Origin of the sequence: uncultured Roseibium sp., from assembly GCF_963675095.2 — a bacterium.
Classification (GTDB): domain Bacteria; phylum Pseudomonadota; class Alphaproteobacteria; order Rhizobiales; family Stappiaceae; genus Roseibium.
Genome location: NZ_CAXXSJ010000047.1, coordinates 1 through 57671, shown reverse-complemented (window position 1 = coordinate 57671; position 57671 = coordinate 1). Strand labels below are relative to the sequence as shown.

49 protein-coding genes, 1 tRNA gene and 2 pseudogenes (1 of these 52 running past the window's edge) are annotated in these 57671 nt (G+C 61.2%); 19 read left to right on the top strand and 33 right to left on the bottom strand.

The features are described 5' to 3' along the window. Both ABIN98_RS17380 and ABIN98_RS17375 read right to left on the bottom strand, forming a co-directional pair. On the bottom strand, positions 1–265 hold the 5' portion of the coding sequence (locus ABIN98_RS17380; protein ID WP_346911837.1) for a DUF1244 domain-containing protein. 32 nt of this gene lie to the left of the window's left edge; 265 of the gene's 297 nt are visible here — the first part of the coding sequence; the start codon lies at positions 263–265; its stop codon lies off the left edge, out of view. 24 nt (positions 266–289) lie between these two features. Beyond that, on the bottom strand, positions 290–1108 hold the full coding sequence (locus ABIN98_RS17375) for an N-formylglutamate amidohydrolase (protein WP_346911836.1): 819 nt from the start codon (positions 1106–1108) through the stop codon (positions 290–292). Positions 1109–1676: 568 nt separating this feature from the next. On the opposite strand from ABIN98_RS17375, the gene ABIN98_RS17370 reads away from it, so the two are divergent. Both ABIN98_RS17370 and pyk read left to right on the top strand, forming a co-directional pair. Then, positions 1677–2078, top strand: coding sequence for a DUF1036 domain-containing protein (locus ABIN98_RS17370; RefSeq protein ID WP_346911875.1), 402 nt, complete (start codon positions 1677–1679; stop codon positions 2076–2078). Further along, positions 2075–3511, top strand: coding sequence for a pyruvate kinase (pyk, locus tag ABIN98_RS17365; RefSeq protein ID WP_346911835.1), 1437 nt, complete (start codon positions 2075–2077; stop codon positions 3509–3511). The genes ABIN98_RS17370 and pyk overlap by 4 nt, the downstream gene beginning before the upstream one ends. Before the next feature lie 86 nt (positions 3512–3597). Here pyk and ABIN98_RS17360 read toward each other — a convergent pair whose 3' ends face one another. From ABIN98_RS17360 to cpdR, 4 genes are all read right to left on the bottom strand, one after another. Further along, positions 3598–4257, bottom strand: a complete 660-nt coding sequence (locus ABIN98_RS17360) for a tetratricopeptide repeat protein (RefSeq protein ID WP_346911834.1) — start codon at positions 4255–4257, stop codon at positions 3598–3600. A gap of 108 nt (positions 4258–4365) precedes the next feature. Continuing rightward, entirely contained in the window at positions 4366–4491 is a 126-nt protein-coding gene (gene ykgO / locus ABIN98_RS17355) for a type B 50S ribosomal protein L36 (RefSeq protein WP_055677669.1), read from the bottom strand. 172 nt (positions 4492–4663) lie between these two features. Next, positions 4664–4738, bottom strand: a tRNA-Val gene (locus ABIN98_RS17350). A 128-nt stretch (positions 4739–4866) separates the two neighbouring features. Next, positions 4867–5226 (bottom strand): cell cycle two-component system response regulator CpdR, encoded by a 360-nt coding sequence (cpdR, locus tag ABIN98_RS17345; protein WP_190293130.1) that lies wholly within the window; start codon positions 5224–5226, stop codon positions 4867–4869. Positions 5227–5465: 239 nt separating this feature from the next. Here cpdR and ABIN98_RS17340 point away from each other — a divergent pair, with 239 nt between their 5' ends. After that, positions 5466–6329: an N-formylglutamate amidohydrolase gene (locus ABIN98_RS17340; RefSeq protein ID WP_346911874.1), complete on the top strand. Its 864-nt coding sequence runs from the start codon at positions 5466–5468 to the stop codon at positions 6327–6329. A gap of 369 nt (positions 6330–6698) precedes the next feature. Further along, positions 6699–7505, top strand: coding sequence for a histidinol-phosphatase (gene hisN, locus ABIN98_RS17335; RefSeq protein WP_346911833.1), 807 nt, complete (start codon positions 6699–6701; stop codon positions 7503–7505). 24 nt (positions 7506–7529) lie between these two features. On the opposite strand, the gene ABIN98_RS17330 is transcribed toward hisN, so the two are convergent. Further along, on the bottom strand, positions 7530–8387 hold the full coding sequence (locus ABIN98_RS17330; RefSeq protein WP_346911873.1) for an alpha/beta hydrolase: 858 nt from the start codon (positions 8385–8387) through the stop codon (positions 7530–7532). A 294-nt stretch (positions 8388–8681) separates the two neighbouring features. Next, a complete protein-coding gene (locus tag ABIN98_RS17325) occupies positions 8682–9092 on the bottom strand; it encodes a hypothetical protein (RefSeq protein WP_346911832.1) in 411 nt (136 codons plus the stop codon). A gap of 292 nt (positions 9093–9384) precedes the next feature. Between ABIN98_RS17325 and ABIN98_RS17320 the strand changes: the two genes are divergently transcribed. Next, positions 9385–9831: an Hsp20 family protein gene (locus ABIN98_RS17320; RefSeq protein WP_346911831.1), complete on the top strand. Its 447-nt coding sequence runs from the start codon at positions 9385–9387 to the stop codon at positions 9829–9831. Positions 9832–9936: 105 nt separating this feature from the next. Here ABIN98_RS17320 and ABIN98_RS17315 read toward each other — a convergent pair. The 5 genes and pseudogenes from ABIN98_RS17315 to ABIN98_RS17295 all read right to left on the bottom strand — a co-directional run bounded on the left by ABIN98_RS17315 (position 9937) and on the right by ABIN98_RS17295 (position 13802). Beyond that, positions 9937–10994, bottom strand: a pseudogene (locus ABIN98_RS17315) (threonine aldolase family protein). A gap of 66 nt (positions 10995–11060) precedes the next feature. After that, positions 11061–11639, bottom strand: coding sequence for a DoxX family protein (locus ABIN98_RS17310; RefSeq protein WP_346911830.1), 579 nt, complete (start codon positions 11637–11639; stop codon positions 11061–11063). 13 nt (positions 11640–11652) lie between these two features. Then, entirely contained in the window at positions 11653–12453 is an 801-nt protein-coding gene (locus ABIN98_RS17305) for a DNA-binding domain-containing protein (protein WP_346911829.1), read from the bottom strand. Continuing rightward, positions 12443–13342 (bottom strand): DUF692 domain-containing protein, encoded by a 900-nt coding sequence (locus ABIN98_RS17300; RefSeq protein WP_346911828.1) that lies wholly within the window; start codon positions 13340–13342, stop codon positions 12443–12445. Before ABIN98_RS17300 ends, ABIN98_RS17305 begins: the two co-directional genes overlap by 11 nt. 160 nt (positions 13343–13502) lie before the next feature. After that, a complete protein-coding gene (locus ABIN98_RS17295) occupies positions 13503–13802 on the bottom strand; it encodes a DUF2282 domain-containing protein (RefSeq protein ID WP_346911827.1) in 300 nt (99 codons plus the stop codon). Between the two features lie 627 nt (positions 13803–14429). On the opposite strand from ABIN98_RS17295, the gene gltB reads away from it, so the two are divergent. Further along, positions 14430–19163 carry a glutamate synthase large subunit gene (gene gltB / locus ABIN98_RS17290; protein WP_394701539.1) on the top strand — a complete coding sequence of 1578 codons (4734 nt, stop codon included), beginning with the start codon at positions 14430–14432 and terminating at the stop codon, positions 19161–19163. An 86-nt stretch (positions 19164–19249) separates the two neighbouring features. Beyond that, entirely contained in the window at positions 19250–20680 is a 1431-nt protein-coding gene (locus ABIN98_RS17285) for a glutamate synthase subunit beta (protein WP_346911826.1), read from the top strand. A 75-nt stretch (positions 20681–20755) separates the two neighbouring features. Here the strand turns inward: ABIN98_RS17285 and ABIN98_RS17280 are convergent, their stop codons facing one another. From ABIN98_RS17280 to ABIN98_RS17270, 3 genes are all read right to left on the bottom strand, one after another. Beyond that, a complete protein-coding gene (locus ABIN98_RS17280) occupies positions 20756–21685 on the bottom strand; it encodes a GDSL-type esterase/lipase family protein (RefSeq protein ID WP_346911825.1) in 930 nt (309 codons plus the stop codon). Positions 21686–21923: 238 nt separating this feature from the next. Beyond that, a complete protein-coding gene (locus ABIN98_RS17275) occupies positions 21924–23189 on the bottom strand; it encodes a lytic murein transglycosylase (protein ID WP_346911824.1) in 1266 nt (421 codons plus the stop codon). 147 nt (positions 23190–23336) lie between these two features. Continuing rightward, complete coding sequence (locus ABIN98_RS17270) at positions 23337–24800, bottom strand: outer membrane beta-barrel protein (protein ID WP_346911823.1); 1464 nt, start codon at positions 24798–24800, stop codon at positions 23337–23339. 224 nt (positions 24801–25024) lie between these two features. On the opposite strand from ABIN98_RS17270, the gene ABIN98_RS17265 reads away from it, so the two are divergent. From ABIN98_RS17265 to ABIN98_RS17255, 3 genes are all read left to right on the top strand, one after another. Beyond that, positions 25025–26038 carry a KpsF/GutQ family sugar-phosphate isomerase gene (locus tag ABIN98_RS17265; RefSeq protein WP_346911822.1) on the top strand — a complete coding sequence of 338 codons (1014 nt, stop codon included), beginning with the start codon at positions 25025–25027 and terminating at the stop codon, positions 26036–26038. 164 nt (positions 26039–26202) lie between these two features. Further along, entirely contained in the window at positions 26203–26970 is a 768-nt protein-coding gene (locus tag ABIN98_RS17260; RefSeq protein WP_346911821.1) for a MotA/TolQ/ExbB proton channel family protein, read from the top strand. A 33-nt stretch (positions 26971–27003) separates the two neighbouring features. Then, complete coding sequence (locus tag ABIN98_RS17255; RefSeq protein ID WP_346911820.1) at positions 27004–27858, top strand: flagellar motor protein MotB; 855 nt, start codon at positions 27004–27006, stop codon at positions 27856–27858. Positions 27859–27876: 18 nt separating this feature from the next. Here the strand turns inward: ABIN98_RS17255 and ABIN98_RS17250 are convergent, their stop codons facing one another. The 10 genes from ABIN98_RS17250 to ABIN98_RS17205 all read right to left on the bottom strand — a co-directional run bounded on the left by ABIN98_RS17250 (position 27877) and on the right by ABIN98_RS17205 (position 39718). Next, positions 27877–28350 carry an NfeD family protein gene (locus tag ABIN98_RS17250; protein WP_346911819.1) on the bottom strand — a complete coding sequence of 158 codons (474 nt, stop codon included), beginning with the start codon at positions 28348–28350 and terminating at the stop codon, positions 27877–27879. Continuing rightward, complete coding sequence (locus tag ABIN98_RS17245) at positions 28347–29342, bottom strand: SPFH domain-containing protein (RefSeq protein WP_346911818.1); 996 nt, start codon at positions 29340–29342, stop codon at positions 28347–28349. The genes ABIN98_RS17250 and ABIN98_RS17245 overlap by 4 nt, the downstream gene beginning before the upstream one ends. Before the next feature lie 657 nt (positions 29343–29999). Continuing rightward, complete coding sequence (gene hemH / locus ABIN98_RS17240; protein WP_346911817.1) at positions 30000–31076, bottom strand: ferrochelatase; 1077 nt, start codon at positions 31074–31076, stop codon at positions 30000–30002. Positions 31077–31241: 165 nt separating this feature from the next. Then, complete coding sequence (locus tag ABIN98_RS17235) at positions 31242–32480, bottom strand: AMP-binding protein (RefSeq protein ID WP_346911816.1); 1239 nt, start codon at positions 32478–32480, stop codon at positions 31242–31244. Between the two features lie 29 nt (positions 32481–32509). Then, the gene (locus ABIN98_RS17230) at positions 32510–33352 is read right to left on the bottom strand and encodes an ABC transporter ATP-binding protein (RefSeq protein ID WP_346911871.1); all 843 of its coding nucleotides are present in this window, start codon (positions 33350–33352) and stop codon (positions 32510–32512) included. Positions 33353–33425: 73 nt separating this feature from the next. After that, positions 33426–34751: an ABC transporter substrate-binding protein gene (locus ABIN98_RS17225; RefSeq protein ID WP_346911870.1), complete on the bottom strand. Its 1326-nt coding sequence runs from the start codon at positions 34749–34751 to the stop codon at positions 33426–33428. Positions 34752–34861: 110 nt separating this feature from the next. Then, positions 34862–35938, bottom strand: a complete 1077-nt coding sequence (locus ABIN98_RS17220; protein WP_346911815.1) for a branched-chain amino acid ABC transporter permease — start codon at positions 35936–35938, stop codon at positions 34862–34864. Between the two features lie 5 nt (positions 35939–35943). Next, positions 35944–36897 carry a branched-chain amino acid ABC transporter permease gene (locus tag ABIN98_RS17215; RefSeq protein ID WP_346911814.1) on the bottom strand — a complete coding sequence of 318 codons (954 nt, stop codon included), beginning with the start codon at positions 36895–36897 and terminating at the stop codon, positions 35944–35946. Between the two features lie 17 nt (positions 36898–36914). Beyond that, a complete protein-coding gene (locus ABIN98_RS17210) occupies positions 36915–37730 on the bottom strand; it encodes an ABC transporter ATP-binding protein (protein ID WP_394701541.1) in 816 nt (271 codons plus the stop codon). A gap of 5 nt (positions 37731–37735) precedes the next feature. Then, positions 37736–39718, bottom strand: a complete 1983-nt coding sequence (locus tag ABIN98_RS17205; protein WP_346911812.1) for an AMP-binding protein — start codon at positions 39716–39718, stop codon at positions 37736–37738. Between the two features lie 261 nt (positions 39719–39979). On the opposite strand from ABIN98_RS17205, the gene ABIN98_RS17200 reads away from it, so the two are divergent. Together ABIN98_RS17200 and ABIN98_RS17195 are read left to right on the top strand one after the other, a co-directional pair. Then, entirely contained in the window at positions 39980–41941 is a 1962-nt protein-coding gene (locus ABIN98_RS17200) for a PAS-domain containing protein (RefSeq protein ID WP_346911811.1), read from the top strand. Continuing rightward, positions 41938–42681, top strand: a complete 744-nt coding sequence (locus ABIN98_RS17195) for a response regulator transcription factor (RefSeq protein ID WP_346911810.1) — start codon at positions 41938–41940, stop codon at positions 42679–42681. The genes ABIN98_RS17200 and ABIN98_RS17195 overlap by 4 nt, the downstream gene beginning before the upstream one ends. Positions 42682–42690: 9 nt before the next feature. On the opposite strand, the gene ABIN98_RS17190 is transcribed toward ABIN98_RS17195, so the two are convergent. From ABIN98_RS17190 to ABIN98_RS17170, 5 genes are all read right to left on the bottom strand, one after another. Then, positions 42691–44259, bottom strand: a complete 1569-nt coding sequence (locus ABIN98_RS17190) for a TRAP transporter large permease subunit (protein ID WP_346911809.1) — start codon at positions 44257–44259, stop codon at positions 42691–42693. Beyond that, positions 44256–44765, bottom strand: a complete 510-nt coding sequence (locus ABIN98_RS17185) for a TRAP transporter small permease subunit (RefSeq protein WP_346911808.1) — start codon at positions 44763–44765, stop codon at positions 44256–44258. Before ABIN98_RS17185 ends, ABIN98_RS17190 begins: the two co-directional genes overlap by 4 nt. 96 nt (positions 44766–44861) lie before the next feature. Beyond that, positions 44862–47525 carry a TRAP transporter large permease subunit gene (locus ABIN98_RS17180; protein WP_346911807.1) on the bottom strand — a complete coding sequence of 888 codons (2664 nt, stop codon included), beginning with the start codon at positions 47523–47525 and terminating at the stop codon, positions 44862–44864. Positions 47526–47544: 19 nt separating this feature from the next. Next, complete coding sequence (locus tag ABIN98_RS17175; RefSeq protein WP_346911806.1) at positions 47545–48582, bottom strand: TRAP transporter small permease subunit; 1038 nt, start codon at positions 48580–48582, stop codon at positions 47545–47547. A gap of 83 nt (positions 48583–48665) precedes the next feature. Continuing rightward, entirely contained in the window at positions 48666–49766 is a 1101-nt protein-coding gene (locus ABIN98_RS17170) for a TRAP transporter substrate-binding protein (protein WP_346911805.1), read from the bottom strand. A gap of 193 nt (positions 49767–49959) precedes the next feature. Between ABIN98_RS17170 and ABIN98_RS17165 the strand changes: the two genes are divergently transcribed. The 6 genes from ABIN98_RS17165 (at position 49960) to ABIN98_RS17140 (ending at position 54550) form a co-directional block, all read left to right on the top strand. After that, a complete protein-coding gene (locus ABIN98_RS17165; RefSeq protein WP_346911804.1) occupies positions 49960–51321 on the top strand; it encodes a cache domain-containing protein in 1362 nt (453 codons plus the stop codon). Between the two features lies 1 nt (position 51322). Beyond that, a complete protein-coding gene (locus tag ABIN98_RS17160; RefSeq protein WP_346911803.1) occupies positions 51323–51976 on the top strand; it encodes a response regulator transcription factor in 654 nt (217 codons plus the stop codon). A gap of 112 nt (positions 51977–52088) precedes the next feature. After that, positions 52089–52850, top strand: coding sequence for a gamma-glutamyl-gamma-aminobutyrate hydrolase family protein (locus ABIN98_RS17155; RefSeq protein WP_346911802.1), 762 nt, complete (start codon positions 52089–52091; stop codon positions 52848–52850). Positions 52851–52879: 29 nt separating this feature from the next. Continuing rightward, entirely contained in the window at positions 52880–53524 is a 645-nt protein-coding gene (nthA, locus tag ABIN98_RS17150) for a nitrile hydratase subunit alpha (RefSeq protein ID WP_346911801.1), read from the top strand. Beyond that, entirely contained in the window at positions 53521–54180 is a 660-nt protein-coding gene (nthB, locus tag ABIN98_RS17145; protein WP_346911800.1) for a nitrile hydratase subunit beta, read from the top strand. Before nthA ends, nthB begins: the two co-directional genes overlap by 4 nt. Beyond that, a complete protein-coding gene (locus ABIN98_RS17140; protein WP_346911799.1) occupies positions 54167–54550 on the top strand; it encodes a nitrile hydratase accessory protein in 384 nt (127 codons plus the stop codon). Before nthB ends, ABIN98_RS17140 begins: the two co-directional genes overlap by 14 nt. On the opposite strand, the gene ABIN98_RS17135 is transcribed toward ABIN98_RS17140, so the two are convergent. Next, complete coding sequence (locus ABIN98_RS17135; RefSeq protein ID WP_346911798.1) at positions 54547–54903, bottom strand: hypothetical protein; 357 nt, start codon at positions 54901–54903, stop codon at positions 54547–54549. The genes ABIN98_RS17140 and ABIN98_RS17135 overlap by 4 nt on opposite strands. Positions 54904–54934: 31 nt before the next feature. Continuing rightward, positions 54935–56371 (bottom strand): annotated as a pseudogene (locus ABIN98_RS17130) (DUF1007 family protein); the annotation flags it as partial. Positions 56372–56608: 237 nt separating this feature from the next. Between ABIN98_RS17130 and ABIN98_RS17125 the strand changes: the two are divergent. Continuing rightward, positions 56609–57671: Glu/Leu/Phe/Val dehydrogenase dimerization domain-containing protein (locus tag ABIN98_RS17125; RefSeq protein WP_346911797.1), on the top strand; the 1063-nt coding region annotated here is incomplete at its 3' end.

Genomic DNA, 57671 nt, shown 5'->3' with positions numbered 1-57671 from the left:
CTTTTTGGGCCTCGGTCGCCTCGGTCTGATATTTGTCCTTCCATTCCGAATAAGGCATCCCGTAGACGATTTCGCGCGCGTCTTCCTTGGCGAGCTCGATGCCTTTTTCCCCGGCCGCATCCTGGTACCAGTTGGACAGGCAATTGCGGCAGAAGCCGGCCAGGTTCATCATGTCGATGTTCTGAACGTCCGTCCGGCCGCGCAGATGGGAAACGAGACGGCGGAACACAGCCGCCTCCAGTTCGGTCTTTGTCTTTTCGTCCATGGACTTCCTCTCTACCCCAATGCGTCAGCGGGCCGTCGGGCCATCGCTGCGCGACGGAAAATATTCGATGGTCCGAAGATCGGGCCTTTGGGCCAGATCTTCAAGGATCGGCTGCAGCCGGTCGGCCCAGCTCATGACACCCGCTTCGTCCGCGATCAGGTCCTGCCGCACTTCCAGAAGCGCATGGGCAAGCCCCCGTTTGCTTGCGTGGCGGTACATGGTGTCGTTCTTCAAGGCCCCGTCATAGGGCTCGTTGTCGCCCACGACCAGATCCGGGTCCGCGCCAAGCTGATCCAGGAACGGCCGGACCGCGCGCGGATCCGCATCCCACAGGATACCGGCATGCCAGGGACGGGGCACGCCCCGCCAGACGGGCGTGTAGCTGTGAATGGAGATGATCACCGGCGGAGGCGCCGCCTCCAGCATCTGATCCAGGGTCCGGCCGATCAGATCGTGATAGGGCCGGTGAAACCGTTCGATCCGCCTTTGCCGCTCGGAAGAATCGATCCGGGCGTTTCCGGGCACGACCGCCCCGTCGGACAGGCGCATGACGATCGTCGGATCGTCCTCCCCCCGATTCGGGTCGATCAGCAGTCGGGAGTAGGTCGTCATCAGGGCCGGAGCATTCAGCCGGCGCGCCAGTTCCTGCGTCAGCGGGCGGACACCGATGTCATAGCCGATATGGCGTTCGAACTGCTCCTTCGGCAGCCCCAGATCACCATAGTCCGGCGGCACCGTGTTGCTGGCATGGTCACACAACAAGAGCAGTCCGCCTGCCAGGTTCCCCGGAACAGTCTCGGTCGGAACGAAGCCGGTGCCGGCATGGGTCGAGTGCAGTGTCATGAACGGTGTCTTAGAGCAGGTTGCGGGGAACGGGTTGCGGGACGTGCCGAAATTCCGGGATGTTTTTAGGACAAGGCGGTCTTCGTTCCAAGTTTTTCGTTGATTTTCCCCCGACCGGCCAAATCTCCCATCGTTGTTTTTCCGGCGGACCGCCACACGAAACATATCCTGTGAATGTTTGCCCCCGTTCGGCAGGAAACCGGATAAACAGCAGCAATTTGTCAATCATTTGGCGCGACAAGCAAAGGAACGACCGTGAGCCAACGAAACAATCCGAAATGAAAAAGATTTGGCCTTGATCCCGCCTCATTTCTGGAGACAAAGCGTACTGTCAAATCAGAAACCGATCTGCCCGCTCCTAGAAGGAAGCGGGGGTCAAACTCTATGAATGTCAATAACTTTAGGCCATCATCGTTGACAATACGGATGCGTCCACGCAAAAAGCTTATTGTCTATAACGCCGCGAGACGACAAACAGCGCATGATTAGGGACAGGAAACGACGCCAGGCCGGAAAGCAGGCTGGGTTTGCCTTTGTCGGAAAAGCGACAGGCGCCGCCCTTCTGTCCATGCTGTCTCTTGCGGCCTTCGGCGGCACGGCCAAGGCCGACCTGCGCCTGTGCAACAAGACTGAAAGTCAGGTCGGCGTGGCCATCGGCTACAAGGACAAGAACGACTGGGTCACCGAAGGCTGGTGGAATCTGACGCCCAGTTCCTGCGAGACGCTGGTTCCAGGTTCGCTGGTGTCACGATACTATTACATCTACGCAGTTGATTACGACCAGTTCGGCGAATGGGGCGGACGTGCTTTCATGTGCACCCGTGAAAAGGAATTCACCATCCGCGGAATTGAAGACTGTGTCGCCCGCGGCTATGAACGTACGGGCTTTTTTGAAATAGACACCGGCGAGCAGAGCAGCTGGACCGTCCAGCTTACGGAGCCGGTGCAACAGGGGACAGGTGGGCGATGAGGCGTAACCGACGAGTCAAAATTCTGGCAACTCTCGGTCCCTCTTCCTCAGAACAAGACATCATTGAAAAATTGTATCGCTCGGGTGCGGACGTGTTCCGCATCAACATGAGCCATACAGATCATGATCGTCTGAAGATGCTGGTGGAACGCATTCGTTCGGTGGAAGTTGCCGTCGGACGACCGATCGGCATTCTGGCGGACCTGCAGGGACCGAAGCTCCGTGTCGGCACATTTGCCGACGGCCCGATCCAGCTTGAAAACGGCACCCGGTTCATTCTGGACAACGATGCCACACCCGGCGACGGCAAGCGGGTCTATCTGCCGCATCCGGAAATCTTCAAGGCACTGGAGCCCGGCCACCGGCTGCTGCTCGACGACGGCAAGGTTCAGCTGCGCGTCATCGAGGCCTCCGGCACACGGGCCGTCACCGAAGTGGAGGTCGGCGGCAAGCTGTCCGACCGCAAGGGCGTCAGCGTTCCCGATTCGGAAATCGCCACGAGCGCGCTGACCGAAAAGGACCACAAGGACCTGGTCGCCGCTCTCGACCAGAACGTCGACTGGATCGCGCTCTCCTTCGTCCAGCGCCCGGACGATATCGCCGAAGTGCGCAAGATCACCCGTGGCCGGGCCGGCGTCCTGGCCAAGATCGAAAAGCCGCAGGCGATTGGCCGTCTGGCCGAGATCATCGAACTCTCCGATGCCATCATGGTCGCCCGCGGTGATCTCGGCGTCGAACTGCCGCTCGAGCAGGTCCCGGGCCTGCAGAAGCAGATTACCCGTGCCGCGCGTCGCGCCGGAAAGCCGGTGGTGATTGCCACGCAGATGCTGGAATCCATGATTTCCGCTCCTGTGCCGACCCGCGCCGAGGTCTCCGACGTTGCGACCGCCGTGTTCGAAGGTGCCGATGCGGTGATGCTGTCTGCGGAATCAGCTGCGGGCTCCTATCCGCTCGAAGCCGTCCAAACGATGGACAAGATCGCCCACGAAGTCGAGCGCGACCCCAATTTCCTCACCATCATCCACGCCCAGCGCACGGAGCCGGAAGCAACCGGCGCCGACGCGATTTCAGCGGCTGCCCGGCAGATTGCCGAGACGCTCAAGCTTGCCGCGGTGGTCTGCTACACCACATCGGGCGCGACCGGGCTCAGGGCGTCCCGTGAACGCCCCGCTTCGCCCGTGATCGTGCTGTCTCCGGTGATCACCACGGCGCGGCGCCTGTCGCTTGCCTGGGGCCTGCACTGCGTGGTGAGCGAGGATGCCACCAACGAAGAGGAAATGGTCGATCGGGCCTGCCGGATTTCCTATTCGGAAGGCTTCGCCAAGCCGGGGCAGCGGATCATCGTGACAGCCGGTGTCCCGTTCGGCACGCCGGGGTCGACCAACATGCTGCGGATCGCCTTCGTCGGCAGCGACGGGCAAGGCGGCATCTGACCGCCTAATCGAATGATAGAGAACAACGAAAAACGGCGGCCTTGAGCCGCCGTCTTTCGTATGAATGAAAGCCGCCAGCCGGACGGTCAGATCGCGTCGCCCTCGGCTTCCTTTTCCAGTTCGTCGACGGCTTCCTTGGCATTCTTGAGGCCGGGATTGATTTCCAGCGCGCGGCGGAAGGTCGTCAGCGCCTTGTCGTCTTCGCCAATCCGGCGCTGGATGATCGCCAGTCCGGAGAGCGCACCCCAGTGGCGCGGTTCAAGAGCAAGCGTCCGCTCGATATCCGCCAGCGAGCGGCCGAAGTCCTGCTGCACGTAGAAAACCGTCGCCCGCCGGTTCCAGCCTTCGGCAAAATCCGGCTTGAGCGTCACCACCACATCGAGCAAATCCAGCGCCAGGCCGTATTTATTGGCGCGCAGGGCCACCGCTGCGCGGGACATCAGCGCATCGACGGTATCGCTTCCCGATTCCAGCCACTTCGCCTGGATCTTCTGACCGATGGAAAGAGCCTGTTCCGGCGTTTCCGCCGCGGCGAGCTTTTCGAAAAGGTCTGCGAGGGCTTTCTCGTCCTGATCCGCGCCGTCGGCGACGACCTTGCCGCCGGTCTCGTCTTCCTCGTTTTCGGGAAGGGAATGGAGGTCGTCGAGAGAAGGCGTATCGACATCAGGCCCAAGCTCGGGGGCCTGTTGCGCAGAGCTTACCGGGGCGGCAAGCGACAGAAGGAGGATAAACAAAAAGAGCCGCATGCCGACAAGTATGCCTTGCCGGCTGCAGCGGTCAATCCGTTAAACGGACAATGAAGAAATCACTTTTGCGCGAAACCCGAACGGCGGCACCGCCGTGCATGGGTTTCCTCAGCCCTGGCGGGCTTTGAAGCGCGGATTCTTCTTGTTGATGATGTAAACGCGACCCTTGCGGCGAACCATGCGGTTGTCCCGGTGACGGGCCATGAGCGCTTTGAGCGAGTTCTTGATCTTCATTGTACTGTCCCCCGGAAGGGCCCTGTTTCCCTAAAACGTGAACGAGCGCCTGAGGCGCCCGATTTGATGGTGGCTACTTCCGTTTCAAACCGCTGCACGCCTTATGCGTTGCGCCGGTCCGTTCCCGGAAACCGCCTGCGCTTTTCGAAAAAAATCCCGAAAACCGCAAAAATGGTGGGCGTGACAGGGATTGAACCTGTGACCCCTTCGATGTCAACGAAGTGCTCTCCCGCTGAGCTACACGCCCGAATTTCTCGGTATTTCGACGCCGCAGCGCCGTGGTGGAGTGCGATATAACGGGGATCGCCGATCAGTGCAAGACCCCATTTCGAAGAACTGTCAAACAATTCTCACGAAGGCCGAAAAGATCGCGCTTCAGGCCGCCAGCATCCGGTCCACTTCCTGGACGAGATCCTTCAGGTGGAACGGTTTGGACAGGACCTTCGCATCCTTGGGCGCATCCGATTCCGGATTGAGAGCCACCGCCGCGAACCCCGTGATGAACATGACCTTGAGGTCCGGGTCCAGTTGCGTTGCCCGGCGGGCCAGCTCGATCCCGTCCATTTCCGGCATGACGATATCCGTCAGCAGCAATGAAAACGGCTCTTCGCGCAGGCGCTCGTAGGCGCTTTTTCCATTATCGAAAGACACCACGTCGTGACCGGCGTTTTCCAACGCCTTGGCCAAAAACCGACGCATGTCGTTGTCATCTTCCGCAAGAAGGATACGCGGCATCTTGGTCAACCATTCTTCTCCGTACCGGTGAGGCAGGGACAATCCACCTCCCTCGCCGGTTATAATCCGAAATCCGCGTAAAGATAGGGTGAAACCATTCTCCCACGGTTTTGCGCCGGTTTCTGTGGACTGTGTGTTGATTCCTTGGCACCATATAAAAGATATCGAAACGAGGAAGACATTTGCCAAACACCATCGACGGCGAAACCGCGGATGCGGCGCAGGCCGACTTCAACGGCCTGCCGGCCTTTGAAGTTCTGGCCCCGGCCGACCAGCGCCTGCCTTTCATCTTCAATTCCCCGCATTCCGGCCGTGAGTATCCGGCAAGTTTCCTCGATGCATCCCGTCTGGACGACCTCGCGATCCGCCGCTCCGAAGACGCCTATGTCGATCAGCTGTTCATGAACGTCATCGGCATGGGCGCACCCCTTTTGAAGGCCAACTTTCCCCGCGCCTACCTGGACGTGAACCGCGAGCCTTATGAGCTTGACCCCAAGATGTTCGACGGCCGCCTGCCGTCTTATGCCAACATCCGCTCCATTCGGGTGGCCGGCGGCCTGGGCACGGTTGCCCGCGTCGTCAGCGAGGCCCAGGAGATCTATCGGCACCGCCTGCCGGTCAGCGAGGCCCTGACCCGGATCGAGGATATCTACAAGCCGTATCACTCCACCTTGCGGCGGCTTCTGGCCCAGACCCACGTCACCTTCGGCCACGCGATCCTGATCGACTGCCATTCGATGCCCTCGACCATCAAGTGCCAGACCAGCGAAATCCGGCCCGATTTCATTCTCGGGGACCGCTACGGAACGAGCTGTGCGGTCGAACTCACCGATTTCGCCGCGGAGCTGCTGAAGGGCTTCGGCTATACGGTCAGCCGCAACAAGCCCTACGCGGGCGGTTTCATCACCGAACACTACGGCCGTCCGGCCAGCGGGCTTCACGCGCTGCAGATCGAAATCAATCGCGGTCTCTACATGGACGAAGGCGCCCACACGCTTCATTCGGGCTTCAGCACGCTTGTAGAACATCTGGCAAGCTTCGCACGCGAACTGACCGCCATGCCGGACTCCGCCTTCGGCGCCGACTCCATCGCGGCCGAATAACCCGCATCCGGCGTCTTCCGGATCGCCTGCCTGAAACCAGCCCCCTAGCCGCCATTGTTTCCTGACGAAAAACTCGATAAACGAGCAAAAAAAAGGCCGCACTCAAAAAAGAGGCGGCCCGAGTCTAGGGAGGAAACGCCCAAGGAGGGCGGCGCTAGTAGGAAAGATCCTTTCGCGCTGCAACAAAGTCGCATTGCGTTGCACAAAGGTCAAGCCCACCTTGTAGGCAGGAGATGCACTAAATTAGGGCATCAACCTTTTGCTCGCCGCTTCCTTGTTGCTTTAACCAATTTAAGTCACTGACCTAAAAAGAAAATGAGGCAATCTGACGCCTCCAGATTCCCTGCTCTCGGTATACAGGCATTCCAAATGAACAACCCAGCTTTGCATTTATCGCATAACTACGCCGGTTTTCTGGACCGGCTCGCCGATGTCGCGGAGGCAGCGATCATGCCGCACTTCCGGTCGGGGCACGATGTCGAGAATAAACTTGATTCGGGTTTCGATCCGGTGACGGTCGCCGACCGCGCCGGAGAAGAAGCCATGCGGGCCCTGATCAATGCGGAATTCCCCGATCACGGAATTCTGGGCGAAGAGCACGGCCCGGAAAATCTCGATGCCGAAAACGTCTGGATCCTGGACCCGATCGACGGCACCCGCGCCTTCATCACCGGATTGCCCACATGGGGCACGCTGATCGGGCTGCGCACCAACGGCCGCGCCTGTCTCGGCATGATGGCCCAGCCTTATGTGAAGGAACGCTACGCGGGCGACGGAACATCTGCCTGGTACACGGGCCCGATCGGCCAGCGGCAGTTGAAAACCCGCGCCTGCGAACGGATAGAGGACGCGGTCATGCTCACAACTGCGCCGGAACTCTTCTCCGCCGCCGAACAGCCGGTGTTCGATGCCGTTGCCAAGGCCACGACCCTGACCCGTTTCGGCACCGATTGCTACGGCTACTGCATGGTCGCCGCCGGGATGGCCGATCTGGTGATCGAATCCGGTCTCAAGGCCTACGACATTGCAGCCCTCGTTCCGGTCATTGAAGGAGCGGGAGGCGTCGTGACCACATGGTCGGGAAACTCACCGGTGGACGGCGGACAGATTCTGGCCTGCGGAGATCCGCGCCTGCATGAAAAGGTCCTGCGCATGCTGGAAAGCGCGGCGGTCTAGAACACGGACCCAGAGGCGAATTCGTCACTCGTAATCGGATCCGGGCACGAACGCATCGAACGCCGTCCAGAACTGGTCCCTGTATACATCCGCTTCGGTCAGCAGCTCATGTTCCGCTCCGGCGATCTCGATATATCCGGTCGCCCGGCAGCGGGAGGCGAATTCTTCCGTTGCCCTCGTCGAGACGATACGGTCGTTGCCAGCGGCAATAATCAGGCAGGGCAGCATGATCTTCTGGCCTGCATCGCGGCGACGGAAGGAGAGCATGCAACGCGCTGCGCTGTGCAGCCAGCCGATGGTGGGAGACCCGACCCCGAGCTGGGGGGCGGCGACCAGCACCGCATTGAACCGAGCGTAGCGATGCTGATCGCTTGTCTGCCTGTTCTCCTTGAAGGGAATCAGGAACTTGCGGTTGCCTCCGGGCACGAAGGCCCGGGCCAGCCCGGTCCAGGAGAATATCGCAGCCAGAGGAAAGGCGATCCGTTCCAGGAAGTTCCGGGCACCGGGTGTATATCTGTTGACCTCAGGCTTCGGATACCGTCCGAAAGTCAGCACTTTCAACAACCGGTACAAGCCCGGCCGGTTTTTCCTTAAATTCTGATCCGCCAGCCCCATCAGCGGCGAAATCAGCACGGCCCGGTCCAGCATCGTGCGCAGCCGGCCCGAATCCGACAGAAGCACCGATGCGCCGGTCGAATGGGCCAGGGCGAAATGCGGTCCCGGATATTCGGTGAGCGACACCTTCTTCAGGACCGTCTCCAGATCCTGACGGTACTGCCTAAAGCCGGAAATGTGGCCCCTGGCGGAATTGCGCAAGGACCGTTGCGACCCACCCTGCCCGCGCCAGTCGAACGTGATCACGGCAAAGCCCCGCTCGCGCAGGTCCTGGATGGTCTCGAAGTATTTCTCGATGAATTCCGCCGCGCCCCTGCAGCAGGGTTACCGTTCCCCGGCGCCTGCCGCCGACAGAGCCCCAGTGCGCATAGCGCAATTTTGTGCCGTCCGGTGTCGTGATCATGCCGGTGACCGCGCCGTCGGGAATGGGGTTCTCGGGATGATCGATCAGGGTCATGCGGCAACTTGCAAAGGAATCGGGTCTTCACTGATACCTGCGGCCGATCCGGTCCTCAACCGGAAACGGGCGCCCCTGCGTCAGGGGCGCCTGTTTTTGTGTGTTCACCAGCTGCGGCCCCAGCCGCCGTGATGTCCGATCACATGCTTGCGCAGGATCCGGCCGTTGAAGGCATCGACCACGAGCCGGACCGGTGCACCGCGCCAGCCGCGGGCCTTGACCACGTAGACCGGACCATGCGCATCGACAATGCGGACGCGGTGGAAACCGCGGTGTTTCAGGCTGCGGCGGATCTGATGCGGACCCAGCCGACCCCAGTGGCCCTTACGGTCACCATGCCAGTGACGGCCGCCGTCATGTCCGCCGCGAAAACCGGCTTTCTGGACAGAGACGGCTTCCGGAGCCTTGAACTGGGCGCCTGCGGCCTGGGCCGAAGCAGTACCGCCCAGCGACACGGCGGTGATCAGCAATGCACCTGCCAGCGGTGCGGAAACGAGAGACTTCAAAATGGACATAACGGATCTCCTTTTCTCATCGCCAGCCCTGTGCCGGCGTTGAAGGCAAGATGACCCTTTGCGGTTGAACGTAACCGGAAGGCCCTGTTCATGTGCCGTTCAGCTTCCAGACCCGTATCCGCACCCGTGCAAACGAACCGGTTTTTCCCTCTTGAAAGCGAAATTTCCCGTTCCCATCTCTTGGAGGCAGGCGCCAAACGGGCCTGCGCTACAAAGACTGTCCGCGTCCCGCCGAAGTCGGGGGGACCATGGAAGTCAGTGGAAACGTTGCTCATCAGAAGAGGACAAGACCATGCGTCATTTTGATTTTACCCCCCTGCACCGTTCGACGATCGGTTTCGATCGCCTGTTCTCCATGCTTGATTCGGCCAATTCCGAAACGCCGAGCTATCCGCCCTACAACATCGAGCGGACCGACGAGAACAACTACCGCATCACCATGGCCGTCGCGGGCTTCGGCGAAGCCGACCTGTCCCTGGAAGCCAAGGAACATGTGCTGACGATCAAGGGTGAGAAGAAGGACGAAGACGAAAACCGCGACATTCTTTATCGCGGCATCGCATCGCGTGCCTTCGAACGCCGCTTCCAGCTCGCCGAACACGTCCGTGTGGAAGGCGCCCATCTGGAAAACGGCCTCCTGCACATTGATCTCGTCCGCGAGATTCCGGAAGCCATGAAGCCGCGCAAGATCGAAATCGGCTCGGGTGCGCCGAAGCAGATCGAGACCAAGGCTCACTAACCAGCTCCGGCTTCGCCTGAAAACGGCGGAGACCGTCAGAGCCGAAACGGGCGTCCGGGAGACCGGGCGCCCGATTTTGTTTTCGGCCGGATTTTCTGGCGGCTATCAGCTTCCGGCCAGATGGCTCAGGAAACCGTCCACGTCCGCCTCGGTCGTGGCGAAACTGGTCACCAGGCGAAGGCAGACCTCATCGGCATCTGGCTTTTTATCCGCCGGCACACCGCTGGCCGGCCATTCATAGAAAAAGGCTCCAGCGGCCTTGAGCCGTTCGGCGTCCGCCTTCTTCAGGATCGGAAACAGCTCGTTGGCCTCCACCGGCCAGGCCGTACGTCCGCCGGCCGCGCGGATGCCTTCGGCCAATTTCTGTGCCATGCCGTTGGCGTGGGCAGCGGTCGCCAGCCAGTTGTCGTCGGCCAGATACCCCTCGAACTGGGCGGCGATGAACCGGCTCTTGGAGAAGAGGTGCCCGGCGCGCTTGCGCGCATATTCAAAACCCTTCGCCGCTTCCATGTCGAAGAAGACGACAGCCTCCGCACACCAGCAACCGTTCTTGGTCGCCCCGAAGGACAGGACGTCGACACCCGCCCGCCAGGTCATGTACGCCGGCGAACACCCGAGAGAAACAAGTGCATTAGCAAAGCGGGCGCCATCCATGTGAAGTGCAAGGCCTCGCGCGCCCCGCGACCACCTTGATCGCCCGGATCTCGTCGAGACTGTGGACGGTCCCGCTTTCGGTTGCCTGGGTAATGGACACCGCGGCCGCCTGCCCGTGATGGACGACACCCTCGGGGAAAGCCGGCAATCGCCGTTTCCAAGGCCTGCGGCGACATCTTTCCGTTCTCGCCGGGAACGGAAACCAGCTTGCCGCCACCGGTCAGGAATTCCGGACAGCCGCATTCATCGACCTGAATATGCGCATCCGGATGACAGAAGAACACCGCGCCCGGTTTCGTATAGGCGGACAGCGCCAAGGCGTTCGCCGCCGACCCGGTTCCGACGAAAAAGACGGCGACCTCACGCTCGAATATCTCCGAGAGCCGGTCCGTTACGGATTTGGAGATCGGATCCACGCCATAGGACGGCACGGCTCCGGCTTGATGGCGGGCCAGGGCAGCCATCACCGGCTCCGTGGCACCCGCCCAATTGTCGCTGGCGAAGTTCATGCCTCGGTTTAGATCATCGGGCGGGATCGCGAAAGAGCACCAGAACCGACTTAAACAATGCCGGCTCTAATAATAATAGCGCTCGCGCCTCCGGTAGTAGGATCCGAGCAGGGCATCGAGCGACAGAGATCCGCCGCCTTTCAGCGCCGGCACCAGCAACACGAAGATCCACATCAGCCGCTGATCGGCGATAAGCGAACTTGGATTGCCGTCGAACAACGCCCCGATCGTTTCCGCCCCGACGTGATGGCCGGTAATGTCCACATAGGTCATGACGATCACGAACACGATCATGCCGAGACTGGCTGCCCGCGTGAACAGGCCAACCGTGATCAGGACGGGAAGAATGAACTCCGTCCAGGTGCCGAGCAGGACGATCAGCCCGTAGGGGAAAAACGGAATCTGGCTGGTGTCGTAGCTGACCTTCTCCATCAGCGTCGGCAGGATCTGGGCGTAGGCTCCGTCACTGGGCGACAGAAAACCCAGCGGACCGTTGCCGATCTTGGTGAGGCCGGAATTGATGAAATAGACGAGCAGGACGCTGGCGAACACGAACCGGGCGGCAAGGCCAAGAAGCCAGCCGTTGGTCAGGCGCTCCAGAAAGCCGAAGAAACCGCCGTAAAGCCGCGTGAAAAAACCGATCATATCTTCCCCTCTATCAAGCTGACCGATCCGTCGGCGTGTCATTCGTGACAAGGCCGGTGAAGGCTCCCGCGGACAGGAAATCGGACAGGCACCCAGACAAATCGAATTCGGGTATATCCGCAAGGGCCTTGTTGGCCGCTTGGCTCAAAGTGTGTGTTGCAAGAGCGCGGAAAAACAGATCCGCGCCCGGGCGCATCTGGTGCAATCCGACGTCCAGTTCGGGCCGGGTAATCAGCACGCTTTCGGATGTCTCAAGGTCGATCACCGGTGGATCCTCAAGCGAAAACCGGTTGGCAAGCGCAATCGACAAGACCGGCCAGGGCGAGCTGACGCAGCTTGCCGCCGGATGGAGCCTAAAACGGACCTCGCCGACGCTCTCGGGCGCGACCGAACCCAGCACCTGCGGATCGAGCGGTTCGGCATCTTCCGCGTGATAGGCCTGAAGCCAGGCCCATTCCAGACGCGCCACATCGGCCAGATACGGATACCGGCCAAGCGGCGGGAAGGCTTCGATGAAATCGGGAAACTTTGCCCCATACCACAAAAGCACCGGCGAACTCGGCGGATGCTCGATGACGAAGCTGCGCCCAAGCGCCTTGAAATAGTCCTCTCCGAGCAGCCGTTCGATGGCCGGATACGTCTGCGCGAGCGCTTCCGTCAGGCTGACGATCACGTTGTTGCGGTAGACGTTGAAGCGTTTGGGCGCCGGCTTGCCGTCAGGGCCGACGATCCCATCCGGCACCGGCAGATCCGCATCTGTCAGCGCGGCGGAGAAAGAGGACACCGTATCGGCTCTGTCGGGGCTAGACCGCACGTTTCAGCTCCGCACCTGCCACCCGGTGGAGAATCCCGTCCGCCGCCTGCGCTTCCGCCAGAAGCACGGACCAGGCCGGCACGTCGTTGTCCCATTCGATCAGCGTCGGCAGCGGACCGGACCGCTTCACGACCTGTTCGTAGAGCGCCCAGACCACGTCATCGACTTCCCGGTCATGGGCATCGATCAGCAGCGGCCGGCCTTCATCGTCCGTATCCGGCGCATGACCGCCCAGATGCAACTCGCCGACCGCGTCCATCGGGAAGGCATCGATATAGTCTTCGGCCGACCTTTGATGATTGACACAGGAGACATGGACATTGTTGACGTCGAGCAGCAGACCGCAGCCGGTCCTGCGGGTTATTTCGCGCAAGAACTCCAGCTCGCTCATGGTGCTCTGTTCAAAGGCGACATAGGTCGAGGGATTTTCCAGAAGCATCTCGCGACCCATGACCGCCTGGACCTCGTCGATATGGTCGCACACCCGCTGCAGGGTAGCCTGCGTATAAGGCACCGGCAGAAGGTCGTTGTAATAGGTCGTATCGTGGGTCGACCACGCCAGGTGCTCGGAAAACAGGCCCGGCTCATATCGGGTGTTCAACACCTTCAGCCGCTTCAGGTGGTCCCGGTCGAGCGGCCCTTCGCCGCCGATGGACAGGCCCACGCCGTGCAGCGAGAGCGGATAATCGCGGCGGATCGCTTCCAGCTGGCGGTGCGGTACACCGCCTGCCCCCATGTAGTTCTCCGCATGAACCTCGAAGAACCCGATTTCCGGCCGGATCTCCAGGATTTCCGCGGCATGCTCGCCCTTCAGCCCGGCGCCCGCGCGGGCGGGAACGGTCGCGGCGATGTGCGGAAGGGCAGTCTGACTGTCCGGGCCGGATGTCATGAGGACCTCCTCAAGGGTTCTTGGCAGGATCGGCAGGCAGACTGCCGGCCGGTATTTCGTATCAGCGTTCGGGACCGTTCTTCAGATCATAACCGGAATGATAAAGCCGGACGCGACAGCACGCCCGGCTATATTCATACGCGCTGATAAGCAAAAGGCGTCAGGCCTTCGGAAGATCGCGGTCGAGCTCGGTCAGCGACCCCTTGCGACCGTCGGGCAATTCCATGGTCTCGCAGGTGCCTTTCGGGACCAGGGTCCATGCATTGCCCTGGTAATCGATCGTCGAGGTTCCGGCGCACGTGGTACCGGGGCCAGCCTTGCAGTCGTTCTGCCCCTTCAGGGACACACCGTAGCACTTCTCTTTCGCCTGGGCGCTTGCGGTGTTCGGCGCCGAAATCCCGGCGACTGCGGTCGCGACGGCACCTGCGACGATAGCGGCGGACATGACCTTTGTTTTCATTTGCGGACTCCTCGGATCAAATGCAATTCGTTTGGGCCGGCAGCACGACACCCGGTCGCCCTTGCCGTGGTGAAAAAGTGGACAGTTCGCCCTTCAATAGGAAATCAAACGGCCGTGACTAAAAAATGAACAGCGATTTTAGCATTTTAGACCGACGAAAGAATCTTACGCCAAAACCGCCCCGGAACGTCATTTATTCGCAATTGGGACATTGAGGGCGAAACTTTTGTAATTTTACAGTATATAAACGGTCTTGCCCCTGGCTTCGAAATCTGGCATGGTCGCGCCGCTCGGAATAGGACAGGATCACTGTCCCTTTTTTGATCGAAGGTTCAAAATATGCGTGAGTGAGGCGCAGAACCGATCGGATCGAAAAGGCCGGGCTGACCACTCGGCTGCCAAAGGGATGGCGCCGAAAGGCGGGAGCTGAAAGCACCCGGCGGCCTTTTCAAAGAGGCCGCGTCATTTAAGACGGTTCGCTTTCTGGAAGCGAGACGTTAGATATTTCGACAGAGCCGGGGCTGAAGCCGGGGTCGTCGCACGAGCCGCGTCCGGACAGGAACGCGACCCGAACGGGACCCGACGCTTCAAACCACGGCAGCGACTGGGGTAACGTTGAGGGCGCACATGACGAAGATCGAGCTGACGACCGGCACAGCCATGCAGGCAGAGGGACACGCGGCGAAAACCACCGCGACCGGATCCACCCTTGCCACACGACTGGGCGCGGCCGCCGCAAAAGGGCTCTACAATCCGTCGCGCGAACACGACGCCTGCGGCGTCGGCTTTGTTGCCCACATGAAGGGGGAGAAGTCCCACCGGATCATCGCCGACGGCCTTCAGGTCCTGGAAAACCTGACCCATCGCGGCGCCGTGGGCGCGGATCCCCTGATGGGCGACGGCGCCGGCATGCTGGTGCAGATCCCGCACGCATTCTTCAAGGAAGATCTAGCCTCCAAGGGCATCGCGCTGCCAGAGGCCGGTGAATACGGCGTCGGCTTCATCTTCCTTCCCCAGGACGAAACCGTCCGCGCAAAATGCGTTGCGATCATCGAACAGACCATCGCCGCCGAGGGCGAAGAGCTGATCGGCTGGCGCGATGTGCCCGTCGACAACTCCAGCCTGTCGAAGGCGCCCGACATCGCCGCGACCGAGCCGGTTTCCAAGCAGGTTTTCATCAGGCGCGCGGGCTCCACCGATCCGGATATCTTCGAGCGCCGGCTTTATGTTCTCCGCAAGGTCATATCGAACCAGGTGCGCAGCCAGCTCGGCCTCGAAAAAAGCGGCTTTTACGTCGTCTCCATGTCGAGCCGGACGATCGTCTACAAGGGCATGTTCCTCGCCTACCAGCTCGGCGCATACTATCAGGACCTCAAGGACGAGCGCTTCGTCTCCGCGCTGGCGCTCGTGCACCAGCGGTTTTCGACCAACACCTTCCCGTCCTGGGAACTGTCGCACCCCTACCGGATGGTTGCCCACAACGGTGAGATCAACACCCTGCGCGGCAACGTCAACTGGATGGCAGCCCGTCAGGCTTCGGTCTCCTCGCCGCTGTTCGGCGACGACATTTCCAAGCTCTGGCCGATTTCCTATGAAGGCCAGTCGGATACGGCCTGTTTCGACAACGCCCTGGAATTCCTGGTCATGGGCGGCTATTCGCTCGCCCATGCAGCCATGATGCTGATCCCGGAAGCCTGGGCCGGCAACCCGCTGATGGACGAGAACCGCCGCTCCTTCTACGAGTATCACGCGGCTCTCATGGAGCCGTGGGACGGCCCGGCGGCTGTCGCCTTCACCGACGGCCGGCAGATCGGCGCGACGCTCGACCGGAACGGCCTGCGTCCCGCACGCTACATCGTCACCGACGAGGACTTCGTCATCATGTCTTCCGAAGTCGGTGTGCTGCCGGTGCCGGAAGAACGCATCGTGCGCAAGTGGCGCCTGCAGCCGGGCAAGATGCTGCTCATCGACATGGAGCAGGGCCGCATCATCTCCGACGACGAGATCAAGCGCGAACTGTCAACCGCCAATCCCTACAAGGACTGGCTGCACAAGACCCAGATCGTTCTGGAAGACATGCCGGAAGTGCGCGGCCGCGCGCCGGTCGCAGGCGAGAGCCTGCTCGATCGCCAGCAGGCCTTCGGCTATTCCCAGGAAGACATCAAGCTCCTGATGCAGCCCATGGCAACCGTCGGCCAGGAAGCCATCGGTTCCATGGGAACGGACACGCCGATTTCCGCGCTCTCCGACAAGTCGAAGCTGCTTTATACCTATTTCAAGCAGAACTTCGCGCAGGTGACCAATCCGCCGATCGACCCGATCCGCGAAGAACTGGTCATGAGCCTGGTGTCCTTCATCGGTCCGCGCCCGAACCTGTTTGACCTGAAGGGCCTGTCCACCTCCAAGCGCCTGGAAGTGCGCCAGCCGATCCTGACCAACGAGGATCTGGAAAAGATCCGCGCCATCGGCGACATCGCTGACAACCAGTTCTCCGCCAAGACCCTGGACATTACCTACTCGTCCGAAAAGGGTGCCGACGGCATGGAAGATGCCGTGGACGAACTGTGCCAGCGTGCCGAGAAGGCGGTTCTGGACGGCGACAACATCATCATCCTGTCGGACCGCATGATCAGCCGGAACCGGATCGCGATCCCGGCCCTGCTGGCAACCGCGGCCGTCCACCATCACCTGATCCGCAAGGGCCTGCGCACATCCGTGGGTCTTGTCGTGGAAACCGGCGAAGCCCGCGAAGTGCATCACTTCTGCGTCCTGGCCGGTTATGGCGCCGAGGCGATCAACCCCTATCTGGCGTTCGAAACCCTGCTCCTGATGCATGCGGAAATGGACTTCCCCGAGGAAGTCGATGCCGACGAAGTCGTCTACCGCTACATCAAGTCGATCGACAAGGGCATCCTGAAGGTCATGTCCAAGATGGGCATCTCGACCTACCAGTCCTATTGCGGCGCGCAGATCTTCGACGCGGTCGGCCTGTCGAGCGAGCTGGTGCAGAAGTATTTCACGGGCACCGCCACGACCATCGAAGGCATCGGCCTCAACGAGGTGGCGGAAGAAACCGTGCTGCGCCACGAAGACGCCTTCGGCGATCTTGCGATCCTGCGCAACTCCCTGCAGGTCGGCGGCGAATATGCCTACCGCGCCCGCGGCGAAAGCCACATGTGGACGCCGGATTCCATCGCCACCCTGCAGCATGCGGTCCGTTCCAACCTGCCGGACATGTACCGCGAGTTCTCCAAGATGGTGAACTCCGAAACCGGCCGGTTCACGATCCGCGGCATGTTCCGCATCAAGAGCGCCGAAGAGCTCGGCCGCACGCCGATCAGCCTCGACCAGGTCGAGCCGGCGAACGAGATCGTCAAGCGCTTCGTCACCGGCGCCATGTCCTTCGGCTCGATCTCCCGCGAGGCCCATACCTCGCTGGCGATTGCCATGAACAGGATCGGCGGCAAGTCCAACACCGGTGAAGGCGGCGAAGAACCCGAGCGTTTCAACCCGCTTCCGGACGGTTCGATGAACCCGCAGCGGTCCGCGATCAAGCAGGTCGCCTCCGGCCGCTTCGGCGTGACCACCGAATATCTGGTCAACTCCGACATGATCCAGATTAAGGTTGCCCAGGGCGCCAAGCCCGGCGAAGGCGGCCAGCTTCCGGGTCACAAGGTCGATGCGGTCATCGCAAAGGTCCGTCACTCCACGCCGGGCGTCGGCCTGATTTCGCCACCGCCGCACCACGACATCTATTCGATCGAGGATCTGGCTCAGCTGATCTACGATCTGAAGAACGTCAACCCGGCGGCCGATATTTCGGTCAAGCTCGTCTCTGAAGTCGGTGTCGGCACGGTCGCCGCCGGCGTGGCCAAGGCGCGCGCCGACCACATCACCGTTTCCGGCTACGACGGCGGCACCGGCGCGTCGCCGCTGACCTCCATCAAGCATGCGGGCTCCCCGTGGGAAATCGGCCTTGCCGAAACCCAACAGACCATGGTCCTGAACGGCCTGCGCTCCCGCGTCTGCCTGCAGGTCGACGGCGGCCTGCGCACCGGTCGTGACGTGCTTGTCGGCGCCTTCCTCGGCGCGGATGAATTCGGCTTCTCCACGGCCCCGCTGATTGCGGCCGGCTGCCTGATGATGCGCAAGTGTCACCTGAACACCTGCCCGGTCGGCATCGCCACCCAGGACCCGGTCCTGCGCAAGCGCTTCAAGGGCACCCCGGAACACGTCATCAACTACTTCTTCTTCGTCGCCGAAGAATTGCGTGAACTGATGGCTTCCCTTGGCGTCGCCAAGCTGGACGAGATCATCGGCCACTCGGAGTTCCTCGACAAGGAAGCCGCCATCAACCACTGGAAGGCGCGCGGCCTCGATTTCACCAGGATCTTCTATCAGCCGGACGCAAAGCCGGAAGAGATCCGCTGGACCGAGACCCAGAAGCATCCGATCGACGACATTCTGGACCGCCGCCTGATCGCGGCCGCCAAGCCGGCGCTCGATGCCAAGGAGCCGACGATCGTCGACGAGACGATCTGCTCGGTCGACCGGTCCGTCGGCGCCATGCTGTCGGGCGAGATCGCCAAGCGCTACGGCAACAAGGGCCTGCCCCAGGGCACCCTGCAAATCAATCTCAAGGGCACTGCCGGCCAGGCCTTCGGCGCTTTCGTTTCCAAGGGTGTGACCATCGATCTCGTCGGCGATGCCAACGACTACGTCGGCAAGGGCCTGTCGGGCGGCCGCCTGATCGTACGCCCGCCGGCAAACACCCGCATCATCCCGGAAGATTCCATCATCGTCGGCAACACCGTTCTTTACGGCGCGACCGAGGGTGAATGTTACTTCCGCGGTGTGGCAGGCGAACGCTTTGCTGTGCGCAACTCCGGTGCCGTCGCCGTCGTCGAAGGTGTCGGCGACCACGGCTGCGAATACATGACCGGCGGTGTCGTCGTCGTCATCGGCCAAACGGGGCGCAACTTCGCGGCCGGCATGTCGGGCGGGATCGCCTATGTGCTGGATGAAGACGGCACATTCGGATCGCGCTGCAACCTGGCCATGGTCGAAATGGAGCCGGTTTCGGAAGAAGACGATCTTCTGGAAAAGCTGCATCACCACGGCGGCGACATCGAGCACAAGGGACGCGTCGACATCACCGGCGACATGAGCCGTCACGATGACGAACGCCTGCGTCAGCTTCTGGCCAAACACATCGAGTACACCGGCTCGACCCGGGCTCAGATGATCCTCGATGACTGGGCGACCTACCGTCCGAAATTCGTCAAGGTCATGCCGGTCGAATACCGCCGGGCCCTGCGCGAAATGGAAGAACAGCGCCTGCGCATGGTGGCGGCTCAATAAGCTTCGGAATAGAAACATGCCGGCTCTCGGGCCTTCGGGCCCGGTCGCAGCCGGTCATTGAGACATGAGTTTGCAAGGAGGTTGCCTTGGGCAAGGTTACCGGATTTCTCGAGATCGACCGGCAGGAACAGAAGTATCAGCCGGCATCGGACCGTATTCGTCACTTCCGTGAATTCACGATCCCGCTGAACGACAGCGAAATCACCAACCAGGCCGCCCGCTGCATGGATTGCGGCATCCCGTTCTGCCATGGTCCGGACGGCTGCCCGGTCGACAACCAGATCCCGGACTGGAACGATCTGGTCTACCAGGGCGACTGGGAGCTGGCCTGCGAAAACCTGCATTCGACCAACAACTTCCCCGAATTCACCGGCCGGATCTGCCCGGCACCTTGCGAGGAAGCCTGCACGCTGAACCTGGAAGACATTCCGGTGAACATCAAGAGCGTCGAACAGGCGATCGCCGACAAGGGCTTTCAGGAAGGCTGGATCGTTCCGCAGCCGGCAGCCATCAAGACCGGCAAGGCGGTCGCCGTTGTCGGTTCCGGCCCGGCCGGCATGGCCGCGGCTCAGCAGCTCGCTCGCGCCGGACACACGGTTCATGTCTATGAGCGCGAACCCAAGGCCGGTGGCCTGCTGCGCTACGGCATTCCCGACTTCAAGATGGAAAAGCACTACATCGACCGCCGGGTCGAGCAGATGGAAGCCGAAGGCGTCACCTTCCACTACGGCGTCAATGTCGGCGTCACGGTGACCCTCCACGAGCTGGCCGAACGCCACGACGCGGTGATCCTGTGCGCCGGCGCGGAACGTCCGCGCGATCCGGGTGTCGGCGGCATGGAACTGGAAGGCTGCCACTGGGCCATGCCTTATCTGGTCCAGCAGAACCGCCGGGTCGGCAATGAACCGGAAACCGGCGAAGCCCCGATCTGGGCAGCCGGCAAGCATGTCGTCGTCATCGGCGGCGGCGACACCGCCTCCGACTGTGTCGGCACCGCGTTCCGCCAGGGCGCGCTTTCGGTCACCCAGCTCGACATCCGTCCGATCCCGCCTCTCAAGGAAGACAAGATGGCGGTATGGCCCTACTGGCCGACGAAATTCCGTACCTCTTCCTCTCAGGCAGAAGGCGCCGAGCGTGAATTCTCGGCCGCGACCCTGGAACTCGTCGGTGAAGACGGCCATGTCACCGGCGTCAAATGCGCCCGGGTCGACGAAAAGCGCCATCCCATCGCGGGCACGGAATTCATCCTGCGCGCGGATCTCGTGCTGGCGGCGATCGGCTTTTCTGGTCCGCTGCTCGACACCTATATCGCCCAGGCCGACGGTCGGCTCGAACTGGACGGCCGGACCAACGTCAAGGCCAATACCGACGACTACAGGACCAGCATCGAAAAGGTCTTTGCCGCCGGCGACGTGCGCCGCGGCCAGTCTCTGGTCGTCTGGGCCATCCGCGAAGGCCGCCAGGCGGCCCGGTCCGTGGACCTGTTCCTGACCGGCTCGACCAACCTGCCTAGGTAAGCGTTTCGGAATTTAAAATAGGAAAGGGCCGCTCCCGGGCGGCCCTTTTTGTTTCTCTGGTATCGGCTGCGATTTTCAGGACCCGCCCGGAACCGCCCGTTTCGTGTCGTCCACCCGCCCCGGGATCTCGGGCAGGCTCTCGCCCTTGACGAAGAAACGATAGGCGACCGAGTCGTCCTTCAGGTCCAGTGATTGGTCTTGCCCGCCCAGAAGTTCATCCTCGGGCGAGGTCACCCGGCCGGTCAGCACGATAAAGTCCGGATCGTCGTCAACGCCTTCGAACGCATAGCCGCCGTAGCCGCCGAGTATACGGGAGAGCTCGCGTTCGACGAAAAACGCAACCTTCTGGTAGCCTGCCCATGTGAATCCGATCTTGTCACCGGCACGCAGCCGGGCGTTCTTGCCGTCAACGTCGGGACCGTAGGACGAAAAGGCACCCTCTTCGTTGAGGAAGATTTCCCAGATATCGACATACCATGTCCGGGAATCCGACAGCTCACCCTGGAAAATGGAATTCAACTGGCTGAAATCGGTATTCGTCATCTCCGCATTCGTCGGCGGCAGACCGACCCAGATCAAAGGCTTTCGCTCCTGCCGAACCGTTCGCACCAGGTCCCCTGCCTTTTTCCGGTAGGTCTCGATCCAGGCGTCGGTCAGAAATTCGACAGGAGGCTCGCCAGGAAATTGCTGTCCAAGATCATTCTGGCCCATCATGACCACGACCGCCTTGACATCCTCGCCGCGGATCTTTGCCAGCAGCTGGGTATCCCAGTCTGGCGTTCCCTCTCCGGCCAGGCCTTTCTTGTCTTCCGTCAGAAGCTCCACCCGAACCATCGGCTTGTCGTGGAGAAGGTATTTCAGCCCGCCGCCGACGCCCCGCGCCATCCGGTCTCCGACAACCAGGATCACACCCGCGTCTGGATCTTTCGGTTCTTCGGCAAAGGCCGGCGGCGTTTCGGCCGGACGGGTCACACGCTTGACCGGCGCGTCCGCTTTCTGCCGCACCCGACGTTCCCGCCCGCCTCCGAAAAGACGAAGCAGCGGCCGGAACGGATTGAACGACCGGGAATTGTCTCCCGACCGCGCTCCGCTTTGGGCGAAAGCCGGTTCCATGGGTTCCAGGACTACAAGGGCAGTCGACACGGCAAGGAGGACAACGGCCAACACTCTGAGGCCGCGTCTCAAGTCCATTCTGCCGAAGTTACGCACGGGGTCGCCTTTTTATCACGGAGTCGAGCTGGAGTTAATTGTAGCTGTCCAGCTTGATCCGTGCCAGCAAAACCACCGAAGGGTAGCCGTCCGGGATAAGCCCCCGGGCTTTTTGGTAGGCGCGAATGCCGCGACGGGTCGCCGGCCCCACCCGGCCATCCGCCTCTCCGACATGAAACCCCCGCCGGTTCAGCTCCCGCTGCAGTTCGGACGTTTCCGTCCGCGACAACGGCAGATATTCCCGCGACCAGTCGCCCGCAAGCGGCCCGCCACCGATGATCCGGTCGGCGAGATGCCCGACTGCCAGCGCATAGGAGGTGGAGTGGTTGTAGCGTTTGATCACGTAGAAATTCTTCAGCATGAGAAACGCCGGTCCGCTCGCGCCCGCGGGCATGACCAGAATGGCCCTGTCCGACGCACGCGGGAAGTCCCTGCCATTCACCCTCGAAACGCCGCGGCGGCTCCACTCGCCGACGGTCATCGTCGTCTTGTCGTCGGCGAGATGAAAATCGAACCCGGCCGGCAGGGTGACTTCATAGCCCCATGTCTTGCCGGTCTGCCAGCCGTGCTTTTGAAGATAATAGGCGGTGGAGGCCAGCGCGTCCGGGATCGATGTCCAGATGTCCCGCCGTCCGTCGCCGTTGTAGTCCTTGGCATAGGCTTCCCAGCTCGACGGCATGAACTGGGTGTGGCCCATGGCCCCGGCCCACGATCCTTCCATGTCCTCGAAGCGGACGTGCCCGCCCTGAACCACACTGACCGCCTTGAGCAGTTCCCTGCGCCAGTAATCCCTGCGGCGGGGTGCTTCATAGGCAAGCGTTGCCAGGGCCCTGATCACATTGTGCTTGCCCATGAAACCGCCGTAGTTGGTTTCCATGCCCCAGATCGCCAGAACGGCCTCGCGATCGACCCCGTAGTGCGATTCAATGTTTGCCAGGACACTGTCGTATTCCCGAAGAAGTTCCTGGCCGCGCTCGACGCGGGCGTCCGAGACCGCGGAATCCAGGTAGTCCCAGATCGGTTTGACGAATTCCGATTGCTTGTCCATCAGCCGGACCGTGTCCGGATCCGGGTCCATACCGGTGAAGATATGATTGAACGTTGCCGTACTGATGCCCGCAGCCCGCGCATCCGGCCAGAGGTCCTTGATGAAACGGTTGAAACCCGCATCCGCCTGGGCCGTTGCCGTAGTCAGGGTCAGGAGCGCGGCGGCAAGCAAATTGCGCGCAAAACCCGGCCTATGCTTAGGCTGGGTGTTTCCGGCTTCGATCCGCGTCCCGTCTCTTTTGAAACAATCCATACAGGCCTCCTCGTGCCCGCTTTTCCGCATCTTTGTTTCCAGCTGCCCCTCAGCCCCGCACCACAAAATTGCCACCTCACAACGGCGAAAACGTGTTCGCCCCAAACACGCCCGCCTTATTCCTGCCCGTCAGTCTTGTCCGGGTGATCAATGACGGAACCTGAAACCCGCCTCGATCGAATTCTTCGTATAGTCGCTGCCCGCTGACGTGCTGTCATAGGCGGTGTAGCTGTATTGCGTTTCAAACGCGACGTTGCGCGAGACCGCGTAAGTCAGGCCGACGAAACCGGTCAGGGTATTCGTTTCGATGGAATCCCCCTCATAGGTCCGGTAACTGTAGCCGAGCCCGGCCTCTCCGACGAAACGGTCGGAGAAGGAATGGGCTGCCCGCAGGTCTCCGGAATAGATGATCGACCCGGACACGTAATCAAGATCCGTCGGTTCGAAACTCGTGCTCAGCCCGGCCGTAACCGTCGTCAGCCGGCTCGGCGACCAGACAAGCGTTCCGTCGACGACCAGGCCCTGGAGCGCGGCCAGGCGGCTGTCCTCGATATCCTCGATCCGCCAGCCGCCGCTGACCTCACCGGTCAGTTTCGGCGTGGCCGCGATGGTCAGACCGCCGCGCAACTCGTAGCCGTTCGCATTCCGGTTTTCGCAAATCGTATCGTTGCAGGTCTTGTCGAACCGGCGCAGCAACAGGGAGCCGACCGCAAAGGGTTCGAAAACGGCGCCGCCGTTTCCTTCAAGGCGGAGGTTTGCCGAGTAAAGCGTATTGTCCCGCCCGCTTGTCGAGCCGGATCCTCCGCTCGAGGTATAGGACGTCCGGTCGACGTCTGCGCCCAGGGTTGCCGAAACAAGACCGACATCCCGGGTGAAGCCGAGCGTACCGGTCAATTCGTGGACATCGTTGTCGCCGGTGATGTTTTCCACGCTGGACTCGTCTTCCCGGGAATAGTTGTAGCCCAATCCGGCGGTCGCGGTCGTGGACGCGCTCACATCGGCCCTGAACGTTGTCGAGAGATTGAGGCTCGGGTCGCTCTGGCTGGGCTCCTCCGGATAGCCGATGTAACTTCCCCTCAGCGCGAAGTCGAGTTGGTGCCTGGACCAGTTCGATGTCCCCGTAATGCTGGGTGCCACCCGGTAGAGGCGACTGGAAGTGCCTGACGACGACCCCTCCGCATTGTCCGTCCAGCCGCCGGTGACAGTCACTTCGGGCGTGATGGTAAAGGAGCCGAGGCGGATGCCTTCGGCCCGGTCATAAGCTGTTTGTCCGTCGAAGACACTGCTATCCAGGCTTTCGCCCCGGCTTTCCGCGATTCCCTGGGCGGCTGAGAGGCGGTCCGAAAACACACGGATCGGCGTCACGCGCCCGGCGGTACCAAGGCCCGTGGAGCCTTCCTCGGCGGAGGCCGCGTTCAAGGTGCTCCGCAGCCCCACGACAGAGTCCCGGTTCTGCAATTCATAAACGGAGTCCCGGCGCTGTAATTCTTTGGTCGGATCGACGGTCGTCGAAACGGCAGCGCTTTCATCCGGCGCGGCCCGTTCATCGACGCTGCCACGCAGATCGATAGCGCCTTCCTGTGCACGCAGGGCGAGGCCCTGCAACAGCAAGAAACATATCGTCAAAGTGATCAGGCGCGACATTCAAGGCCTTGTAAAAAATTTGAAAATCCGGACACAAGCGCACACTGGCGAAACATGGTTAACGCTTGGTTGCTTTTCGCCAAAAGTGAAAGCGGTTCGAAACCCTTGTTTTGCGCCAAACCCGGCTTGCACTGAGCAGGACGCTGGCGTAGAGAAAGCAGGTCGGGGTAAAAGAAAATACAGGATCAGCCATGCAAAGCCCGCTTCAGGATGCGATCGCGACAAGTGACCAGGAAGCGTCCGCACGACCGCTCGTTTCCGCCGAACGCACTCTGGAGACCGAAATCGCAGGCCTGAGCGCCCTTCGGGCCGCGTTGCAGAACGGCCTGTCAGCCCCCTTCAGCAAAACCGTTGAACTCATCGCCGGCATCAAGGGGCGCGTCATCGTCTCCGGCATCGGCAAGAGCGGTCATATCGGCACCAAGCTGGCCGCGACCCTCGCCTCGACCGGAACGCCTGCCTTTTTCGTACATGCCAGCGAAGCCAGCCATGGCGATCTTGGCATGATTACCCAGGACGACGTTGTGATCGCCTTGTCCTGGTCCGGTGAAACGCAGGAACTTGCCGGCATCGTCGCCTATACACGCCGTTTCAAGGTGCCGCTGGTGGCGATCACCAAGTCGGAAGACAGCACTCTGGGCCGCGCCGCCGACATCGTCCTGAAAATGCCGAGCGTCACGGAAGCCTGCCCGCACGGTCTGGCCCCGACCACATCTGCCCTGGTCCAGCTTGCCGCCGGCGACGCACTGGCCATCGCGCTTCTGGAATACCGGGGCTTCACGGCCCAGGATTTCCGCATTTTCCATCCGGGTGGCCGCCTTGGCGCGAGCCTGACCGCTGCCCAGGACATCATGCACAAAGGCGATACCCTGCCGCTGGCCCCGAAAACCATGGTCATGCGCGACGCCATCGTCCTGATGACCCAGAAAGGCTTCGGCGTACTGGGCGTGGTGGACGAGATCGGCCATCTCATCGGCATCATCACCGATGGCGACCTGCGCCGGCACATCTCCACGAACTTCCTCGACAAGCCGGTCACCGACATCATGACGCCGAACCCGAAGAGCATCCCCGGCGACATGCTGTCCGCGGCTGTGCTTGAGCTGATCAACAGCTCCGCGATCACCTCGGTCTTCGTGGCGGATGAAAAGCGCCCGGTCGGGATCATCCACCTGCATGACCTGCTGCGTATCGGCGCTGCCTGACGCCTTGTTAACGGGCCAGGTTGGCCCGTCAGGCGGTTCCTCAGCATAAATTGAACCGAGAATTTCGATTTCCCGGTCATCGGTTAGGATTTGATTAGCCTTGCCAAACCTAAACTGTCGGCCAGATGACGGCGGATGGTCTGCCTCAAGGTTTGGTGTACAGAATGGATCTGGCGACCCTAATCGGTATCATCGGTGCCTTCGGCATCGTGGTCACGGCAATTTTCCTGGGCGGAAGTTTCGGACAGTTCATCGATGTCCCGTCCATTCTGATTGTTGTCGGGGGCGGTTTCGCGGCGACGCTGATCCGGTTTCAGCTTTCTGACATCATCTCAGCGTTTGCGACCGGTTTCAAAGTCGCCCTGGCAGGCAGAAACCAAAGCCCCCGGGACCTGATCGCCGAAATCACCACGCTTGGTGAAGTCGTCCGTAAATCCGGTCCGCTGGGACTTGAAAACGTCGACGTCTCGGATCCGATCCTTGCCAAGGGCGTCCAGTACATCGCCGATGGCTATGAGCATGAGTTCATCAGGGAAGCGATGGAGCGCGAGCGCGACCTCCAGCTGACGCGCCTGTCTGAAGGAAAACGCGTCTTCAAGGCACTCGGCGATTCGGCACCGGCCTTCGGCATGATCGGCACCCTGGTCGGTCTGGTGCAGATGCTGGCCAACATGGACGACCCGGCCGCAATCGGTCCGTCCATGGCTGTGGCCCTGCTGACGACGCTTTATGGCGCCCTGATTTCCAACATCATCTGCCTGCCGCTTGTCGACAAGCTGGATGCCAAGTTCGACGTCGACGAACTCAATCAGACCCTGATCATCGACGGCGTGCTGCAGATCCGGGAATCCAAGAGCCCGGCCCTGATCAAGGAAATGCTGATCGCCTATCTGCCGGAAAAGATTCGCGCGGACATGGAAGAGGCCGCCTGATCCGAAGGGCGGCGTTAATCGGGAAAGACGACTATGGCGAAAAAGAAGCAGCAAGGCGGCGGTGGCGCACCGGACTGGCTGGTCACGTTCGCGGACCTGATGTCGCTTCTCGTGTGCTTCTTCGTTCTGATCATTTCGTTTTCGATCCAGGACAAGCAGAAGCTGCAGGTCGTGGCCGGCTCCATGCGCGAAGCCTTCGGCGTGAAGGAAACCTCCAAGCGCACCGGCATTATCGAAGTCGAGGGTATTCCGGTCCGCGACTACATGAAGCAGATCACTCAGGTTCCCCAGGAACTGGATTCCGATTTCGCCCAGGAACGTCACGACAACCGGCAGAAGCAGGGTCCGGAAGCCAATACCTATGACACCCTGAAGGCGGACATCGAAAAACCGCGCCAATTCGCGACCGCGGCCGCCTCGCTGCGCCAGGCCTGGCAGGAGATGCCGGAAATAACCGAGATCTCCAACAACATCATCATGGAAGAAACCGATGAGGGCCTGAACATCATGCTGGTCGACCAGGACGGCCGTTCCATGTTCCGCGAGGGCTCGAAATACCCTTACGAAACCACCCGGCGGCTCCTCGCCAAGATGGCCCCGGTCATCGCAAGAATGCCGAACAGGGTGGAAATCACCGGCCACACGACGGCCGGCCAACAGGCTATCGATCCGACCTACACCGGCTGGGACCTGTCCGCCGAACGTTCCAACGTGGCCCGGCAGATTCTCAACGAGTACGGTGTTCCGAACGAGCAGTTTTATGCGGTCATCGGCAAGTCCGATACGGAACCGCTGTTTCCCAACGATCCATATCTTGCCGCGAACCGCCGCATCGGCATCCTGCTGAAAGCCGAGGCACCGCCCATTCCTCCCGGTCACAGGCCTTAGGGTCAGGACCTAAGAGATTTACGCGTTCGGAGCTTCCGTTTCCGCCGGCGCCACGACAAGACGCGCGCCATCGATCCGCTCGACCGTGACGGTCGTGCCTGCGGGAAGGTCCGGTCCGGAAATCCGCCAGACGGTATCGTCGATCGAAAGCTGGCCCGAGCCCTGCTGCAACGGCGTCTTCAAAACAAACCGGCGGCCGATATAACGGCTACCGCGCCGGTTCAGCCCCGGATCACCGGCCTCCGACGACATTTTGGACATCATGTACCGGCCGGTAATCAGGGTTGCGAAAGACAGGACCAGGAATATCACCAGGCTCACCTGCCACGACAGATCGACGAACAACGTCAGAGTTCCCACCAGGATCGCGGATATGCCGAACCACAGGAAGACGGTTCCCGGCGCAAGCACCTCCAGGCCGATCAGGATCAGGCCGATAACCCACCAGTTCCACGGACCGAGTTCCAGGACAATCCGTTCGATAATGCTCACGCGTCGTCTCCGCCCGGCGTCGATCCGGTATCGGGAACCCGGCCGGTGGACCGGGGCTCTTTCCTGTCATTGCCGAAGGCTTCCTTGGCGATCTCGCCGATACCGCTGAGACTGCCGAGAAGGGAAGACGCCTCCATTGGCAGGATCAGCGTCTTCTGGTTCCGGGAATTCGCCAGCTCGCGGAAAGCCTCGACATATTTGTTGGCGACGAAGTAGTTGATCGCCTGGACGTTCCCGTCCGAGATCGCATCGCTGACCATTTTCGTCGCCTTGGCTTCAGCCTCAGCCTCGCGTTCGCGGGCTTCCGCATCGCGGAACGCGGATTCCCGGCGGCCCTCTGCCTCCAGGATCAGCGACTGTTTTTCCCCTTCCGCCTTCAGGATTTCCGACTGGCGCTTGCCTTCGGCTTCCAGAATGGACGCACGCTTGTCGCGTTCCGCCTTCATCTGGCGGGCCATGGCATCCACCAGATCCCGCGGCGGGTTGATGTCCTTGATTTCGATACGGGTGACCTTCACGCCCCAGGGCTCCGCCGCCGCATCAACGACCCGCAACAGCCGGGAGTTGATTTCATCGCGGTTTGAAAGCAGTTCGTCCAGATCCATCGACCCCATGACCGAACGGATATTCGTCATCGTCAGATTGAGAATGGCGTTCTGAAGACCGAGAACTTCGTAAGCCGCCCTGGCCGCATCGAGGACCTGGTAGAAAGTGATACCGTCAGCCGTAACGGTGGCATTGTCTCGCGTAATGACTTCCTGCGATTCAACATCGAGAACCTGCTCCATCATGTTCAGCTTGTGGCCGACCCGATCGATGAAGGGAATGATGAAATTCAATCCCGGCGACAGGGTTTTCCGGTACTTTCCGAAGCGCTCGATCGTGTAGTTGTACCCTTGGGGAACGGTCTTGACCCCGGAGAAGATAACCAGGATGGCCAGGAACAGGACGATAATCAGAACGATATCGAACCCAAACAGATTTACAGGCATTCAATTCTCCCAAGTGCACAAGACGGTCACCAGTTATGTTTTCGCCAGTATGCCTAAGCTTATAGGGCCGCACCAGTCCAAGAATGATGACGTTCAATGACTAAAACGGACGGCGGCTTCCGCGACGTTTCAAGGCCCCCGATCCTGCAATGTTTCTCCCTTCAGGAGCGGCGTGATCGCTCCCGCACATGTTTGTCTCAAAAAATCCCGTTTTAAAACGAGGTCTTCTCGATACATCGGCCGGCGCAGGTGTCGTACGATCAAACATCAAGGCGAAAAGGCTTCCCTCGCGCATACGGATCCCATCCGCTTGAGAGCGCAAGCCTCACCGCTGCTTCGAGGTCAGCTTGATGAATTTGGGGCCTATGGCGATAGCCACGAGCGCGCTGCGCGGCATTCCTGGGCATTGGAAATTGAAGAAGCGCTTCGCGACCAGCTGTATCTGCAGCACACACCGCAACGAGCATTCCTTGCCAACCGTCAATCGTGCACCACTGCGGTTCACGACGAAGTTCCCATTCGTAGGTATCCCCATCAAGGACAAACGAGCCAGTCAGAGTACGGGTCGGCAACATGCGCACAAGCTAGCAAGCGAACAGCAGCTGTTACCAGCGCAAAATCGTACTAACCCTCAAACAGATAATGTGCCCGCATCGCTTACAACCAGCCGCCGAGCTCCCGGCGCACGACGTGCTCGATGACGTCCATTCCCAGGTCGCTGTCGTTCAGGCAGGGAATGTGGCTGAAATTCTCGCCGCCGTTCTCCTCGAAGATCTCGGCGGCTTCTCCGGCGATTTCCTCCAGGGTCTCCAGGCAGTCGGCCACGAAGCCCGGGTTCATGACCGCGATGTTCTTGACCCCGTCCTTTGCCAGTTGCTCCACCGTCTTGTCCGTATAGGGCTGGAGCCATTCCTCGGGGCCGAAGCGCGACTGGAAAGTGATCTTGAGCCTGTCCTCGCCCCAGCCGAGCACGTCCCGCATCAGCCGGGTCGTTTTCTGGCAGTGGCAATGATAGGGGTCGCCGCGCTTGAAATAGGACTGCGGAATGCCGTGATAGGACGTCAGCACCAGATCCGGCTCGAAGTCCAATCCCGCCAGGTGCCGTTCGACCGACTTTGCGAGCGCCGTCACATAGACCGGATCGTCATGATAGGGCGGAACGGTGCGGATGGCTGGCTGCCAGCGCATGTCCAGCAGCGCCCTGCAGACCTCGTCGTTGACCGTCGCCGTCGTCGACGCCGAATATTGCGGATAAAGCGGAAACACCAGGATCCGGTCGCAGCCATCCGCCTTCAACGCCTCCAGCCGGGAGCGGATCGACGGCTGACCGTAGCGCATGGCCCAGTCGACCTGCAGCCGGCCGCCGCCATCGCCGATCCGCTTGGCCAGTTGGTCCGACTGGCTGCGGGTGATGGTCCTAAGCGGGGACTCGTCCTTTTCCCGGTTCCAGATCTCGTCATAGGCCTTGCCGGACTTGCCCGGCCGGGTCATCAGCACGATGCCGTACAGGATCGGATACCAGAGGGCCCGCGGCCATTCGATCACCCGCTTGTCGGAAAGAAATTCCCGCAGGTAGCGGCGCATGGGCCAATAGGAGGTTCCGTCCGGCGTGCCCAGATTGACCAGCAGCACGCCGACCCGGCCCGTCTGCACGGGAGCGTGCCCCTCGGGCAACTGGACCTTGCGCATGTCTTCTTGTTTTTCCGGTATGGACGGCGTCGTTTGATCGGTCATTGAGTGTCCGTAGAAAGGGGCCTGTGGCAGAGCCGCGAACCGTGCCTTTGAACGGTCCGTGTCAAACCCTACGCATACACTCAGCCTTTAGATCATAACGCGTCCAAATAAAACCCGTGGAAGGATCTCCAGGCGATCCGAACGGCGTCCGTGTCCGGCCCGCTTCTAACCATATTCGCGTTCGTCGGAAATCACCTTGCCGTCGTTCGGCAATGCGCCCGGCGCGACGATTTCAATCGTCCCCTTCAGCCGGGTCACGTCCCGCAGCGTTCCGCCGACCCGCTCAGCCAGGTCGGCGGCGGGGTTTGCCGCTTCGACCGTGAGCGTCATCACATCCGCTTCCCCGTCGCGGCCGACGGTCAGGCGGGCCTTCGAGATCCCGTCGTGGGTTTTCACGATTTCATCGACCTGGGCCGGATCGACGAACATGCCCTTGATCTTGGTTCTCTGGTCCGCCCGGCCCATCCAGCCGGCAATCCGCCGGTTGGTCCGTCCGCAGGGCGATTGACCCGGCAGCACGGCGGACAGATCGCCGGTTCCGAACCGGATCAGCGGATAGACCCGGTTGAAGGCGGTCACGACCAATTCGCCGACCTCGCCGTCCGCCACAGGTTCGCCGGTTCCCGGACGAACGATTTCGACGACATAATCCTCATTGACGATCATGCCTTCGCGGGCTTCACTCTCATAGGCAATGACCCCGAGATCCGCCGTCGCATAGCACTGGCTCACGCGAATGCCTCTTGCCTCGTACTCCTCGCGCAGGGACGGAAACAAGGCGCCACCGGAGACCAGTGCCGTCTTGATGGAGGAAACGTCCCGGCCCTGTTCGTCTCCACGGTCGAGCAGGATCTTCAGATAATCCGGCGTGCCGATGAAGGCAGTGGGTTTCAGAACCTCGATGGCCTCGACCTGCATGTCGGTATTGCCGACCCCGGCCGGGAAGACCGTGCATCCAAGCGCCCGCGCGCCGTGATCCAGAATGAACCCGCCCGGCGTCAGGTGATAGGAAAAGGCATTGATGACCACCTCGCCCTTGCGGACACCGGCAGCAAAGAGTGCGCGCGCGCCGTTCCAGGGATCGTCGCCGGATGCCTGCGGTTCCCAGATCGGACCCGGCGACATGAACACCCGCTCGACACCCGCAAGAGTTCCGGCCAGAAACCCACCGAAGGGCGGATTTTCCTTCTGCCGCACCAGAAGCTCCGACTTTCGCAGAACCGGGAGCGACGCCAGCGCGTCACGGGAGGTCACCTTCGCCAGATCGGCCCCACGCAGGTGCTCCGCCCATCCGGGCGCGGCGGCCGCGGCATGGCTCAGGAAGTCCGGCAATTTGGCAAAAAGTTCCGCCTCGCGCTGATCGGCGATCTGCCGCTCGCGCGCATCAAACATGTCGTCGCTCATGATCGTCTCCGCTCTCCCAGAGAAATCCTCTAGGCCAACCAGCGCTTCCTTCGCTTGTAGTGTTTGACGTCGCGGAACGATTTGCGCCCCTCGCCGCCGACACCCAGGTAGAATTCCTTCACGTCCTCGTTCTCCCGCAGCGCCTTGGCTTCGCCATCAAGCACAATCCGGCCGGATTCGAGGATGTAGCCGTAGGTGGCGTATTTCAGCGCCACGTTCGTGTTCTGCTCCGCAAGCAGGAATGACACACCTTCCTGGTCGTTGAGCTGCTTCACGATTTCGAAAATCTCTTCCACGAGCTGCGGCGCCAGCCCCATGGACGGTTCGTCGAGCAGGATCATCTTCGGCCGGCTCATCAGAGCGCGGCCGATGGCGCACATCTGCTGTTCGCCGCCGGACGTATAACCGGCCTGGCTTTGACGGCGCTCCCTGAGCCTCGGGAAATAGCGATAGACCATCTCCAGGTCTTCGCGGATGGCAGCCGACCCATCCTTCCGGGTATAGGCGCCGGTCAGCAGGTTTTCCTCGATCGTCAGGTGGCCGAAGCAATGACGGCCTTCCATGACCTGAATGCAGCCGCGGCGCACGAGATCGTTGGGAGACAGGGCCTGCACCTCTTCGTTCTCGAAGACGATCTTGCCCTTGGTCACCTCGCCCCGCTCCGCGCCGAGCAGATTGGAAACGGCTTTCAGCGTGGTGGTTTTCCCGGCGCCGTTGGCGCCCAGAAGCGCGACAATGCCGCCCCTCGGGATGGTCAGGGAAACCCCCTTCAGAACCAGGATCACGTGATCGTAGATCACTTCGATGTTGTTCACCGTCAGGATCGTGTCTTTCGCTCCTGCAGTCACCGCATCTGCTTCGGGCCGCGCCATATCCAGGGTCGACATTTCAAAAATTCCTCCGGAAATTGTCCCGCCGCCGGTGGCGGCGGGACGGACGACCCGATCAGTTCGGGCAGGGTTCGGTGCGTGCCGGCCAGGGAGCGTTCTTTTCCGCATACTCCTTGGCGGCCGCTTCAAGCATCGGACGGACGATATCCGTCATCGGCTCGAACCAGTCGGTGATCTGGTTCCACTTGGTGCCATCCCACTGCTGGATGAACACAGGCACGGAGCCGGCGTGGTCCTCACAGGTCATCTTCACGGGATGCGCGAAGCCTTCCATGCCGATTTCCTTCAGCCGTTCGGCCGTCAGATCCAGGCTTTCCAGACCGATCCGCATGTCTTCGCCGGTGAGAACCTTCTTGCCGGTTTTCATCTGCGCGGCATGGATTGCCTCGGCCACGAGCATCGCGTTCATGACACCACGGTTGTAGAGCGTGCTGCCGACCATTGCCTTGTCGGTCTGGGACTTTCCGGCATCGATCACGTGTTTGATGATATCCTGGATCGCCGGATATTCGGTGCCGACACCGGAGAAATTCATCGCCTTGTAGCCCTTGGCACCCTCGCCGCCGGCAGCAGCATCGTCATCACCGGCCGACCACCAGACGCCGATGAACCGGTCCATCGGGAAGCGGGTTTTTACGGCTTCCTTCACGGCGGTCGGGTTCATCGCGCCCCAGCCCCACATGACCATGTAGTCCGGACGGTCACGACGGACGTTCAGCCACTGCGACGACTGGTTCTGCATTTCCTTGCCCGGAACCGGGTACTGCAGAAGCTCGAAGCCGAATTTCTTCGACAGGTCTTCCAGAAGCGGAATCGGCTCGCGGCCGTAACCGGCATCCAGGAACAGATAACCGATCTTCTTGCCCTTGAGCTTGTCGAGGCCGCCTTCCTGGTGGGCGATGTACTTGATGGCCACGGAGGCACCGTCCCAGTAGGTATCCGGCGCGTTGAAGATCCACGGGAACACGTTGCCGTCAGCCGCGGCCGACAGACCGTAGCCCATGGACAGGACCGGGATCTTGTCCACGGAGGCCTTCGGGATCAGCTGAAGGGTGATACCGGTGGAATACGGATTGTAGACCAGCGCGCCCTTGCCCTTGGTGGCTTCGTAGCACTCAACGCCCTTCTGAGCGTTGTAGCCGGTTTCGCATTCCTCGATGTTGAGCTTGACGCCGCCGACACCGCCGTCACGCTCATTGAGCATGGCGAAATAGTCGGACATGCCGTTGGCGATCGGAATGCCGGATCCGGCATAAGGACCGGTCCGATAGGTCAGCAGCGGAACGTAGTTGCTGTCTTCGGCCGCTGCCTGCTGCACCAGCCCCGAAGAGCCAAGAGCAACAGCGACGGCAGTGCCAAGCGCGAATTGCTTGAAGTTCATCATGCATTTCCTCCCTTGCGGCATCGCTCTGGTTCGAGTGCCGCCGGACCGGTTGAGCCATCCTCCCCGGACAGGTCCGTTGTCCGGATGGCGTGCCTGAATCCTGCCGCTCAGTAGGGGAACGGCCAGACTCTCAGCTTCTGCTTCCCGATCTGCCACAGCCGCGCGAAACCGTGCGGTTCGACGATCAGAAAGAAGATGATCAGTGCGCCGACGATCATGAACGTCAGATGTTCGACCGTCTCCGCGGCAATATCGACGCCGATTACCCCCGGAATGAATTTCAGGAAGACCGGCAGGATCCAGATGAAGGCGGCGCCCATGAAAGCCCCGCCCAGGCTTCCCAGCCCGCCCAGGATCACCATGAACAGGATCTGGAACGACAGGGTGATCGAATAGGACGAGGGTTCGGCCGCATTCAACCAGAAGAACACCATCATCGCGCCCGCGACGCCACAGATGTAGGACGAAACGCCGAAGGCGAGCAGCTTTGTCTGCAGCGGGCGGATCCCCATCAGTTCGGCGGCGATATCCATGTCGCGGATCATCATCCACGACCGGCCGATACGGCCGCGCAGCACATTGGCGACCAGCAGCGCGATACCCACCGTAATCGCCAGGACGACGAAGTAGCGCGCCAGCGGCGTTGCTTCGGCTCCGGAGATCGTGACTCCGAACATCTCGCGTTTCGGGATCTCGATCGCACCCGATGCATTGTAGTTGTAGAGCCACGGAATGCGGATGAAGCACCATTCCAGGAAGAACTGCGCCGCAAGCGTCGTCACCGCGAGGTAAAGCCCCTTGATGCGCAACGACGGCAGGCCGAAAACCGCGCCGATGGCCGCCGAGAAGAACCCGGACACCAGCACCAGGAAGATCACGTTCACGTCCGGAAAGATGGTCGTCAGCTTGTAGGCGGCGTAGGCGCCCACTCCCATGAAGGCGCCCGAGCCCAGGGACAGCTGGCCGGCGAAACCGGTCAGAACGTTGAGCCCGATCGCCGCCAGTGAAAACACCAGGAACGGGATCATGATCGACGTCAGGAAGAAGTCGTTGGCCGTCAGCGGGATCAGCACAAAGGCGATCAGGAGCAACACGGCAATGCCGATACGGTCCTGCCTGATCGGAAACAGCGACTGATCCGCTTCGTAGCTTGTCTTGAATTGGCCGGCTTCGCGATAAAACATGTGCCTTACACCCGCTCGATGATTTTTTCGCCGAAGAGACCCTGCGGCCGGAACAAGAGGAAGATCAGGGCGATGATGTAGGCGAGCCAGGATTCAACCCCGCCGCCGACCAGTCCGCCCCAATAGATCTCACCGATCTTCTCGCCGAAGCCGATGATCAGCCCGCCGATGATCGCGCCCGGGATGGACGTGAACCCACCCAGGATCAGAACCGGCAGAGCCTTGAACGCCACGATTTCCAGCGCAAAGGACACGTCGGAGCGCGCTCCCCACATGATCCCCGTGGCAAGCGCCACCAGACCGGCCGCGAACCACACGATCGCCCAGATCTGGTTCAGCGAGATGCCGACGGACAAGGCGGCCTGATGATCGTCGGCCACAGCCCTGAGCGCCCGGCCGATCCGCGTCTTGTTGAAAAAGATGCCGAGCGCGGTCACCATGATGATGGCGATCACCGCTGCCGCAATATCGATGTGCTGCAGGATGACCAACCCGCGCTCGCCCATTTCGAAAGCCGTCGATCCGGTCGGAAGCCCGAGCTGTTCCGCGATCATCTGCTTCGGCTCGCCGCCGAACACGAACTCCCCGAAACCGATCAGGAAATAGGTCAGACCGATGGTCGCCATCAGCAGGATGATATCCGGCTGGTTGACCAGCGGTCGCATCACCACCCGTTCGATCCCGTAGGCGAGAACGCCCATGACGCCAATGGTCAGCAGCAGCGCCAGATAGGCCGGTATGCCGTGTTCGTACAGGCCGACCAGGGTCAGGCCTGCGAACACCACCATGATGCCCTGCGCGAAATTGAACACGCCGGAGGCCTTGAAAATCAGGACGAACCCGAGGGCGATCAGCGCGTAGAGGATCCCGGTCACGAACCCTTCCCACAGAACCTGCAGGAAGAAGTCCGGCATTTCGACCATCTGGACGAAGGGATCGATGAAAATGTCATACAGCATGTTGGTCGTTCCCCCGATCAGTGGCTGACGCCGAGATAGGCATCGATCACGGCCTGGCTGGCCTGGACCTCTTCAGGCGGTCCGTCTGCGATCTTCTTGCCGTAGTCGAGAACGACGACACGGTCGGACAGGTCCATGACCACGCCCATGTCGTGTTCGATCAGCGCGATCGTGGTGCCGAACTCCTGGTTCACATCCAGGATGAACCGGCTCATGTCGGCCTTTTCTTCCAGGTTCATGCCCGCCATGGGCTCATCCAGCAGAAGCAGGTCCGGCTCCATGGCAAGTGCCCGGCCCAACTCGACCCGCTTCTGCAGGCCGTAGGGCAGCCGGCCGACCGGCGTTTTCCGGATTGCCTGGATTTCGAGGAAGTCGATGATTTCCTCGACCTTCTTGCGGTGCGCGATTTCCTCGTCGCGCGCAGGCCCGTACCACAGCATCTGCGAGAAGAAGTTCTTGCGCATCTTCAGCGACCGGCCGGACATGATGTTGTCGAGGGTCGTCATTCCCTTGAACAGCGCCACGTTCTGGAACGTCCGGGCGATGCCCTGGCTGGCGGCCTCATACGGCTTCATCTTCCGCCGCACCTGGCCCTGCCAGGTAATGGTGCCCACCTGAGGGTGATAGAAACCATTGATCACATTGAGCATCGAGGTCTTGCCCGCCCCGTTCGGCCCAATGATCGCGCGGATCTCGCCCTTCTTGATATCGAAGGAAATATCGGTGATCGCTTTCACGCCGCCGAAGGACAGGGACACATTGTCCACGCGCAACAGATCTTCACGTTCCATGGCCCGGGATTCCGCCTGCGGCATGTCCTCACTCGTCATCATGGCATTCATTCAGCCGCCTCCTGAAGGCCGGACGCGTCGTGCGCAGGCATGTCGCGGATCTCGACAGTCGCTTCGATCGCACCGACCCGGCCATCCTCGAAGGTGACTTCCGTCCTGACATGTTTGGATGTCGAGCCGTCATAAAGCGCCTCGATCAGCGGAGCGTACCGCTCCGCGATGAAATTACGGCGGACCTTCTGGGTCCGCGTCAGCTCGCCGTCATCCGCATCCAGCTCCTTGTGCAGGACGAGGAAGCGCCGGATCTGGGCACCGGCCATCATCGGCTCGCTCGCAAGATCCCGGTTCACCTGATCCACATGTTCCTGGATCATGGAATAGACCTGGGGATGAGCGGCAAGCTCCTGATAACTGGCGTAGTTGACGTTGTTGCGTTCCGCCCAGGAGCCGACCGCCGTCAGGTCGATATTGATGAAAACGCCGACGCGGTCCCGACCGTCACCGAAGGCCACCACCTCCTTGATATTGGGGAAGAACTTCAACTTGTTCTCGATGTATTTCGGCGCGAACAGGGAACCGTCCGTCAGCTTGCCGACATCCTTCGCCCGGTCGATGATCTTCAGATGGCCGTTGTCGGCGATGAAGCCGGCATCGCCTGTATGAACCCAGCCTTCCTCCGTCTTGGTCGACCGGGTCGCCTCATCGTTCTTGTAGTAGCCGACGAAGACCCCGGGAGACCGGTAGAGCACTTCGCCGTTTTCGGCGATCTTCAGTTCGACGGACGGTGCCGGCTTGCCGACGGTGTCGCCATAGATCTCTCCGTCCGGCTGCAGCGTGATGTAGACGCTCGCTTCGGTCTGGCCGTAAAGCTGCTTCAGGTTCAGCCCGAGCGCGCGGTAGAAGCGGAAGATTTCCGGTCCGATCGCCTCGCCAGCCGTATAGCCGACCTTCATCCGCGTCAGCCCCATCCGGTTCTTCAGCGGCCCGTAAACGAAGAAATCCCCGAGCCGGTAGAGCAGCCGGTCTTTCGCGGAAACGCTTTCGCCGTTCAGGATCTTTTCCCCTGCACGCCGTGCAACGCCCATGAAATAGTCGAACATCCGGCGCTTGGTTTTCCCCGCGTCCTCCATCCGCACCATGATCGACGTCAGCATGCTTTCGAACACGCGCGGCGGAGCGAAGAAGTAGGTCGGGGCGATCTCGAGCCGGTCGACATCGACGGTGTCGAGGCTTTCCGGACAGTTCACGCAATAACCGGCGGTGAAGGCCTGTGCGAGGGAAAACACGTGGTCGCCGATCCAGGCCATCGGCAGATAGGCGAGCACTTCCTCATGCTCGTTCAGATGATCGAACGCATTGGCGTTGCGCGCGGAGATGACGAGATTGTCGAAGGACAGCATCACGCCCTTCGGCCGCCCGGTCGTGCCCGAGGTGTAGAGCATGACGGCGATATCCGAGCCCTTGCCGCCGGCAAATCCGTCGGCCCAGGCTTTTTCCGCTCCCGGGTCCTTTTCCAGAACCTTGCGGCCAAGCGCCTGCACACCCTCAAAGTCATGCAGATGCTTATGATCGTAGTCGCGCAGGCCCCGGGTTTCGTCGTAGATGATTTCCTTGAGCGTCGGGACTTCGCTGTCCATCGACAGAAGCTTGTCCACCTGCTCCTGGTCCTCGACGACCGCGAACGTCACCTCGGCGTGGCCGAGCACATAGGCCATCTCCTCGGCGACGGAATCCGCATAGACGGGAACTGGTACGGCACCAATGGCCTGTGCGGCCACCATCGACCAATAAAGCCGGGGCCGGTTGGAACCGACGATGGCAACCTTTTGTCCTTGCTGGAGGCCGAGTTCTTTCAGACCGAGCGACAGATCGCGGATATTGTCCCGCACTTGCGCCCAGGTCCAGCTCTGCCAGATCCCGAAATCCTTTTCCCGAACAGCAGTTCGGTCGCCGAAGACCTTCGCGTTGTGCAGAAGAATCTTCGGAAAGGTGTCCCCGCCGCTCGAAGCGACGTTGGCCAACCCTGCCATAGCGTGTTCATCCCTTTAGAGTCGCCCCGTTTTCCGGGGTCGATTTATGCGCCCATGAAACTATTCGTTTCCCTCCGCTTCAAGCCATTTTTTCAAAAATGGTTTCCGCAGGTCGGAACCGTCCGTCTCTGGACATGCAAACGCTAAGCAGCTTGGATTACGCCAATATGTTTCAATTGTAACAAAATGTGTCACCCGGCTGCAGGGCACGAAAACCGAAAGGCCCTAGCCAATGAAGCCTCAGCGAAATAATGTTTCGCTATGGAGGAGAAAGCCCAACTTCAGGCTCAACTGGACCTGCTTCAGGCCGCGCTTGACCACGTCAACCAGGGATTTTCCGTGTTTGATGCGGACATGCGCCTTGTCGCCTGGAATCGGGGTCTGTGGGAGATGCTGGACTTCCCGCAGGAACTCGCCTGCCGGGGGACGCATCTGGAAGCCTTTTTGCGCGTGAATGCCGAACGCGGCGAATACGGCCCCGGTGATATCGAAGGCAAGATCCAGCGCCGCCTGGAACGGGCCTGGCTGTTCGAACCCCATTATTTCGAGCGGGTGCGGCCGAACGGCCAGGTTATCGCAATCAGCGGAACGCCTCTCCCCCAAGGTGGCTTCGTCACCATTTACACCGATGTGACCGAGGATCGGCGCCGGCAGGAAAAGCTGGAAAAGACGGTCGAGGAGCGCACCCGCGCCCTGCGCCAGAGTGAGGACTGGCTGCGGCTGGTGACCGACAACATTCCAGCCCTTGTCGCCTATCTTGCCCCCGGCCCCATCTACCGCTTCGCCAACCGCCGCTACGCGGAATGGTTCGGCCAGTCCGTCACTTCGATCGCAGGCCGCTCCCCCCGGGAAGTCATCGGTGAAGAGCTTTACGGCGAGATCGGCCTCCAGATCGAACGGGCCTTCGAGGGGCATCTCGTCTCTTACGAATACACCCGCTCCCGTCCCGACGGCTCCCTTGCCTATATGCGCTCCACGATCATCCCCGACATGACCCTGGACGGGCGCACGCTCGGGATCTTCGTGCTGTCGCTCGACGCGACCGATCAGAAGCGCAGCGAGGCAACGCTTTTGCAATCCCAGCGGATGGACGCGGTCGGCAAACTGGCCGGCGGCCTCGCCCATGATTTCAACAATCTGCTGACGATCCTGATTGGCAACCTGCTGAGCCTGAACCGCAAGGAAGGCATGATCGCTGCGGAAACGCTGAGAACCCATCTTGCACCCATGCTGCAGGCGACCCAGCGTGGCGCCGACCTGACCCAGCGCCTTCTGGCCTTCAGCCGGGGCCAGGCTGTCGACCCCAAGGTCGTTCCTCTCCGCCAGGTGCTGGACAATATCGCCAGCCTGCTGAAGGGATCGCTGCCCGCCCCGATCTCGCTCAGGATCGAACAACCGGTACCCGGCCTTGCCGCTCGGATCGACCCGACCCAGATGGAAACCGCGCTGATCAACCTTGCCTTCAATGCCAGGGACGCCATGCCCGAAGGCGGCACGCTTGAGATCCGGCTGGAAGAGCAGGTCCTCGACCAACGCGGCGCGGAAGACCTGTCCGTTCCGCCCGGACGTTATGCGGTCCTGATCGTCAAGGACAGCGGCGTCGGCATGGACGACGACACCCGCCTGCGCATCTTCGAACCCTTCTTCACCACCAAGCCATTCGGCACCGGAAGCGGACTCGGCTTGTCCATGGTCTACGGCTTCATGCGCCAGTCGGGAGGCGCGGTGGACATCATTTCCGAACCCGGCGCCGGCACGGAATTCCGCCTGTACCTGCCCGCCAGGACCATGCCCGCTGTGGCCGCGGAACCCGAAGCCCTGAACACCTTCGGCGAGACCACCAATCTGCGCGGAAACGGCGAACTCCTGTTGCTGGTGGAGGACAACCCGGACGTCGCCGCGGTGTTGACCGAAGAACTCGCCGGGCTCGGCTATTCGGTGCTGCTTGCGGAGAACGCCGAGGATGCCCGCGTCCTGGCAGTTGAGCTGCCGGATCTGCGCGCCGTCCTGAGCGATATCGTCATGCCAGGCCAGATGAACGGACTGGCACTCGCCAAGGAAATCAGGACCAAACGGCAGGACCTCGGGATTGCACTAATGACCGGATACGCCGATTGGGGTAGCCTCGACGCGGACCTGCCGGACTGCGAATTCCCGGTACTTGCCAAACCCTTTCAGACCGACCACCTTGCTCTGACCTTGAAGCAGATACTCACGTCATGACCCATCAGGATTTTCGCACCGGGGGCTTCGACCCGACGGCCAGACCTGCGCTGGTTTTCATCGTCGACGACGAGCCGGACATCTGTACCTTGCTGGTGGAGAACATGGCCCCCTTCGGGATGACGACCAGGGTCTTCTCCCGCGCGACCGACATGCTCGATGCGCTCACCCTGGAGAAGCCGGATGCCTGCCTGATCGATCTCGGTCTCCCGGATATCGACGGCATGACCCTCATCAACGAGGTCCGCAAGAAATCCTCCGTGCCGATTCTGGTCCTGAGTGCGCGCAGCCATTCCTCCGACAGGGTGATGGGTCTCGAGATGGGCGCGGACGACTATGTGGTCAAACCTTTCGACCCGCGTGAAGTCGTTGCCCGCATCCGCTCGATCCTGAGACGGTCCGCAAGTCGGCCGATTGAGCCCGTGTCGGAGGACAAGGCCCGGTTCGCCGGCTGGACCTATACCCCGGGTTCCCACTGTCTCACCTCCAAGGATGGAGAAGAGACCTTTCTCTCCACCGGGGAGGCCCATCTGCTGGAGGCTCTGCTCAGGGCGCCCAAGCGGGTTCTCACCCGTGACTATCTTCTGGAACACGGCGGCCGCGATGAAAGTCTCGACCGGTCGATCGACGTCCGGATCTCCCGGCTGAGAAAGAAGCTCTGCACGCCGGATTTGCCGAACCTGATCCGGACGATCTATGGCTCCGGCTATATGTTCGCCGCCAGCGTCGACTGGAAATAGCTCAGCACCCTATGGGTAGAGCCGCCCCGGCAGCCAGGTTGCCAGGGCCGGCATCCAGTAGATCAACACCAGAACCAGAAGCTGGATGGCGACGAACGGAATGACCCCGCGATAGATATCCATTGTCCGCACGGATGCCGGGACGGTGCCGCGCAGATAGAACAGGGCAAACCCGAACGGCGGCGTCAGAAAGGACGTCTGCAGATTGACCGCCATCATCACCCCGAGCCACGCCGGCGACATGAGCGAGCCATCCGCCATCGGCATCTGCAGGAGCACCGGGGCCACCAGCGGCACGACGACGAAGACGATTTCCAGGAAATCCAGAAAGAAGCCGAGCACGAACATCACGGCCATGACGGCGAGCATGGCACCGAGCGTTCCTCCGGGCAGGGACGACAGAAGCGACGTCACTGTCTCGTCGCCGCCGAGATCTCGGAACACCAGCGAAAAGATGCTCGCGCCGATCATGATGGCAAACATCATCGCGATCATCTCGACCGCCTTTTGAACGATCCCGCTCAGGAGACCCTGCATCTGCAGAGTTCTGAAATTCGCCAGCAGCCCGGCAAACAGCCCCAAACTTGCGGCAATCGCCAGGACGACCACAACCGTTCCCGAAAGGCCTTCCGCGTTGCGGATACCAGAAGCAAGAACACCGGCGAGCACAAGCACCGACAGGACGGGAAGCCCGAGCGGGAGTAGCCTGGATTTCGAAACCCGCGCACCGGCAATCACCACCGCGCCGGCGGCACCAAGGGCTGCGGCCTCCGTCGGGGTGGCAATGCCTGCGAGGATGGATCCGAGCACGCACACGATCAGGAAAAGCGGCGGGCAAAGGCTGAAGAGCAAGGCGGCCCGGCCGGATCCCGGGGCCGGCGTCTGTAATGACACGACGTCCCGGTTTTTCTGCCGGCTTGCCGCGAGCAGCTGGTACAGCATGTAGATACCGACAAGCACCAACCCGGGCAGAACGGATGCAGCAAACAGATCGGCAACGGAAAACGGTTCCGGCGCGAAATACCCCATGTCCCGCTGGGCCGACTGATAGGCGTTTGAAAGCTGGTCGGCCAGAAAGACGAGCACGATCGACGGTGGGATGATCTGGCCGAGCGTTCCGGCTGCCGCAATGGAGCCGCAGGCGAGGCTCGGCCGGTAGCCGTTCTTCAGGAGCGTCGGCAGAGCCAGCAGGCCCATGGTGACCACGGTCGCGCCGACGATGCCGGTAGAGGCTGCAAGCAAGGCGCCCACAAGGGTGACCGACAGGCTGAGACCGCCGGGAAGCCCGCGCAACAGCCAGCCCATCGCCAACAGCAGGTCCTCCGCAACCTTCGAACGTTCCAGCACGAAGCCCATGAAAATGAACAGCGGCACCGCGATCAGCACCTCATTGGTCACAATGCCGTAGATCCTCAGCGGTATGGCGCCGAGCGTGGGCGTGATCCCTGCGAGCGAACCGAAGAAGGCAAAGAGCAACCCGGCCCCGCCGAGCGAAAAAGCCACCGGGAAACCGGCCATCAAAAGAAGACAGACCGAAACGAGCAGCAACAGATCGAGATGGCCGGCGAGAAAACTCATTGGCGGGTTTCACCTGTCACCAGCGCGTCGAACGCCCGGATCGCGAAGGCAAGTCCCTGGAGGCCGAGCAGGAGAGCGAAACACAGGATCGATGTCTTCAGCAGAAACACCGCCGGCAGTCCAGACGGCTGCGCGGAACCTTCGAGCACGGACCAGGAGGCCGCGACGAACGGCAGGCTTTTCCAGAAGATCACCACACAGAGCGGCAAGAGAAACACCAGTGACCCGATGACGTCGATCAGCGCCTTCAAGCGCGGTGCCGCGGTCTGATAGAAAACATCGACTCGCACATGGACGTTGTTGAGCAGGGTAAAACCGGCGGCAAAAAGGGCGAGACCCACATGCAGGTAGAGAACGCTTTCCTGCATCCACAGATAGCCGATGTTGAAGACATAACGCAGCAGCACGACCAGCACCTGGATCAGAACCATGGCCAGGATAAACCAGCCGGCGAGCCGGCCGGCCGCGCGGTTGAGACGATCGATCCAGTCGAGATAACGGGCCATGCAGGAATGCAGCCATACCGATGCGTGATGATGCCCAACGAAAAGCGGGGGAAGAGTGACCTCTTCCCCCGCATCATAGTCCACTTTCACTAAAAATCAGAAGTTCAGCGAAATATCCCGGTGGGGCGACATGCATGCCGCCACATCAAGGGCCATGTCCTTGGGCAACCGGGGCTGAGAACGCAGTCCGATATTCAGCTTGATCGCCTCATTGTAGGTGTTGAGCGCCGGCAGCAACTCAGTCTCGCCCTTCCTGCGCCACGTGAGGTCCTCCGCGAGAGCGGCCAGGGACTTGTCGACCTCTGCGATCGCCTCGTCCTTGTCCGGCGACTTGCTGCGCATGATCTTGCGCGCATCGGTCAGACCCTTGCGGATGTCGCTGGTTCCATCGACATCGCTGACCATGGAGCGGACCTCTTCGATACGCGAGACGGCTGCCTCCGGCTCGAGATTGCGGATATCGTCCTTCAACGAAGCGATTTCCGTCTCCAGACCCGCAAGCTTTTCGGCACCGCCGAGGATTGTGCGGACTTCGGCAATCGGCTCGTAGGCACCATCCACCGTCCTGCGGTAGGTCAGGCGTGCCTTGTTTTCCGCACTCTGGACCGCCGCAAAGGCCTTGTGGGTTTCTTCCCAGCCATCCGGGATCCGGGCCATCAGGGCATCACGCTCACTCGTGAGCTTGTCGATCTCCGCCTGTGCCTTCTGGCCGCGTTCTTCCGAATAGACCCCGTTCGGCCCGGCGCGGGAAACGATCACTTCCAGTTCCTCGATGTGCGCCTCGATGCGGCGTGCATCGCGTTCCAGCGCACGGACTTCGTCATGAACCGGCCGGTAGTCGACGGCAGCCACTTCCACAGCCTTTTCCGCGACGAAGATGTCCTCCATCAACGGCATGGCCTTTTCCGCATCCTCATACCCCGTCTTCAGCTTCTTCTGCAGATCTTTCGGCAGATAGCTCATGTCGACGTTGGACACGGACTGGATGGCACTCATGATGCCGTTGCCGTCCGTCTGGTACATGTCATGCACGATGGTTTCCATGCAGTACTGCAGCTTCGGGTTCTTCGGCGGAGGCGCCGTTTCCGAGAGCAGGGACACGCGATTCGGCAGGTAGTTGACTAGCGACGGGTACTGCCCGACGATCCCCAGGGCCAGAAGCTGCAGGGCAATGAAGGCGATGACGCCCTTGTACATGTCGATCGTCTTGACCGCGGCCGGTGCCACGCCACGCAGATAGAACAGGGCGAAGCCGAAAGGCGGTGTCAGGAACGACGTCTGGATGTTCAGACCGATCATCACGCCGAGCCAGACCGCGGTCACGTTTGCACCCGGGTCGGCCAGCAGGATCGGAGCGACGATCGGCACGACGACCACCGAAATTTCGATGAAGTCGAGGAAGAAGCCGAGGATGAAGATCACCAGCATCACCACGATGAACTGGGCCCAGAAGCCGCCCGGCAATCCAAGCAGGAATTCCTTCACCAGTTCTTCGCCGCCGAACCCGCGGAACGCGGCCGTCAACATGGCCGCGCCCATCAGGATGATGAACACCAGCGCCGAAGTCTTGGCGGTTTCCAGCATCACCCCGCGCAGGGTGTCTTCGAATTTCAGCGTTCTCCAGCCGCTCCACAAAAGCGCGATCAGCAACAGGGAAACGGCAATCAAGGCGACGATGATCGCCACGACATCGTCGCTCGTTTCAATGCGCTTGATGTTGATGGTGTGGAAGCTGAGTGCAATGGCGATCGCCAGAATGGCCAGCACGGCCAGGACCGCGGGCCGGTATTGCCCCCGCTTGCCTTCGCGCAGCCGGTAGCCGGCCATGACCATGGCACCGACGGCACCGATCGCACCGGCCTGGTTCACGGTTGCAACGCCGGCAATGATCGAACCCAGCACCAGGAAGATCAGGGCCAGCGGCGGTACGAGCGTCATCAGCACCTTGCCGAGAAACGCGCGATTGAAGGTTCCGGGCTCATGCACCGCAGGCGCGGCGCTCGGCTTCAGGAAGGCGAAGCCGAGAATGAACAGCATGTAGAGACCGACAAGAACCAGACCCGGAATAAAGGCGCCGAGGAACATTTCGCCGGCACTGGTCGAAACGACCGAAAAGTCCGACGGCATGGAGATTTCGCCGGTCGCTGCCTTGTAGAGGTTCTGGCGCAGCGTACCGGCCTGGTCCACCGCGCTTGCCAGCTGGTCGGCGAGAATGATCAGAACGATCGAAGGCGGGATGATCTGTCCAAGCGTACCGGATGCGGCGATCGTACCGGTCGCCAGCGGCACCGAATACTTGTTGCGCATCATGGCAGGCAGGGAAATCAGGCCCATCGCCACGACCGTGGCGCCGACGATACCCGTGGTGGCAGCCAGAAGGGCGCCCACGAAAACGACCGAAATACCCAGACCGCCGGGGACCGGACCGAACAGCTTCGCCATGGTCACGAGCAGATCTTCAGCGATCTTGGACCGCTGCAGCATGATACCCATGAACACGAACAGCGGAATGGCGATCAGCGTGTCTCGTTGGGCCTCCCAATAGACCCCTCGAAGGTTTGTGGTTCCGGCGCTCAGCCATTGGCTGGGTCCGCCCTGGGCGAAGAAGGCATCCACGTTGCCGGCAACCAGATAGCCGACAATGGACGCGATACCTATGGTGACGATGGCGGCACCGGGCAACGCGAAGGCCACCGGAAAACCGGAGCCGAGAGCCACAGCCATCACCACGACAAGAAGAACGAGAAAGAAGAGTTCCATGGATTGTGTCTCGGCTCAGCTACTGGACGGCATGAGAGGAATGGTCGTGACCGCCGGGTTCTCCGCGGATATCCGCGACAGCGTCAAAGAAATAGCTGACGAACTGGATCATCATCGAAACGGCGAAGATACCCAGGAAGCCCGCCATCAGATATTTGACGTAAAGACCGAAACCGGACTGCGTGATTTCATAGGACAGCATCGGGCTGTTGATGATACTCGACTTGCCGCCCATGCCGACAATCAGAATGACCCAGCACAACGAAACGCCGAACAGGATCGAACCGATGGCATTGACCCAGCCTTTCGTTCGCGGCGCAAAATTCGCGTAGAACACATCGACGCGGACATGGCCTTCTTCCAGAAGCGTATAGGCACTGGCAAACAGGAACAGCGCGGCATACCAGAAGCGCACCAGGTCGGCCATGAAGGCCTGCTCGTAGGAGAAGATGAAGCGGCCGATAACGATCAGCAGTTCGGCGACGACCACGAACAGCGCCAGCCAGTGGAAGCCGAGCGTGCGGGTAAAGGCTGCCAGAACGAACGACACGGCGATCAAAGGCATATGGACGACGGCGCCGCGCCAATGTGACCGGCCGAGGTCGGTGGCCAGATCCTTGCCGACAACACCTTCCAGAAAGCCTTCCACCCGAAGGAAGGAAATCGCCATGTCGGCCAGCCCGACAAGGAGAACGGCCCAGAACATGGCGCGGATCAGATAGGTGTTGATGTCGCTGATGCGCTTGCTGTCCTCGCGGAGCGTCTTTTCGCTGCTACGCAAGACATAGCCAGCGGCCAGCACCAGAAGAAGGACATAGACGCCAAGCTGCAACCAGGACCAGACAATCGGCATTGAACCGTTCGCGGCTCCCCCGTAGATCGGGGCAACGCCCGGCAAGTCCTGCCAGTAGTTCAGGTAATTGTTCACAAGGAACGCTGCCATAATCGCAAGGATTGCCCAGCCGAAGATGCGAATGGCATTATGGCTTGTGCTGGAGCTTCCCCGTCCGGATTGCTTGGCAGACACGTCGTCTTGAACGCTGTCCAAGGCCGTCATCGTGGCGATGCCTTCATTCTTTTTTGATTGTAACGAAATAGGGACGGGAAATTTCCCGCCCCCTTAGCTTCGGTCAGACCGCCTTAGGACGGAATACCCAGAAAGCGGTTGCGCTTCTGGCTGTAAGCGACGTCGGAAATAGCCATCCAGCTACCAATGTCCTTACGCGCTGCGATAACGCTTTCGAAGATCTTCTTGGAAAGCGGATCGTTGTCCATGGCTTCCTGAAGAACTTCCTCGGAGGCTTCACCGAAGGCGTCATAGACTTCGTCGGAGAACTCGCGCAGCTGAACGCCGTGCTCGTTGATCAGCTTCTCGAGGTAAGCACCGTTGTTGGCGTTGGTTTCGGCCATGGTGGCGGCGTTTTCTTCCGCGCAGGCTGCCTTGATGATTTCCTGGTCGGTCTTGGACAGGCCTTCCCAGAAAGCCTTGTTCATGCCGATCGCGAGCTGCGAGCCCGGCTCGTGCATGCCCGGCCAGTAGTAATACTTGGCAGCTTCGTAGAACTTCATGAAGTAGTCGTTGAACGGACCAACCCACTCGGTTGCGTCAACGGCACCGGAAACAAGGTTTTCATAGATCTGGCCGCCCGGCAGGGAAACCGGAGATGCGCCGAGCTTTGCCATGACGTCGCCGCCAAGACCCGGAATACGCATCTTCAGACCCTTGAGGTCGTCAGCAGAGTTGATTTCCTTGTTGAACCAGCCGCCCATCTGAACGCCGGTGTTACCCATGGCAAGGTTCTTCAGGCCGAATTCGCCGGCGAGTTCGTCCCACAGCTCCTGACCACCGCCGTACTTAATCCAGGCGTCCATTTCGGTGTAGGTCAGACCGAACGGAATAGCGGTGAACGCTGCCCAGCCCGGATGCTTGCCCTTCCAGTAGTAGTCGGCGCCGATATAAGCCTGAGCGTTACCGGATGTGACTTCGTCGAAGGAGTCGAATGCGCCCACGCGCTCGCCGGCGGCGAAATACTGCGTGGTGATACGGCCTTCGGTCAGTTCGGTGATACGTGCGGCCAGGCGCTGTGCCGGGATACCCAGACCCGGGAAATCCCGCGGCCAGGTCGACACGATAACCATTTCCTTGGTCGACTGAGCGATGGCCGGAGCAGCGAGAGTGGATGCAGCAACCACACCACCAGCACCGAGACCGGCCTTTTTGATAAACGAACGACGATCCATTAAATTATCCTCCCAAATCGGACATGAATCCAACCGGCGCCTACACTTGCACCGATCTGCGAGTATGTCTAGGTGAAGAAAAGAGCATCGCGCTATTCGTGGTTCTGCGGAAGAACTCAGTAGTAGTACTGAAAAACAAACAAGAGTCGCACCCCAGCACAGAGGGCCGACACAACCCGGGAGATACATGGGAGTGACGTTTAAAACCAAATTGCTCCTGATTACCCTCCTTCCCCTCGTCGCCGTATCGATCCTCATCGGAAGCGCCACCTATTATCAGGCGCGCCAGCTGATCGACGTGGAAACACGCGCGGTCGAAGAGCGGATCCTGGAAACCAAACGGCAGGAAATCCGCAACTACATCTCTCTCGCGCTGACCTCCATCGAACGGATCTACAAGGAAGAGCCTGGCGGCCGCGCCGCGGCCCAGGAGGAAGTCAAGCAGATCATCCACAACATGACGTTCGGAGAAGACGGATATTTCTTCGTCTACAAGCTCGACGGCACCAATCTCGTCCATCCCCGCCTGAAACATCTGGTGGGCGGAAAATGGTGGGACCTTCAGGACCCCGAAGGGGACTACGTGATCCGCAACCTCATCGAGGCAGCAAAGGCCGGCGGCGGTTTCCATCAGTATGTCTGGAACAAGCCGAGCACCGGACAGGTCGAGGAAAAGCTCGGCTATGCCATCCTGCTCAAGGACTGGGGCTGGATGCTGGGCACCGGACTTTACACGGACGACATCGCCCATGAAGTGGCGGCCATCCGGGCCGACTTCGCGGAAAGCATCCGACAGACCGTCATCGTGATCTTCGCGATCACCCTGATCGCCATCGTCATCGCCGGCACGCTGATCGCCGGCGTGCGGTTTTCCGAGGAACGCTTCGCCAACTCCAGGCTGAAGGAACTCACGAACCGGATTTTCGATGTCCAGGAACAGGAACGCAAACGGGTGTCCACGGAATTGCATGACAGCATTTCCCAGTTGCTGGTCTCCGTGCGCTACGGCATAGAAATGATCCAGAGCGAAGCCGGCGGCGCGACGGCGCTGCGCGACTACGCGGCCAAGTGCCTGAAGACCCTGGACGGCGCGATTTCCGAGGTCCGCCGGATATCCCGCGATTTGAGGCCGAGCCTTCTGGACGACATGGGCCTTGCGACCGCCCTTGTCAGTCTCGGCAATGAATTCCAGACGCAATCCGGGATTTCGGTTTCCGTCGACGCCGAAAGGTGCCACCAACGGCTGTCCGACGGGGCAAAGACCGCCTTGTACCGGGTTGTTCAGGAATGCATGACCAACGTCGCACGCCACTCGGAAGCGCGGAACGTGAAGATCGATCTGAAGGTGGGACCGCACACATTGGCTCTGATCGTGGAGGACGACGGCATCGGCATCCCTCACCCGCTGCCGCAAAACGGCGGACTGGGGATCCGCAACATGCGGGAACGGATCGAAACCTATGGCGGCACGCTCCGGCTGTCACGCCGGGCGGATGGTGGCACGCGCCTGCGCGTCAGCATGCCGCTCGAACAAAACGTAAGCAAGGCGGCCTGAAATGACAATCGAAACCACGGCCCGAACGATCAAGGTCCTGCTTGCCGACGACCACGAACTGGTCCGGGACGGCATTCGCGCGCGGCTGGAAAGAACCGGTGCCATCGAAATCGTCGGCGAAGCGACCAACGGCCGGGAAGCTCTGGACCTGGTGGCCGCGCTCAAACCCGATGTCGTGCTCATGGATATTTCCATGCCCATCATGAACGGCCTCGAGGCGGCGAACGAGGTGCGCCGGCGCTTTCCCGGAACCAGCGTCCTTGTCCTGTCGATCTATGACAATCCGGAGTACGTGCGCGGCATGGTCCAGGCCGGCGCGCGCGGTTATATCCTGAAGGACATATCCGCGGCGGAAATGATCACCGCAATCACCAGCGTCGCCAACGGCGGCTACTATTTCTCCTCCGCCATCGGCCAGAACCTCATGAGCGAGCCCCAGGCAGCGCTCGTGGAGGATCCTTACGGGCTAACAGAGCGCGAGCGCCAGGTCCTGACGGCCATCGCCAAGGGGCAGCCAAACAAGGAAGTCGCCAAGAACCTCGGCATCAGCGTGCGCACGGTCGAATCTCATCGCTTGAACCTGCGCGAAAAAGTCGGCACCAAGAACGCGGCCCAGCTTTACAAGGTGGCCCAGGAACTGGGACTACTGGACTAAGACCCGGCTTGTGTCAGATTTGAAGCGCGGCGGTCGCCGGGATCTGATATCCAACGAACACCGAACAAAAACGACAACTACAAATCGCAGGCTTTCCACTCGGATACCTCACATGACCAAACCCCTCATTCTTGTCACGGCGGATGTGAAGCCCGTCGACGGTTATAACTGGCACGCAGCACCCTCCACCTATCTGCATGCCGTCGTCCGCGGTTCGGATGCCCTGCCGGTCGTCCTGCCGTCACTCGGTGCCGAGATCGACATCGACGGCATCCTCGACCAGGTCGACGGCGTGCTCGCGACCGGATCGCGGTCCAACGTCAACCCGCAGATTTACGGCGGCGATGCCACGGAGGCCAACGGCCCCTACGACCCGGAACGCGACGCCACCACCCTGCCCTTGCTCAGGCGCGCGGTGGAACGCGGCGTGCCGGTCTTTGCCATCTGCCGCGGCATGCAGGAACTCAATGTCGCCCTTGGCGGAACGCTCCTGACAGAGGTCCAGGAGATGGCAGGCCGCGCCGATCACCGGGCACCGCCATCGGATCACCAGGACACTCGATTCAAGATCGCCCATCCGATCGAAATCGACCCCGACAGCCGGCTGGCCGAAATCGTTGGAGAAGAACCGATTGACGTCAATTCGCTTCACCGGCAGGCTCTGGGAACGCTCGGCGAGAAGCTGACCGTGGTGGCGCGGGCCGCAGACGGCACCATCGAGTCGGTCGCCCTCAGAGACGCTCCGGGCTACGTGGTCGCGACCCAGTGGCATCCCGAATACTGGGTTTCCAGCGACGGCCCTTCGCAAAAGCTGTTCAAGGCTTTCGGCGACGCCGCAAGAGAACACCGGGCCCGCCGTCTCGGCCTGGATTGACACATTGCCTGAGTGAGGTTCGACCGGTCATGTCCCATTCCCACGATCACGATCATCATCATGACCATTCCGAACTCTCGGAAACGGAACTGCGCGTCCGGGCTCTGGAAACGGTCCTGACGGAAAAAGGCTATGTCGATCCGGCGGCGATGGACAAGCTGATCGACATCTATGAGACCAAGGTCGGACCCCGCAACGGCGCCCATGTGGTGGCCACCGCCTGGACCGATCCGGAGTACCACGACTGGCTGATGAAGGACGCGTCCGCCGCCATTCACCACCTCGGCTATATCGGCCGGCAGGGGGAACACATGGTCGCGGTCGAAAATACCACCGATACCCACAACATGGTCGTCTGCACCCTGTGCTCCTGCTATCCGTGGCCGGTCCTCGGCCTGCCGCCGGTCTGGTACAAGTCCGCTCCTTACCGCTCAAAGGCCGTCCGCGATCCGCGTGGTGTCCTGAAGGACTTCGGCATCGAGTTGCCGGAGACGACAGACATCCGGGTCTGGGATTCCACGGCGGAAGTCCGCTACCTCGTCATTCCCCGCCGCCCGGAAGGCACCGAAGGCTGGAATGCGGAAGACCTGGCGAAGCTCGTCACCCGGGACAGCATGATCGGAACCGGTCTGGCGCTGACACCGGAACAACTATGCGAGGCAGTGTCATCATGAACGGCGCCCAGGACCTTGGCGGCATGATGGGCTTCGGCCCGGTCGTCCAGGAAGACAACGAACCCCTGTTTCATGGCGACTGGGAGCGGCGGGCCTTCGCCGCGACACTGGCGATGGGCGCGACCGGAAGCTGGACGCTGGATGCCTCCCGTCATGCACGCGAGACCTTAGCCCCGGCGCAATATCTGTCTTCAAGCTACTACCAGATCTGGCTGGCAGGCCTGGAAAAGCTGCTCGCCGAGCGCGGTCTCGTCACGGCAGACGAAATCGCCGCCGGACACGCCCTTACGCCCCCTGCTCCGGTCAAGCGCAAGCTCATGGCGGACGATGTCGAGACGACCCTTGCCAAGGGCGGGCCGGTCGACCGACCTGCCTCCGCGCCCGCGACATTCGCGGTTGGCGATCATGTGGTTGCCAGGAACATGCACCCGGAAAGCCACACCCGCCTTCCCCGCTATGTCCGCGGCCGTCCCGGCGTGATCGAGGCCGTTCACGGTGTCCATGTGTTCCCTGATACCAACGCCCACGGACTGGGAGAACAACCCCACTGGCTTTACGGTGTCGCCTTCAGAGCAGCAGATCTCTGGGGCGCGGATGCGGATCCGAAACTCACGGTGCGGGTCGACCTTTGGGAGCCCTATCTTGACCCGGCCTGAGATCGATGCACCGGAGCTGGCACGCGTAATTCCGGGCCTGCCGAATGACGGCGAAACGCCCGTGTTCCGCGAACCGTGGGAAGCACGCGTCTTCGCCATGACCGTGTCCGCCCATGACGCCGGCCTGTTCACCTGGCCGGAATGGACACAGGCGCTGGGAGCGGAAATCCGCGCGGCAGGCGCCAGCCCCGAAGATACGGGCGCGAACTACTACCGGCACTGGCTCGCAGCCTTTGAAAAACTGCTCGCCGAAAAAGGCGCCACCTCAGCCGAGACGCTCGCCGACCTGACGGAGGCCTGGGATCGGGCCGCAAAGGCGACGCCCCACGGCCAGCCGATCGTCCTCGGCGCAGACAAAGATCAGACCTAGCCCCAGCCGAGCGTCGCGATCAGCAACGTCACCCCGAGGAAGAACACCAGCAGCGCGCCGCCGATCTCGATGCTCCGGTGCACCACATGGGCCAGCCTACTGCCGTCGCCGGACAGGCGCACGGCGACGCCTTTGGCGCCGACCGCCAGACCCGCGAGCACGGAAACCGTAATCCCGGTGCCGAGCGCCATGACCAGTGTCGACGCGATACCGGCGACGATCAGCCCCTGGGACAGGGCAAAGACCAGAACGATCAGCGCGCCCGTACACGGACGCAGGCCAACGGCGAGCACGATCGATGCGGCGCGCGCCCAGCGTGATCTTGCCCTGCACCATGTCCGGCGTCGGCGCATGGGCATGTCCGCAGGTCGAGCAGACCCCGTCCGCACCGATTTCGTGATGGTGATGGTGATGCCCGTGATCATGATGATGATCGTGGCCGCCATGGCCATGGGCGTGAGCATGCGCATGGCCATCACCGGCCGTCGGCGCGAAGCCGGCCAGGATCGGCTGCAGCGCCTTTTGCCACAACAACCAGCCACCAAGAACGGTGATGAGCACATAGGAGCCGATCTCGAACCAGCGGGCCGTATCCTGGATCGCGATCGATGTCAGGTTGAAGATGACGGCCGCCACCCCGACCAGCACGATCGCCGTTACCGCCTGCGCGAACGCCGAGACAAACGACAGCACGATGCCTTTCCTCAGCGTCTCGTTGTTGGCGACCACATAGGAGGAAATGATCGCCTTGCCGTGGCCCGGCCCTGCGGCATGAAAGATCCCGTAGGCGAAGGATATCCCGATCAGGAGCCACGCGGCGTTCGGATTGGTCCGGAACATCCGGAGCGCACTGACCAGCTTCTGGTAGAACTCGCCCTGCAGCCGCGCGATGGTGGCGAACCATTGACTCACCAGACCGGGCTGTGCCACCGCAACCGGAGCGGCTTGCGGCTTTGGCGTGTTGAGCGCCTGGGTGATCGCCTCCTGGGCGTTTCGGGCGGCACCCGGCTCTGTTTCCGCGGTTGCCGCAGCAACGCCGTCACTGGACGCGGCGCAGGTCACGATCATCTGGTTGACCTGGGTCGCGGCCGCGGACTGCAGCTCCGGCGGCAATTCCCGCTGGTCGGCTCCAACCTGCGCCAGCGCGTAAGCCGTCGCATCATCCAGGGGCGGCGGTTCCTTGCGCTCGATGCGGCACTGGCCCGGCGCGTTCTCGACCCCCAGTGCATCGTCTCCCTTGGCGAAACGGAAATCGACGTAATAGGTCGGATCATAGATGTCCAGCGTGATCGGCTTCGTGGCGTCGGACGGCTCTTTCAGCTGCAGACGGAAATGCAGCTCCAGGAGATCGACGGTGTCCGGAATGTCCGAACCGTTCCGCCGGCGGTCTTCCTCGATAGCCTCGAAGTCCTCCGGCTTCATCACCCAGTAGTCCTTGAGACCCACCGTCTTGACCTCAAGCCAGTAGTCCGTCGGCGGATTGAAATCCAGCTCCACACGTGTGTTGTCGCCGAATGTAAAGTAGCCGTATTCGGCAATGCCCTCGATATTCACCTTGGCGAGTTCGGCGAGTTCCTCGCGACTGAAGTGACCGTCCCCATTGGCGTCGAAGCCCTGGATCGCGAAAACGGTGTAGGCATCGTCGAAGCGGAACACGTTGTCCACCGCAACCGCATTGCCTTTGTCGTCGAACACGAGCTTTGAACGGGCCTCGATGAAAACATGCGGATGGGCAAGCGCCGCAATCGAGGTGAGGAGCAGGCAGGCAAGTGCCAGACCGGCATGGAGGTAACGCGCCAGAAGAGCGGTGTGAAAAGGCATCGGACCTGCACGGACAAGATGAGGTTGGGCTATCCTTCCTGTGCAAACGGGATCGCGGCGGGATCAAGGCCGCTCCAATGATGCAGCGCCATAATTACCGAAAATTTATTTCCTCAAAGCCCCGAACCAAGCGGAATATTTCAGTCACTCGAGCCGCCAAATAAGCAAGAATAAACACCTTATTCCGGTATGAGCGGTATCTTTATTTCAGAAACACACTTTCTGAAGAGTGAAATCATGAACGCCCTGCCCCAGTCCATCAAGGAAGCCGGTGCATTTACCGCCGTTTTCGATCATCCCGAATTCCGCGACCATGAAGACGTGGTTTTCGTTCGCGACCGGGAAACCGGCCTCTCCGCCATCATCGCTATTCACAGCACCGCCCTCGGCCCGAGCCTCGGCGGCTGCCGGGTCTGGCCCTACGCCACCCCAGCCGAAGCGCTGACCGACGCGCTCCGGCTGTCCCGGGGCATGACCTACAAGAACGCCCTGGCCGGCCTGGATCTCGGCGGCGGCAAGGCGGTGATTATCGCCGACCCGCGCAGGGACAAGACGCCTACGCTGATGGAAGCCTTCGGTCGCCACGTGGACCGACTGGCGGGAACCTATATCACTGCCGAAGATGTCGGCGTGTCACCGGAAGACATGGACCACATTTCCCGCAAGACCGCTCATGTGCGCGGGACCGAGGCCACCGGCCTCGGCGATCCCTCGCCCTATACCGCACTCGGCGTCTTCACCGGTATCCGGGCCGCCGCCCGCCATGTCTTCGGGTCAGACGATCTCACCGGTCGAACCGTCTCCGTCCAGGGCCTCGGACACGTGGGGTTCGATGTGGCCGCCCGCCTCCATGAAGCAGGCGCAAAGCTGATCGTGTCGGACATTCACGCCCCCTCCGTCCTGAAGGCCATCGAAACCTTCGACGCCCGGGCAGTTGACCCGGCAGAAGCCCATCGGGTCGAGGCGGATGTCTTTGCTCCTTGCGCCCTCGGCGCCGGCCTGAACGCGGGAACGATCCCGCAAATCCAGGCGAAGGTCGTCGCGGGTGCCGCGAACAACCAGCTGCAGACCCCCGCGGACGGTGAAGCGCTCAAGGCGCGCGGAATTCTCTATGCGCCCGACTACGCGATCAACGCCGGCGGTGTCATTTCCATTGCCCTTGCCACGCCGGGTGGCAGCGATGAAACGGTCCGCCTGAAGACCCTGGCCATCGGCGACACGCTGACGGAAATCTTCGAACGCGCCAAGGCCGAAGACAGGACGCCGGAGCAGATCGCCGACCGGATCGCCGAGGAGCGTC

Bases quoted from the DNA above. Each gene is read 5' to 3' on its own strand.
- ABIN98_RS17375 (WP_346911836.1), bottom strand. From the start codon at position 1,108: ATGACACTGCACTCGACCCATGCCGGCACCGGCTTCGTTCCGACCGAG.
- ABIN98_RS17370 (WP_346911875.1), top strand. From the start codon at position 1,677: ATGCTGTCTCTTGCGGCCTTCGGCGGCACGGCCAAGGCCGACCTGCGC.
- pyk (WP_346911835.1), top strand. From the start codon at position 2,075: ATGAGGCGTAACCGACGAGTCAAAATTCTGGCAACTCTCGGTCCCTCT.
- ABIN98_RS17360 (WP_346911834.1), bottom strand. From the start codon at position 4,257: ATGCGGCTCTTTTTGTTTATCCTCCTTCTGTCGCTTGCCGCCCCGGTA.
- ykgO (WP_055677669.1), bottom strand. From the start codon at position 4,491: ATGAAGATCAAGAACTCGCTCAAAGCGCTCATGGCCCGTCACCGGGAC.
- cpdR (WP_190293130.1), bottom strand. From the start codon at position 5,226: ATGCCGCGTATCCTTCTTGCGGAAGATGACAACGACATGCGTCGGTTT.
- hisN (WP_346911833.1), top strand. From the start codon at position 6,699: ATGAACAACCCAGCTTTGCATTTATCGCATAACTACGCCGGTTTTCTG.
- ABIN98_RS17325 (WP_346911832.1), bottom strand. From the start codon at position 9,092: ATGTCCATTTTGAAGTCTCTCGTTTCCGCACCGCTGGCAGGTGCATTG.
- ABIN98_RS17320 (WP_346911831.1), top strand. From the start codon at position 9,385: ATGCGTCATTTTGATTTTACCCCCCTGCACCGTTCGACGATCGGTTTC.
- ABIN98_RS17310 (WP_346911830.1), bottom strand. From the start codon at position 11,639: ATGATCGGTTTTTTCACGCGGCTTTACGGCGGTTTCTTCGGCTTTCTG.
- ABIN98_RS17300 (WP_346911828.1), bottom strand. From the start codon at position 13,342: ATGACATCCGGCCCGGACAGTCAGACTGCCCTTCCGCACATCGCCGCG.
- ABIN98_RS17295 (WP_346911827.1), bottom strand. From the start codon at position 13,802: ATGAAAACAAAGGTCATGTCCGCCGCTATCGTCGCAGGTGCCGTCGCG.
- gltB (WP_394701539.1), top strand. From the start codon at position 14,430: ATGACGAAGATCGAGCTGACGACCGGCACAGCCATGCAGGCAGAGGGA.
- ABIN98_RS17275 (WP_346911824.1), bottom strand. From the start codon at position 23,189: ATGGATTGTTTCAAAAGAGACGGGACGCGGATCGAAGCCGGAAACACC.
- ABIN98_RS17265 (WP_346911822.1), top strand. From the start codon at position 25,025: ATGCAAAGCCCGCTTCAGGATGCGATCGCGACAAGTGACCAGGAAGCG.
- ABIN98_RS17260 (WP_346911821.1), top strand. From the start codon at position 26,203: ATGGATCTGGCGACCCTAATCGGTATCATCGGTGCCTTCGGCATCGTG.
- ABIN98_RS17255 (WP_346911820.1), top strand. From the start codon at position 27,004: ATGGCGAAAAAGAAGCAGCAAGGCGGCGGTGGCGCACCGGACTGGCTG.
- ABIN98_RS17245 (WP_346911818.1), bottom strand. From the start codon at position 29,342: ATGCCTGTAAATCTGTTTGGGTTCGATATCGTTCTGATTATCGTCCTG.
- hemH (WP_346911817.1), bottom strand. From the start codon at position 31,076: ATGACCGATCAAACGACGCCGTCCATACCGGAAAAACAAGAAGACATG.
- ABIN98_RS17235 (WP_346911816.1), bottom strand. From the start codon at position 32,480: ATGAGCGACGACATGTTTGATGCGCGCGAGCGGCAGATCGCCGATCAG.
- ABIN98_RS17230 (WP_346911871.1), bottom strand. From the start codon at position 33,352: ATGGCGCGGCCCGAAGCAGATGCGGTGACTGCAGGAGCGAAAGACACG.
- ABIN98_RS17225 (WP_346911870.1), bottom strand. From the start codon at position 34,751: ATGAACTTCAAGCAATTCGCGCTTGGCACTGCCGTCGCTGTTGCTCTT.
- ABIN98_RS17220 (WP_346911815.1), bottom strand. From the start codon at position 35,938: ATGTTTTATCGCGAAGCCGGCCAATTCAAGACAAGCTACGAAGCGGAT.
- ABIN98_RS17215 (WP_346911814.1), bottom strand. From the start codon at position 36,897: ATGCTGTATGACATTTTCATCGATCCCTTCGTCCAGATGGTCGAAATG.
- ABIN98_RS17210 (WP_394701541.1), bottom strand. From the start codon at position 37,730: ATGATGACGAGTGAGGACATGCCGCAGGCGGAATCCCGGGCCATGGAA.
- ABIN98_RS17205 (WP_346911812.1), bottom strand. From the start codon at position 39,718: ATGGCAGGGTTGGCCAACGTCGCTTCGAGCGGCGGGGACACCTTTCCG.
- ABIN98_RS17200 (WP_346911811.1), top strand. From the start codon at position 39,980: ATGGAGGAGAAAGCCCAACTTCAGGCTCAACTGGACCTGCTTCAGGCC.
- ABIN98_RS17195 (WP_346911810.1), top strand. From the start codon at position 41,938: ATGACCCATCAGGATTTTCGCACCGGGGGCTTCGACCCGACGGCCAGA.
- ABIN98_RS17190 (WP_346911809.1), bottom strand. From the start codon at position 44,259: ATGAGTTTTCTCGCCGGCCATCTCGATCTGTTGCTGCTCGTTTCGGTC.
- ABIN98_RS17185 (WP_346911808.1), bottom strand. From the start codon at position 44,765: ATGGCCCGTTATCTCGACTGGATCGATCGTCTCAACCGCGCGGCCGGC.
- ABIN98_RS17180 (WP_346911807.1), bottom strand. From the start codon at position 47,525: ATGGAACTCTTCTTTCTCGTTCTTCTTGTCGTGGTGATGGCTGTGGCT.
- ABIN98_RS17175 (WP_346911806.1), bottom strand. From the start codon at position 48,582: ATGACGGCCTTGGACAGCGTTCAAGACGACGTGTCTGCCAAGCAATCC.
- ABIN98_RS17170 (WP_346911805.1), bottom strand. From the start codon at position 49,766: ATGGATCGTCGTTCGTTTATCAAAAAGGCCGGTCTCGGTGCTGGTGGT.
- ABIN98_RS17160 (WP_346911803.1), top strand. From the start codon at position 51,323: ATGACAATCGAAACCACGGCCCGAACGATCAAGGTCCTGCTTGCCGAC.
- ABIN98_RS17155 (WP_346911802.1), top strand. From the start codon at position 52,089: ATGACCAAACCCCTCATTCTTGTCACGGCGGATGTGAAGCCCGTCGAC.
- nthA (WP_346911801.1), top strand. From the start codon at position 52,880: ATGTCCCATTCCCACGATCACGATCATCATCATGACCATTCCGAACTC.
- nthB (WP_346911800.1), top strand. From the start codon at position 53,521: ATGAACGGCGCCCAGGACCTTGGCGGCATGATGGGCTTCGGCCCGGTC.
- ABIN98_RS17135 (WP_346911798.1), bottom strand. From the start codon at position 54,903: ATGCGCCGACGCCGGACATGGTGCAGGGCAAGATCACGCTGGGCGCGC.